The organism is Streptomyces sp. NPDC059567 (genome assembly GCF_042735655.1).
In the GTDB taxonomy this organism is placed as follows: Bacteria; Actinomycetota; Actinomycetes; order Streptomycetales; family Streptomycetaceae; genus Streptomyces.
In genome coordinates this window covers 28302-85972 of sequence record NZ_JBHWBS010000020.1, presented here as the reverse complement: position 1 = coordinate 85972, position 57671 = coordinate 28302, and the positions used below count along the sequence as shown (strand labels likewise).

The 57671-nt window shown below is 70.9% G+C and carries 28 protein-coding genes and 1 pseudogene (1 of these 29 only partly in view); 22 read left to right on the top strand and 7 right to left on the bottom strand.

Features of this window, described 5'->3' with window-relative positions:
• The 5 genes from ACFVZW_RS12620 to ACFVZW_RS12600 form a co-directional block, all read left to right on the top strand.
• Positions 1-635: the 3' portion of an ABC transporter ATP-binding protein gene (locus ACFVZW_RS12620; protein ID WP_384520190.1), read on the top strand. Its footprint begins 94 nt before the window's first position; only the last 635 of its 729 coding nucleotides appear in the window; its start codon lies off the left edge, out of view; its stop codon occupies positions 633-635.
• 177 nt (positions 636-812) lie between these two features.
• A complete protein-coding gene (locus tag ACFVZW_RS12615; RefSeq protein WP_384520189.1) occupies positions 813-3359 on the top strand; it encodes an ATP-binding protein in 2547 nt (848 codons plus the stop codon).
• A gap of 103 nt (positions 3360-3462) precedes the next feature.
• The gene (locus ACFVZW_RS12610; RefSeq protein ID WP_376434998.1) at positions 3463-4149 is read left to right on the top strand and encodes a response regulator; all 687 of its coding nucleotides are present in this window, start codon (positions 3463-3465) and stop codon (positions 4147-4149) included.
• 113 nt (positions 4150-4262) lie between these two features.
• On the top strand, positions 4263-4661 hold the full coding sequence (locus tag ACFVZW_RS12605; protein WP_361441847.1) for an OB-fold nucleic acid binding domain-containing protein: 399 nt from the start codon (positions 4263-4265) through the stop codon (positions 4659-4661).
• A gap of 3 nt (positions 4662-4664) precedes the next feature.
• On the top strand, positions 4665-5420 hold the full coding sequence (locus tag ACFVZW_RS12600; protein WP_384520187.1) for a DUF3159 domain-containing protein: 756 nt from the start codon (positions 4665-4667) through the stop codon (positions 5418-5420).
• Between the two features lie 131 nt (positions 5421-5551).
• On the opposite strand, the gene ACFVZW_RS12595 is transcribed toward ACFVZW_RS12600, so the two are convergent.
• Positions 5552-6232, bottom strand: a complete 681-nt coding sequence (locus ACFVZW_RS12595) for a TrkA family potassium uptake protein (RefSeq protein ID WP_329114949.1) — start codon at positions 6230-6232, stop codon at positions 5552-5554.
• Positions 6232-6900 carry a potassium channel family protein gene (locus ACFVZW_RS12590; RefSeq protein WP_384520185.1) on the bottom strand — a complete coding sequence of 223 codons (669 nt, stop codon included), beginning with the start codon at positions 6898-6900 and terminating at the stop codon, positions 6232-6234. Before ACFVZW_RS12590 ends, ACFVZW_RS12595 begins: the two co-directional genes overlap by 1 nt.
• A 234-nt stretch (positions 6901-7134) precedes the next feature.
• Between ACFVZW_RS12590 and ACFVZW_RS12585 the strand changes: the two genes are divergently transcribed.
• Together ACFVZW_RS12585 and ACFVZW_RS12580 are read left to right on the top strand one after the other, a co-directional pair.
• Positions 7135-9183 carry an APC family permease gene (locus ACFVZW_RS12585; protein WP_384520183.1) on the top strand — a complete coding sequence of 683 codons (2049 nt, stop codon included), beginning with the start codon at positions 7135-7137 and terminating at the stop codon, positions 9181-9183.
• An 87-nt stretch (positions 9184-9270) separates the two neighbouring features.
• On the top strand, positions 9271-10599 hold the full coding sequence (locus ACFVZW_RS12580) for a class I SAM-dependent RNA methyltransferase (RefSeq protein WP_384520181.1): 1329 nt from the start codon (positions 9271-9273) through the stop codon (positions 10597-10599).
• A gap of 165 nt (positions 10600-10764) precedes the next feature.
• Here the strand turns inward: ACFVZW_RS12580 and ACFVZW_RS12575 are convergent.
• Positions 10765-10948: pseudogene (locus ACFVZW_RS12575) on the bottom strand (ADP-ribosylglycohydrolase family protein); the annotation flags it as partial.
• A gap of 532 nt (positions 10949-11480) precedes the next feature.
• The gene (locus ACFVZW_RS12570; RefSeq protein WP_384520179.1) at positions 11481-14702 is read right to left on the bottom strand and encodes a DNRLRE domain-containing protein; all 3222 of its coding nucleotides are present in this window, start codon (positions 14700-14702) and stop codon (positions 11481-11483) included.
• A gap of 562 nt (positions 14703-15264) precedes the next feature.
• On the opposite strand from ACFVZW_RS12570, the gene ACFVZW_RS12565 reads away from it, so the two are divergent.
• From ACFVZW_RS12565 to ACFVZW_RS12510, 12 genes are all read left to right on the top strand, one after another.
• Positions 15265-23274: a ricin-type beta-trefoil lectin domain protein gene (locus tag ACFVZW_RS12565; protein WP_384520204.1), complete on the top strand. Its 8010-nt coding sequence runs from the start codon at positions 15265-15267 to the stop codon at positions 23272-23274.
• A complete protein-coding gene (locus ACFVZW_RS12560) occupies positions 23271-23507 on the top strand; it encodes a DUF2283 domain-containing protein (protein WP_384520177.1) in 237 nt (78 codons plus the stop codon). Before ACFVZW_RS12565 ends, ACFVZW_RS12560 begins: the two co-directional genes overlap by 4 nt.
• 908 nt (positions 23508-24415) lie before the next feature.
• The gene (locus ACFVZW_RS12555) at positions 24416-25657 is read left to right on the top strand and encodes an NAD(P)/FAD-dependent oxidoreductase (protein WP_384520176.1); all 1242 of its coding nucleotides are present in this window, start codon (positions 24416-24418) and stop codon (positions 25655-25657) included.
• Between the two features lie 375 nt (positions 25658-26032).
• Positions 26033-27355 (top strand): SRPBCC family protein, encoded by a 1323-nt coding sequence (locus ACFVZW_RS12550; protein ID WP_384520174.1) that lies wholly within the window; start codon positions 26033-26035, stop codon positions 27353-27355.
• Positions 27356-27357: 2 nt separating this feature from the next.
• Complete coding sequence (locus ACFVZW_RS12545) at positions 27358-37695, top strand: amino acid adenylation domain-containing protein (RefSeq protein ID WP_384520172.1); 10338 nt, start codon at positions 27358-27360, stop codon at positions 37693-37695.
• A gap of 26 nt (positions 37696-37721) precedes the next feature.
• Entirely contained in the window at positions 37722-43937 is a 6216-nt protein-coding gene (locus ACFVZW_RS12540) for a beta-ketoacyl synthase N-terminal-like domain-containing protein (RefSeq protein ID WP_384520170.1), read from the top strand.
• Entirely contained in the window at positions 43930-45051 is a 1122-nt protein-coding gene (locus tag ACFVZW_RS12535; protein ID WP_384520168.1) for a DNA alkylation repair protein, read from the top strand. Before ACFVZW_RS12540 ends, ACFVZW_RS12535 begins: the two co-directional genes overlap by 8 nt.
• On the top strand, positions 45048-49013 hold the full coding sequence (locus tag ACFVZW_RS12530; protein ID WP_384520166.1) for an aminotransferase class I/II-fold pyridoxal phosphate-dependent enzyme: 3966 nt from the start codon (positions 45048-45050) through the stop codon (positions 49011-49013). Before ACFVZW_RS12535 ends, ACFVZW_RS12530 begins: the two co-directional genes overlap by 4 nt.
• Before the next feature lie 80 nt (positions 49014-49093).
• A complete protein-coding gene (locus tag ACFVZW_RS12525; RefSeq protein ID WP_384520165.1) occupies positions 49094-49402 on the top strand; it encodes a hypothetical protein in 309 nt (102 codons plus the stop codon).
• Complete coding sequence (locus tag ACFVZW_RS12520) at positions 49399-50559, top strand: class II histone deacetylase (RefSeq protein WP_384520163.1); 1161 nt, start codon at positions 49399-49401, stop codon at positions 50557-50559. Before ACFVZW_RS12525 ends, ACFVZW_RS12520 begins: the two co-directional genes overlap by 4 nt.
• Before the next feature lie 86 nt (positions 50560-50645).
• The gene (locus ACFVZW_RS12515) at positions 50646-51365 is read left to right on the top strand and encodes a thioesterase II family protein (RefSeq protein WP_384520161.1); all 720 of its coding nucleotides are present in this window, start codon (positions 50646-50648) and stop codon (positions 51363-51365) included.
• A gap of 43 nt (positions 51366-51408) precedes the next feature.
• Entirely contained in the window at positions 51409-52983 is a 1575-nt protein-coding gene (locus ACFVZW_RS12510) for an MFS transporter (protein WP_384520159.1), read from the top strand.
• Positions 52984-53169: 186 nt separating this feature from the next.
• Here the strand turns inward: ACFVZW_RS12510 and ACFVZW_RS12505 are convergent, their stop codons facing one another.
• Positions 53170-53610 (bottom strand): VOC family protein, encoded by a 441-nt coding sequence (locus ACFVZW_RS12505; protein ID WP_384520157.1) that lies wholly within the window; start codon positions 53608-53610, stop codon positions 53170-53172.
• 127 nt (positions 53611-53737) lie between these two features.
• Here ACFVZW_RS12505 and ACFVZW_RS12500 point away from each other — a divergent pair, with 127 nt between their 5' ends.
• The 3 genes from ACFVZW_RS12500 (at position 53738) to ACFVZW_RS12490 (ending at position 55542) form a co-directional block, all read left to right on the top strand.
• A complete protein-coding gene (locus ACFVZW_RS12500) occupies positions 53738-54493 on the top strand; it encodes a 4'-phosphopantetheinyl transferase family protein (protein ID WP_384520155.1) in 756 nt (251 codons plus the stop codon).
• A gap of 66 nt (positions 54494-54559) precedes the next feature.
• On the top strand, positions 54560-54910 hold the full coding sequence (locus ACFVZW_RS12495) for a VOC family protein (RefSeq protein ID WP_383558877.1): 351 nt from the start codon (positions 54560-54562) through the stop codon (positions 54908-54910).
• A 47-nt stretch (positions 54911-54957) separates the two neighbouring features.
• Positions 54958-55542 carry a hypothetical protein gene (locus tag ACFVZW_RS12490; RefSeq protein ID WP_384520153.1) on the top strand — a complete coding sequence of 195 codons (585 nt, stop codon included), beginning with the start codon at positions 54958-54960 and terminating at the stop codon, positions 55540-55542.
• Between the two features lie 80 nt (positions 55543-55622).
• Here ACFVZW_RS12490 and ACFVZW_RS12485 read toward each other — a convergent pair whose 3' ends face one another.
• Complete coding sequence (locus ACFVZW_RS12485) at positions 55623-56213, bottom strand: TetR/AcrR family transcriptional regulator (protein WP_384520151.1); 591 nt, start codon at positions 56211-56213, stop codon at positions 55623-55625.
• Between the two features lie 111 nt (positions 56214-56324).
• On the bottom strand, positions 56325-57590 hold the full coding sequence (locus ACFVZW_RS12480; protein ID WP_384520149.1) for an MFS transporter: 1266 nt from the start codon (positions 57588-57590) through the stop codon (positions 56325-56327).
• Between the last annotated feature and the right edge of the window lie 81 nt (positions 57591-57671).

Here is a 57671-nt window from a genome sequence, read left to right as displayed (position 1 = left end):
GTACGGGCGCAGCGGCCGTCCACGCCCTGCGCGGGGTCTCCTTCGACATCCCGCGCGGCGAGCTCGTCGCGCTCAAGGGCCGCTCCGGTTCCGGCAAGACCACGCTGCTCAACCTGGTCGGCGGCCTCGACAGCCCCGACGGCGGCCGGATCACCATCGGCGGCACGGACCTCGCGGAGCTCGGCGAGAACGGACTCCTGGAGCTGCGCCGGGACCGTATCGGCTTCATCTTCCAGTCCTTCGGGCTCATCCCGATCCTCACCGCCGCCGAGAACGTCGGCGTACCCCTCCGGCTGCGCAGGGCGGACCCGAAGGAGCGCGAGGAGCGGATCGCGCTCCTGCTCGCCCTGGTCGGCCTCGCCGACCACGCGGCCCAGCGGCCCGGCGAACTCTCCGGCGGCCAGCAGCAGCGCGTCGCCATCGCCCGCGCCCTCGCCAACAGGCCGGCCCTGCTGATCGCCGACGAGCCGACGGGCCAGCTCGACGCCGAGACCGGGCTCGCGGTGATGGAGCTCCTGCGCGCCGTGGTCCGCGGCGAGGGCGTCACGGCGCTCGTGGCCACGCACGACACCCAGCTGCTGGGGCTCGCGGACCGCGTGCTCGAACTGAGCGACGGCGAGATCATCGAGCACTGAAGATCCTGGATATCGGATATCGGATATCGGACATTGGACATTGGATTTCGGATCCGATATCCAATGTCCGATCTGCCCGCCGGACGGGCCGAAAGACACATCAGGATCCCGTCAATACGGCCCCCGGGCCTTGCCCCTCGTGCAGAATGTCCGTTTCGCTGGACGTAAGGTCATGCCATGGGACGCGGCAAGCTACGGATCTACCTGGGTGCGGCACCGGGCGTCGGCAAGACGTACGCGATGCTCTCCGAGGGGCACCGGCGCGTGGAGCGCGGCACGGACTGCGTCGTCGCCTTCGTCGAGCACCATGACCGTCCGCGTACGGAGGTCATGCTGCACGGCCTCGAGCAGGTGCCGCGCCGCACGCTCCAGTACCGCGACGCGACCTTCACCGAGATGGACGTGGACGCGGTCCTGGCCAGGAAGCCGGCCGTCGCGCTCGTCGACGAACTCGCCCACACCAACGTCCCCGGCTCCCGCAACGGCAAGCGCTGGCAGGACATAGAGGAACTGCTCGCCGCCGGGGTGGACGTCATATCGACGGTCAACATCCAGCACCTCGAATCCCTGGGCGACGTCGTCGAGTCGATCACCGGCGTGCGCCAGAAGGAGACCGTCCCCGACGAGGTCGTCCGCCGCGCCGACCAGATCGAGCTCGTCGACATGTCGCCCCAGGCCCTGCGCCGCCGCATGGCCCACGGAAACATATACAAGCCGGACAGGATCGACGCGTCCCTCGCCAACTACTTCCGCCCCGGCAACCTGACGGCGCTCCGCGAACTCGCGCTGCTGTGGACCGCGGACCGGGTCGACGAATACCTCCAGCAGTACCGGGGCGAGCACAACATCCGCTCCACCTGGCAGGCCCGTGAGCGGATCGTCGTCGGGCTCACCGGCGGACCCGAAGGCCGCACCCTCATCCGGCGCGCCTCCCGGCTGGCCGAGAAGGGCGCCGGCGGTGAGGTCCTCGCCGTCTACATCGCCCGCAGCGACGGCCTCACGGCCGCCTCGCCCAAGGAGCTCGCCGTCCAGCGGACCCTGGTCGAGGACCTCGGCGGAACGTTCCACCACGTCATAGGCGACGACATCCCCTCGGGCCTCCTCGAATTCGCGCGGGGCGTCAACGCCACTCAGATCGTCCTCGGCTCCAGCCGCCGCAAGACCTGGCAGTACATGCTCGGACCCGGCGTCGGCCAGACCGTCGCCCGTGAGTCGGGCCCCGACCTCGACGTCCACATCGTCACCCACGAGGAAGTCGCCAAGGGCCGCGGACTGCCCGTCGCCCGCGGCGCCCGCCTCGGCCGCTCCCGGATCATCTGGGGCTGGATCGTCGGCATCGCAGGACCCGGTCTGCTCGCCCTGCTGCTCACCCACGTCGACGCCGACCTCGGCCTCGCCAACGACATGCTGCTGTTCCTGGCACTGACCGTGGCCTCGGCGCTGCTCGGCGGACTCATGCCGGCGCTGGCCTCGGCCGCGTTCGGCTCGTTCCTGCTCAACTGGTTCTTCACCCCGCCCCTGCACCAGCTGACCATCGCCGACCCCAAGAACATCGTCGCGATCGCCGTCTTCTTCGGCGTCGCCATGTCGGTGGCCTCGGTCGTCGACCTGGCGGCCCGCCGCACCCACCAGGCCGCCCGGCTGCGCGCCGAGGCCGAGACGCTCTCCTTCCTCGCGGGCAGCGTGCTGCGCGGCGAGACGAGCCTGGAGTCCCTCCTCGAACGGGTCAGGGAGACCTTCGCCATGGAGTCCGTCGCCCTGCTGCAACGGCAGAGCGACGTCGAGCCGTGGACCTGTGCGGCGAGCGTGGGCGCGCACCCCGTGTCCCGTCCCGAGGACGCGGACGTGGACATGCCCGTCGGAGAGCACCTGGCCCTCGCCCTGACCGGCCGGGTGCTGCCCGCGGAGGACCGGCGGGTGCTGGGCGCGTTCGCGGCGCAGGCCGCGGTGGTACTGGACCGGCAGCGGCTCGTCGGCGAGGCCGAGGAGGCCCGCAAGCTGGCCGAGGGCAACAAGATCCGTACGTCCCTGCTCGCGGCGGTCAGCCATGACCTGCGTACCCCGCTCGCCGGCATCAAGGCGGCCGTCTCCTCCCTGCGCTCCGACGACGTCGAATGGTCCGAGGAGGACCGCGCCGAGCTGCTGGAGGGCATCGAGGACGGCGCCGACCGGCTCGACCACCTGGTGGGCAATCTCCTCGACATGTCCCGGCTCCAGACCGGCACCGTCACCCCGCTGATCCGTGCGATCGACCTCGACGAGGTCGTTCCCATGGCGCTCGGCGGGGTTCCCGACGGCAGCGCCGAGCTGGACATCCCCGAGACCCTCCCGATGGTCGAGGTCGACAAGGGGCTCCTGGAGCGGGCCGTCGCCAACATCGTCGAGAACGCCGTGAAGTACAGCCCGCCGGACGTGCCGGTGGCCGTCTCCGCCAGCGCTCTGGGCGAGAGGGTCGAACTGCGCGTCGTGGACCGGGGGCCGGGGGTGCCCGACGAGAGCAAGGACGGCATCTTCGAGCCGTTCCAGCGCTTCGGGGACGCCCCACGCGGCTCGGGGGTCGGCCTCGGGCTCGCGGTCGCCCGCGGCTTCGTCGAGGCGATGGGCGGCACCATCACCGCCGAGGACACGCCCGGCGGCGGACTCACCATGACCCTCACCCTCCGGGCCGTGACAGGACGGCGGCCACCGCCGACCGCCGACGTACCCGCCCGGGTGATTTCTTGAGGTGGGGGATCCGACCGCGCGATCCGATCGTTCGGTCCTTCGACGTGATCCGAACGCGAGCAGTACGACCCTCAAGAGACCGACAGAGAGAAGGAAGCCTTCGATGACCCGGGTTCTCGTCGTCGACGACGAGCCGCAGATCGTCCGCGCGCTGGTGATCAACCTCAAGGCGCGGAAGTACGAGGTGGACGCGGCGCCCGACGGCGCCACCGCCCTCCGGATGGCCGCCGAGCGCCACCCCGATGTGGTCGTCCTCGACCTCGGACTGCCCGACCTCGACGGCGTCGAGGTCATCAAGGGCCTGCGCGGCTGGACGCGGGTACCGATCCTGGTGCTCTCGGCGCGGCACACCTCGGACGAGAAGGTCGAGGCGCTGGACGCGGGCGCCGACGACTACGTCACCAAGCCCTTCGGGATGGACGAGCTCCTGGCCCGGCTGCGCGCCGCGGTCCGCCGGGCCGAGCCGGTCGGCGGCGGCGAGGACGGCGTCGTGGTCGTCGAGACCGAGGGCTTCACGGTCGACCTGGCCGCGAAGAAGGTCCACCGGGACGGGCGCGACGTCCGCCTCACGCCCACCGAGTGGCACCTGCTCGAAGTCCTCGTCCGCAACAGCGGGCGCCTGGTCAGCCAGAAGCAGCTCCTCCAGGAGGTCTGGGGCCCCTCGTACGGCACCGAGACCAACTATCTGCGGGTCTACATGGCGCAGCTGCGGCGCAAGCTGGAGGCCGATCCCTCGCACCCCCGGCACTTCGTCACCGAACCGGGCATGGGCTACCGCTTCGAGCGCTGAGAACGGCACCGGAACGGGCGCCGAGAGCGGCGCCGGGACGGGCTCCGGGGGTGTCGGAGGAGTCGGCGACGACGGCCGGTTCCGCTGTCGGCGGGGGCCGGTACGCTTTCTGTATGAGTGCTGCACCGCGTACAGAGAAGCCGGCCGGACGGTTCCGCCGGATGCTCGACCGGCTGTCCACCTCGCAGGAGGAGCTGGAGTCCGTCGAGCTCCAGGAGGACGCCGAGGCGTCGGGCTGCACGCGTATCTCCGACTGCTCCGACCGCCAGATAGTCAAGGTGACTGGTACCTTGCGCACGGTCACCCTGCGTCCTCGGGCCGGTGTCCCGGCCCTCGAGGCCGAGCTGTTCGACGGCACGGCCCCGCTGGACGTGGTGTGGCTGGGCCGGCGGTCCATCGTGGGCATCGAGCCGGGCCGCAAGCTGATCGCCTCCGGTCGCATCTCGATGAGCCACGGCCGGCGGGTCCTCTTCAACCCCAAATACGAGCTCCGACCGCTCGGACAGGAGTAGCCGGTGACGTCGTTCGACAAGCCGACGACGGATCAGGACGCCCAGGACACTCAGGCGAGCCAAGATTCCCAGGCCGCGAAGGAGGTCACCGAGGCCGCGCTGTTCGAGGCCTTCGGCGGCCTGCGGGGCATGGTCGAGACGGTCCTGCCCGGCCTTCTCTTCGTCACGATCTTCACGATCAACAAGGACCTGCACACCTCGGCGATCGCGGCACTCGCGGTCTCCGTGGTCCTCGTCGCCGTCCGGCTGATCCGCCGGGACACCGTCAAGCACGCGTTCAGCGGTGTCTTCGGCGTGGCGTTCGGCGTGGTCTTCGCGATGATGACGGGCAACGCCAAGGACTTCTATCTGCCGGGCATGCTGTACACGCTGGGCCTCGCCCTCGCGTACATCGTCACCGCGCTCGCGGGCGTCCCGCTGATCGGCCTGATCCTCGGCCCGGTCTTCAAGGAGAACCTCTCCTGGCGGACCCGTAACCCCGGCCGCAAGAAGGCGTACACGAAGGCGAGCTGGGCGTGGGGCCTGATCCTGCTCGGCAAGTGCGCGATCCTCTTCCCGATGTACTGGTGGGCCGACACGACCAAGTTCGGCTGGGTCCTGGTCGCGCTGAAGATCCCGCCCTTCCTGCTCGCGGTGTACCTGACGTGGGTCTTCCTCGCGAAGGCGCCGCCGCCCATCGACGTCTTCGCCGAGATGGAGGCCGAGGAAGAGGCCGAGAAGGCCCGCAAGGCGGCCGCGTCGCGACAGCCCGAGGCGTAACGCACAGAGCGCGGGTGCACAGGGCGCGTGGCGCAGAGGGCGCGGGCGCACAGGGCGCGTGGCGCAGACAGAAGGGCCCGGGACCTCTCAAGGTCCCGGGCCCTTCCACGTAACAGCGCGTCGGCTTCGGATCAGCTCGCCGACGACGTGTCGCGGCGGACCGACAGCAGGTCCTCCAGCTGCTCCTCGCGCGCCTGGGCGGCCACGAAGAGGAGCTCGTCGCCCGCCTCCAGGGTCTCCTCAGGGCTCGGGGTGAGCACCCGCGAGCCGCGGATGATCGTCACCAGGGAGGTGTCCTGCGGCCAGGCCACATCGCCCACCGCCGTACCCGCGATCGCCGACTCCGGCGGGAGCGTCAGCTCCACGAGGTTCGCGTCACCGTGGCTGAAGCGCAGCAGCCGGACCAGGTCGCCGACGCTCACCGCCTCCTCCACCAGAGCCGACATCAGACGCGGCGTCGACACGGCGACGTCCACGCCCCAGGACTCGTTGAAGAGCCACTCGTTCTTCGGGTTGTTCACCCGGGCCACCACGCGCGGCACGCCGTACTCGGTCTTCGCGAGCAGTGAGACGACCAGGTTGACCTTGTCGTCACCCGTGGCCGCGATCACCACGTTGCAGCGCTGCAGCGCCGCCTCGTCGAGCGAGGTGATCTCACAGGCGTCGGCGAGCAGCCACTCCGCCTGCGGCACCCGCTCCACCGAGATGGCCGTCGGGGCCTTGTCGATCAGGAGCACCTCGTGCCCGTTCTCCAGGAGCTCGCCCGCGATGGAGCGGCCCACCGCACCCGCGCCCGCAATAGCGACACGCATCAGTGACCGCCCTCCTCAGGACCCTCGGCGAAGGCCGCCTCGACCTTCGCGATCTCGTCCGTACGCATCATCACGTGCACGAGGTCGCCCTCCTGCAGCACGGTCTGCGACGTGGGGATGATCGACTCGCCGAGCCGGGTGAGGAACGCCACGCGCACACCCGTCTCGTCCTGCAGCCTGCTGATCTTGTGGCCGATCCACGCCGGGGAGGTGTGCACCTCGGCGAGCTGCACGCCACCGCTGGGGTCGGTCCACAGCGGCTCCGCGCCGGACGGCAGCAGCCGTCGCAGCATCTGGTCGGCGGTCCAACGGACCGTGGCGACCGTGGGGATGCCGAGTCGCTGGTAGACCTCGGCGCGCCTCGGGTCGTAGATCCGGGCGGCCACGTTCTCGATGCCGAACATCTCGCGCGCGACCCGCGCCGCGATGATGTTCGAGTTGTCGCCGCTGCTCACGGCGGCGAAGGCGCCGGCCTCCTCGATCCCCGCCTCGCGCAGCGTGTCCTGATCGAAGCCGACGCCGGTGACACGGCGTCCGCCGAAGCCCGAGCCCAGACGGCGGAAAGCCGTCGGGTCCTGGTCCACGACGGCGACGGTGTGCCCCTGCTGCTCCAGGGTCTGCGCGAGAGCGGCTCCCACTCGCCCGCAGCCCATGATGACGATGTGCACGTCCCCTTACCCCGCACTCCTGATCGTCTTACTGACCTGCGAATACACCCTGCTCACAACTTTCCTCACCCGACTGGCCCGGGCCGTGGCGAGCAGCGCCCTGCCGTGCTGCCCGATCCGAGCTTATGCGGCAACGCCGAGCGGGACCGCATCCGAGGTCGGGGCCACGGAGATTCCGTGCGGATTGGGGGTCGCGGTGAGCACGGCTCTTTTCGAACGCTTACGATCCTCTCCGTGTCCAAACTGACCGACCTGCCCAAACGGATCCTGATCGGACGGGCTCTGCGCAGCGACAAGCTCGGAGAGACCCTTCTCCCGAAGCGCATCGCCCTCCCCGTCTTCGCCTCCGACCCGCTGTCCTCGGTGGCGTACGCACCCGGCGAGGTGCTGCTCGTCCTGTCGATCGCGGGTCTGTCGGCCTACCACTTCAGCCCGTGGATCGCGCTGGCCGTCGTCGTCCTGATGTTCACGGTCGTCGCCTCCTACCGGCAGAACGTCCACGCCTACCCGAGCGGCGGCGGCGACTACGAGGTCGCCAACACCAACCTCGGTCCGAAGGCCGGACTGACCGTCGCCAGCGCCCTGCTCGTCGACTACGTCCTGACCGTCGCCGTCTCGATCTCCTCCGGGATCGAGAACCTCGGCTCGGCCATTCCGTTCGTCGTCGAGAACAAGGTCCTCTGCGCTGTCGCCGTCATCATTCTGCTGACGCTGATGAACCTGCGCGGAGTGAAGGAGTCGGGCAGCCTCTTCGCCATCCCGACCTACGTCTTCGTCGCCGGCGTCTTCATCATGATCGCCTGGGGCGCGTACAAGGGGATCGTCCTCGACGAGACCATGAAGGCCCCCACCGCCGACTTCGAGATCAAGCCCGAACACCAGGGCCTCGCCGGCTTCGCGCTCTTCTTCCTGCTGCTGCGCGCCTTCTCCTCCGGCTGTGCCGCCCTCACCGGCGTCGAGGCGATCTCCAACGGCGTCCCCGCCTTCCGCAAGCCCAAGTCGAAGAACGCCGCCACCACGCTCGCGCTCATGGGCGCGCTGGCCGTCACCATGTTCTGCGGCATCATCTTCCTGGCGCTGGCCACCGACGTACGGATGGCCGAGAAGCCCGCCCAGGACCTCCTGCTCAACGGTGTGCCGGTCGGCGAGAGCTACGTCCAGGACCCGGTCATCTCACAGGTCGCGGCCGCCGTGTTCGGCGACGGAACGTTCTTCTTCGTCCTCCTCGCCGCGGCCACCGCGCTCGTCCTCTTCCTGGCCGCCAACACGGCGTACAACGGCTTCCCGCTCCTCGGCTCGATCCTCGCCCAGGACCGGTACCTGCCGCGCCAGCTGCACACCCGCGGCGACCGCCTCACCTTCTCCAACGGCATCGTGCTCCTCGCCGGCGCCGCCGCCCTCCTCGTCTGGGTCTACGGGGCCGACTCGACGAAGCTGATCCAGCTGTACATCGTCGGCGTCTTCGTCTCCTTCACCCTCAGCCAGACCGGCATGGTCCGGCACTGGAACCGGCACCTGAAGACCGAGAAGGACCCGGCCAAGCGCCGCCACATGATCCGCTCCCGCGCGATCAACACCTTCGGCGCCTTCTTCACCGGCCTCGTCCTGGTCGTCGTCCTCGCCACCAAGTTCACGCACGGCGCCTGGGTCGCGCTGCTCGGCATGGTGATCTTCTACGGGACGATGACCGCGATCCGCCGGCACTACGACTCCGTGGCGGAGGAGATCGCCGCCGCCGAGGAGCGCCCCGACGAGTACGTACGCCCCTCGCGCGTCCGCTCCGTCGTCCTCGTCTCCAAGCTGCACAAGCCGACGCTGCGGGCGCTCGCCTACGCCAAGCTGCTGCATGCGAACGAGCTGGAGGCGCTGAGCGTCAACGTCGACCCGGCCGAGACCAGGGCGCTCAAGGAGGAGTGGGAGCGGCGCGGGATCAACGTACCGCTCAAGATCCTCGACTCGCCGTACCGCGAGATCACCCGGCCGGTGATCGAGTACGTGAAGAACATCCGCCGCGAGAGCCCGCGCGACGCCGTCTCCGTCTACATCCCGGAGTACGTCGTCGGGCACTGGTACGAGCACCTGCTGCACAACCAGAGCGCGCTGCGGCTCAAGGGCCGCCTGCTCTTCACGCCCGGCGTGATGGTGACGTCCGTCCCGTACCAGCTGCAGTCCTCCGAGGCCGCGAAGAAGCGGGCCAGGAAGCGTCAGGACTGGAACGCGCCGGGTTCGGTGCGCCGTGGCCCGGTCGAGAAGCGCTCGAAGGAGCCCGCGGCCAAGAGCTGAGGCGTCCCGCGTCGCCACGGACACGTAGACTGGTGGGCTGCCGCGCTGCGGCGGCCCACCTCTCTCATTCTCTGGAGTTCCCCCGTCATGCAGAACGCACCTGTTTCTTCGTTGGTCGGGGAAGAGTACGAGGTCGAGGTCGGCCCGGTGGCGCACGGCGGCCACTGCATCGCACGTACGGAGGCCGGCCGCGTCCTCTTCGTCCGGCACGCACTGCCGGGCGAGCGGGTCGTCGCCCGGGTCACCGAGGGCGAGGAGACCTCCCGCTTCCTGCGCGCGGACGCGGTCACGGTCCTGGAGGCGTCCAAGGACCGGGTGGAGGCGCCCTGCCCCTTCGCGGGCCCGGGCAAGTGCGGCGGCTGTGACTGGCAGCACGCCAAGCCGGGCGCCCAGCGCCGCCTCAAGGGCGAGGTCATCGCCGAGCAGCTGCAGCGCCTGGCCGGGCTCACCCCAGAGGAGGCCGGCTGGGACGGCACCGTCATGCCGGCCGAGGGCGACAAGCTCCCGGCGGGCGAGGTTCCGCAGTGGCGTACGCGCGTCCAGTACGCCGTGGACACCGAGGGCCACGCGGGCCTGCGCCGCCACCGCTCGCACGAGGTCGAGGTGATCGACCACTGCATGATCGCGGCCGAGGGCGTCTCCGAGCTCGGCATCGAGAAGCGGACCTGGGAGGGCATGGCCTCGATCGAGGCGATCGCCGCCTCGGGCTCCGGCGACCGTCAGGTCGTCCTGACCCCCCGCCCCGGCGCGCGCCTTCCCCTCGTGGAGCTGGACAAGCCGGTCTCGGTCCTCCGCGTCGACGAGAAGGACGGCGGCGTCCACCGTGTCCACGGCCGCCCCTTCGTCCGCGAGCGCGCCGACGACCGCACGTACCGCGTCGGCAACGGCGGCTTCTGGCAGGTCCACCCGCAGGCGGCCCAGACCCTCATGCTCGCCGTCATGCAGGGCCTGACCCCCCGCAAGGGCGAGACGGCCCTCGACCTCTACTGCGGCGTCGGCCTCTTCGCGGGCGCCATCGCCGACCGCGTGGGCGACCAAGGCGCGGTCCTCGGCATCGAGTCGGGCAAGCGCGCGGTCGAGGACGCCCGCCACAACCTCGAGGCCTACGACCGCGTCCGCATCGAACAGGGCAAGGTCGACCAGGTCCTCCCGCGCACCCGCATCACCGAGGTGGACCTCATCGTCCTGGACCCGCCCCGCGCGGGCGCCGGCAAGCAGACGGTCAAGCACCTCGCGACCCTGGGGGCACGCCGCATCGCCTACGTGGCCTGCGACCCGGCGGCCCTGGCACGCGACATCGCGTACTTCAAGGAGGGCGGCTACCGGGTACGGACGCTGCGGGCGTTCGACCTGTTCCCGATGACCCACCACGTGGAGTGCGTCGCGATCCTTGAGCCGGTGAAGAAGGACGCCTGACCTGGGGCTTTGTGGGTGCGCGGTATGTGCCGTGTGGGCGCTACGGACGACATCTTGACGCTGAGATGACGCTCGTTCTGGCGGGGTGTCACCTGGTGGAGATCGTGCAGGTCACGCTGGGGGGAGGCGCACTTCCGGATGACCGGCCACCCAGCACGCGGACGACTACCTCGTGCACGTCGCCGGCCATCCCGGTGAGGCTCCCGCAGGGCCGCGCAGCGCAGGCGGCCCCTGGGGTCATCTCCATCGCGAAGTCGTCGGCCAGTTCCAGGATCGTGGGGCGGCCCTCCAGTTCGGCCGGCCAGACCGGCGGGAGGGCCGTTTCGCCGAGGAGCGCGCCGGTGAGGGTGGCGGCCGGACACCGCGACGGCGGGCCCTGCCGAGCCCCACTTGTCCCGTGCGCGAATGTCCCCGACGCACGTGAGCTTCAGGGCCGCGCGGCGCGTCGTGTGCGGGGGAGGGTGCGGTCGTCAGGCCGCTGACCGGCATCCGAGCCGCGGCGACCGTGGCGGGTGTGGCGGGTGTGGCGGTGTTGGACACCGTGAAGCCGTGGACCGGGCCCTCTCCCGACCGCGTGTGCGGGGCGGGATCCTGGCCCGGTTCAGGGCACTCAGAGGGCGGCGATCCGTACGTCCGGAGGGCGATGCTGCCTCGTAGCCGTACAGGACGGGAAAAGGGGTGTGGGGCCCGGGGCCCCGGGGGGCGCGGGCGCCCCCCCGGTGGGGGGCGGACCACCCCCCACGCTCCCTGCCGCCGCCCCCGCCGCTGGGGACCTCCCCGTGCCGTGGGCTCGCCGTCCCCCACAGCCCCTACCCCACGTTCCCCTCGTGCCCCCCCCCCCCCCCCCGCGCCCCCGCCAAACACCCGGTGGTCGGCCGGACTCACCCGAAGGCGAGCTTGTCGCCCCAGCCCGACCCGATGACCGTCTTCACCGGGGCATTGGTGTTGGTGGTCGACGGGTGGTAGATGGACATGTGGCCGTCGGACTTGAACCGGGCCCAGATGTCCGGGATCCCGTCGCCATTGATGTCCGGGATGCCGATCGCCGCGTCGACGTTGGCCTCGGTCCAGCTGTTGCCGAAGGGCTCGTCCCCGTTGACGGCGTTGTTGGCCAGCATCAGGGAGTTGAGGTCGACACCGCCGGCCGCGCCGGGCTTGCCGCGGCGCAGGTACATGTTGCCGTTGTCCAGGTTCCGCCAGAGCAGGTCGGCCACGCCGTCCTTGTTCATGTCGGCCAGATTGACGATGTCACGGCGTGCCCAGGCGTCCGGGTTCATGTGCGTCGCGGTCTGGAAGGCACCACCGGTGTAGCCGGAGAGCACCCAGAACCCGGCCGCGTCGCGCAGCACCACGTCCGACAGCTTGTCGCCCGTGATGTCGCCGAGGACCTTCATCTGGATCCAGGTGGACGGCGCCGGCGCGTTCGACGGGAGCCGCACCTTCATGCGCTGCTCGACGTCGAAGGAGCCGTATCCGTCACCCGGGTAGAGCCAGAAGCCGCCGTCCGGGGTGCGGGCGAACAGGTCCGCCGTGCCGTCGCCGGGATAGACGTCCTGGTAGTGGCCGATCAGCGCGGCCTTGTTGCCGAGCGTCGAGGCGGGTTCGTACCAGTGGCCCGGCGGGTTGAGCGTCGTGGTGCCGTTCTTGTTCCGGAGGTACGAGGACGTCAGCTGGCCGTACAGCTCGCCGCCCGGCTGCTCCGTGCCGGCGACGGGCGTGCCCGGGTACGTCCTCAGCACGCCGGCGGCGTCGATGACCAGCAGGTCGGGAGTGCCGTCGCCGCCCGTGTCACCGGGGGCGTCGGCGTTGTTCTTCGGCGGGACGTAGGTCGTGTGGCTGGTTACCTTGCTCGGGTTGCCGAGGTTGTCGTAGGCGTACACCAGGAGGGTGTTGGGCCCGGCGGTCAGCGGCCTCAGGTCCGGGACGGTGGCGACGCCGTTGGCGTCGGCGTCGACCGGGACCGGGGCGACGCCGCCCCAGGCGTACGTGAACCTCACGGCACCGGGGGACTCGAAGGTGATCGGACCGGTCTGGCCGAAGTTCACCGTTGCCCAGGTGGCGCCGTCCGAGGTGACCGGCCGCCACACGTCACTGGTGACGATGGGCTGGGACGGTCCGCTCGGGTCGACCGTGATCCGGCAGGGCTCGGTCCCCGGCGGGTAGACCGAGGACGTGGCACCCGCCAGGTCCTCGCCCATGGCGTCCCACGAGAAGGTGGTGTTGGTGATGACGTCCTTCAGCAGCGGGTCGGTGACCGGGATGGTCAGCGTGGCGGTGCCGCCGGTCGCGCCGATCGTGTAGTAGGTGCCGGTCGGGATGGCGCCGCCCGTCTTCCAGAACCGGAACCGGACCCGCTTCATGTTGTTGTCGGGGTCCTTGGCGGTCACCCTCAGGGTGATGTTGGTCTTGCCGACCGTCACGCCCGCGCCGGGACCCGGAGTGCAGGGACCACCCGGGGTCGAGCTGCCGAGGGTGGGCTCGGACGGGTTGCGGTTGTAGACGGATTCGATGACCGCGGAGGTCGCCTTGAACTTCCGCCAGGTCTGCGTGTCGCCCTCGCTCGTGGCCCGCATGCCCAGGGTCACGGTGGCGTGGCCGTTGGTGGTGGCGTACTGGGCCGCGTCCTTGACGTTGAAGGCCTCGTATTCGTCCGGGCAGGTCGAGCCCGACCCCGGCCAGCCGTGCGCGAAGGACTTGCGCTGGAGCTCGTCGGACCAGCTCGGCTGCGCGCTCCACGTCGTACCGGACGAGATCGGACCGGTGCGCCAGATCTGGAACTCGCGGTTCGTGCAGGACCAGGAGTGGACGTTGAGCACCTTGAAGGTGGCGCTCGTGACCGTGGCGCCCTTGATGGTCTTGTCCCAGTCCATGCGCCAGAACGAGCGGGCGGTGCCGTTGGTCTCGTTCTCGCTGCCGACCCGGGCCTCGGAGGTGCCGGAGTTGAAGTTGGTGCCGTTGAAGAAGCTCGTGGTCGGGTACGGCTTGTACGCCACGGTCCAGGCGTCCCAGCCGGGGTTCAGCGGCGGGTCGACGAACAGCGGGTAGCGGACGCCCGCGCGGCCGGCCAGGCCGGTGGCGGCGAAGCCGAGCTCCAGGCGGGCGGTGCCGGTGTTCTCACCGTCCAGGGCGATCGGCAGGGGCGCGGACTTCGCGCCGGGCTCGATGCCGCTGAGGCCGGACAGCTTCAGCACCTGGGCCGGGGTGCCCGTGGCCGTGAGGTTCGGGGTGCCCTCGGGCAGTTCGGGGTCGATGCCGCTGGAGTCCCAGGCGAACGGCGTGGGGATCGAGGCGATCTCCTTGCCGGCCTTGTCCAGGACCTGGACCCGGCTGGCCTTGCGGTCCTGCCGGAAGACGGCGGTGTCCGAGCGCAGCCCGTACGTGACGGTGGCCAGGGCCTTCTGGCGTGCGGCCTGGGGGGTCTTGACGATCAGGACCTGGGCCAGACCGCCCTCCTCACGGGCCACGACCAGCAGGTCGACGCCCGGCAGCACCTCGGAGTAGAGGGCGCGCGGGCCGTCGAGCACCGGCTCGGGCAGGGCGCCCGGCCAGGTGTACGCGATGGTGTGACCGCCGCCGAGGTCGAGCTCGGCCAGCACCGTCTCGCCCGGCGTCTCGGCGCGGGCGAACGAGCGGTCGGCACGGTCCTTCGGGGCGTTGCCGCTCGCAAAGCGGACGGGGGCGGCCGGGTTCACGGGTGCGATGCCGAGGCCCCGGGGAGCCTTGGCGGTTCGCTTGAGGGTGTTGTCGATCGCGGCCCACTCGCCCTTGGCGTTCTTCGCGCGGGTGGGTGCGGCCGTGGTCCGGGTCTTGAACTGCCCGTCGGGCAGCGCCCAGGTCAGCGAGGTGGCGGTGGTGGCCGTGTCGACGAGCACCTGCTTGCTGGTGCGCAGGGCCTGGGTCATGGCGGCGGCCTCGTCGCGCGGCCCGGTCGAGGCGGGCGCGGCGTCGGTGGCGCGGCCGTCGGCGGTGGTCGGAGACGAGCCGTCGAGCTGCCACCAGGGCAGCAGGGTGGCGGTCAGGGCGGCCAGGACGAGGCCGATGGTCAGGGACAACCGCGTGCGCGTGCGCACGAACGGTATGAGATATCGGGGCGGCGCGGTCACGGCGGTCTACTCCCGTGGGGACCAAGCGGATTGGGACAGCACAGACAGCCCCGTACGGCAGGCCGCGGGGCAGAAGGCGCGCACACGATCACACATGTGAGGGTGCGCGTCCATGCGTGATGAAGTTGTGAATCCGTTATGCGAATCCGGAAACCATGCGACGCGGTGTCAAGTGTGTCTGGTTCAGGGCTTTTCCGGGGGTGTATTGAACGAGATCGGGCGTTTCCCCCGATCCGCCTGATGGACCGTAACCGGAGCGGTCTGATCTCTTTCGCGGCGTGACGCAGATCACTCTCCGCCGAGTTCGAGCTGTAGACCGATCTTGAATTGCGTAGCGGACATGACAGAGAGTGCGCACGCACGCGCCTGAGCCAGGCGTGTGCCCTGTGGTGTTTTCGCACCTCGTCCGTTGTCTGAATTGCCAGGGTGGGAGTCGGCGCGTATGCGTGCTTCAGGTCCGCTGTCATGGCTGGGGCGAGGACGCCCAGCCCTGACAGAGTCACAACGAAGGCGCCGGCGGCGAAGCCGCACGGCGATCGTCCTTTTGTTGTCCTCGACATTGATGGTGACCAGCCTGGGCGGCCAGGCGCTGGCCGTGCCCGGCCCCGGCATGAACCGCGAGGAGGACGTCGCCAAGGTCGAGCTGCCGGACCTGCCGGAGGCAACCGACGTCGCGGGCAACGATGCCGCCGAAAAGACGCTGTCCCTGGCACCGGAGAACCCGGTCACCCTCTACACGCCCACCAACACCGCGGCGTGGGCCTCCGGCACCGGCAGCGTCCCGATCGCGGCGACCGACGCCCCCGGCACCATGAAGCCGGTCCAGGCCGGCACGGCCACCCTGCCGGTCGCCATCGGCGTCCCCGAGGGCGGCGATCCCGCCGCCCTCGCCGGTGACTGGACCGTGGGCGTGGCTCCGCAGACGACCTCGCAGAGCGCGGGCGTCTCCGGCATCGTCATGAAGCTCACGCCTCCGGCCACGGTCGACCCGAACGCCGAAGTGGCGGTCGACATCGACTACACCGGCTTCCGCGACATGTACGGACCGGCGGCCGCCGACCGCTTCGGTCTGGTGCTGCTGCCCGAGTGCGTCTACTCCACCCCCACCGAGGGCGACTGCGCCGCCGGCGGCGGCATGACCACGATGTCCGGCTCCGATGGGGACAAGGACGTCAAGGACGGAAAGAAGAACTTCCAGCGGCTGCGCAGCACGGTGAAGACCGTGCCGGCCAAGGACGCGCCCACCCGGGCCACCGCGGCCAAGAACGCCAAGACCCGCCAGGTCCTCAGCGGCACGGTTCCGGTCTCCAGCCTCGTCGGCGAGGGCTTCGTCCCCGCCAAGGCCACGAAGGCGTCCTTCCGGGACGGGGTCCAGCCCGCGGTCTCCGCGAGCAGCGGCAACGCCCTGGGCGGCCTCGACACCGGCTCCTCGGTGCAGGGCGACTTCACGGCCTCCCCGCTGCTGTCCTCCGGTTCCTGGTCGTCCGGTTCGTCCTCGGGCGCCTTCACCTACGGGTACCAGGTGCAGGTCCCGGAGACCGCCGGCGGTCTGATGCCGAAGATCGCGCTGTCGTACTCCTCGCAGTCCGTCGACGGCCGCACCTCGTCGAGCAACAACCAGGCATCCTGGATCGGCGACGGCTGGGACTACAACGCGGGCTCCATCACCCGCACGTACGCCAACTGCCGCCAGGACTCGAAGAAGCCGGGCTCCAACAACTCCACGCACCGCACCGCGGACCTGTGCTGGGGCTCGGACAACGCCACCCTCTCCCTCGGCGGCATGACCACCGAGCTGGTGTGGGACGAGACCAAGAGCCAGTGGTTCACCGCCAACGGCGACGGCTCCAAGGTCGAGCGGATCACCAATACGGACCGCGGCAACGGCGCCCGGTTCAACGAGTACTGGGTCGTCACCACCAAGGACGGCACCAAGTACCACTTCGGCATGAACAAGCTGCCGGGCTGGTCCGACAAGGGCACCGCCGAGAAGACCGACGACGACCCGACGACGGACTCCGTCCTCACCGCCCCCGTATACGGCAACCACAGCGGCGAGGACTGCTACAAGGGCCCGACGACCACCGACTGGACCAACTCCTTCTGCACCCAGGCCTGGCGCTGGGGCCTCGACTACGTCGAGGACGTCCACGGCAACGCCATGTCGCTGTGGTGGAAGAAGGACGAGCAGAACTACTACGCCCGGAACTTCAACTTCAAGGCGCCGGTCGCCTACGACCGTGACGGCTGGCTCGACCACATCCACTACGGCCAGCGCAAGGACAACATCTTCACCGCGACGGCCGCGGCCCGGGTCAGCTTCTCGGTGGCGGAGCGCTGCTACACGGTCGAGGACGTCACCTGCTCCAACGCCAACTACATCTCCAAGGACCCGCGCAACTACCGGCCCTGGTTCGACACCCCCGTCGACCTGCGCTGTGAGGCCGAGAAGCCCTGCTGGAACGCCGGCCCGTCCTTCTGGACCCGCAAGCGTCTCGACAAGATCACGACCTCGGCCCAGCGGCGCACCGACACGACCGCCCGCCAGGTCGTCGACGAGTACGCCCTGAAGCAGAGCTTCGCCAAGCTGCGGACCGGCCCGAACACCGCCCTGTGGCTGGAGTCCATCCAGCGCACGGGCTACGCCCGCAAGGGCACCACCGACGCGAGCGTCCAGCTCAACACGGTGAAGTTCGAGCCCCACGCCGAGGACATGCCGAACCGGGTCGTGGAGTACAACCCGCAGCGGCCCGGCTTCTCGCGGCTGCGCATCGGACGCGTCGTCAACGAGTACGGCGGCGAGACCATCGTCACGTACAAGCCGGCCGCCGGCGACTGCGCCACCGGCGACCTGCCCCGGATCGCCCAGCAGACCGGGGAGACCCGCGCGCAGGCCATCGCCCGACTGCAGCCCACGCTGAAGGCGAACAACCGCCTCTGCTACCCGTCGTTCTGGAACCCGGACTCCGAGTTCGAGGACATCGACTGGTTCCACAAGTACGTCGTGGACACCGTCGAGGAGCTGCCGAACATCGACGGCAGCTTCCCCACCAGGACGGAGTACCAGTACAAGAACCCGGCCTGGAAGCTCGCCGAGGCCGAGTTCACCAAGAAGTCCCAGCGCACCTACTCGCAGTTCGCCGGCGTCGAGCAGACCACGGTCCTCACGGGTCCGGTCGTCGAAGACACCGCGGACGCCCCCGGCCAGCGCTCCAAGGCCGTCACGCGCTTCTTCCGCGGCCTCGGCGACACCGTGTCCGTCAAGGACATCGCCGGTGTCGAGATCGCCAAGGACGAGGAGCCGTTCGCCGGCCGGATCGCCGAGGAGCTCACCTACGCCGATTCCACCAAGGCGGACGCCGAGTGGCTGAGCCGCAGCACCACCAAGCCCGCGGCCACCGAACTCGCCAAGCGCAACCGCGACGACGGCCTGAGCCCGCTGCGGGCGTGGCGGGTCACGGAGCCCGACGAGATCGCGTACACCCGGTCGTCCGGCACCAACACCGACGACCCGCGCACGCTGCGCACGGTGAAGACGACGACGACGTACGAGTCGACGTACGGTCTGCCGACGCTGGTGGAGTCGCTGGGCGACACCGGGAAGACCGGTGACGAGTCCTGCACCAAGCCCGAGTACGTCCACCAGACCGCGAAGAACCTGATCGGTCTGAGCAAGCAGGTCCTGATCTCGCCGACGACCTGTGCGAACGCCGACTGGGCCGACCTCGGCTCGCTGGCCAGTGCGACGCGCACTGCCTACGACGGCGCGGCGTACGGCGCGGCTCTTGCCGCCGACACCCGCGGTCTGGCGACGGAGAGCTGGTCCCTCAACGGCGCTGGAACCGGCTTCCAGACCGACGGCACGCGTGCCTTCGACGCCATCGGTCGGGTGGTCAAGCAGACCGACGCGGACCAGCTGACCAAGCCGACCCCGAAGTCCTCCACGATCAGCTACGAGCCCATCGGTCCGGCCACGGGCCAGGTCTTCAAGGTCACCACGACCAACGTGCTCGGTCACAGCCAGATCATGGAGCTGGAGCCGGGCCGTTCCACCACGGTCAAGACCACGGACACCAACGGGCACGTGAGCGAGGCACTGTACGACCCGCTCGGCCGGCTCGCCGAGGCATGGGCCCCGGGCCGCACCGCCGGCTCGGGTGTGCCGGACTTCCGGGCGGTCTACACGATCCCCCAGGAGACGACCGACCCGACCGACCCCAAGCTCAAGATCCGCAAGCCTCCGTACGTCACCACCTACTCGCGTGGCTACGAGGACCGGATCGAGACCTCCGTCACCCTCTACGACGGCCTCGGCCGCGAGCGGCAGACGCAGGAGGAGGCCGACAACGAGTCCGGCTGGCTGATCACCGACACGATGTACAACAACTCCGGTGAGGTCTACCAGACCAACAACGCCTACCTGACCCAGGACGCGACGCCGGGCGAGCTGTTCAGCCCGCTGTCCGACACCGCGATTCCGAACATCACGCGTTACACGTACGACGGACTCGGTCGCGTGACCGAGGAAATGCCGTACATGAAGTGGATCGACCCGGACACCACGGAGTCCTACTCCAAGGCGTACCCGGACCGGGCCGTCCGTTACGAGTACGGCGAGGACTGGTCGAAGGTCATCCAGCCGCAGGGCGACTCGTCCTACCGGGTCTGGACCGACGCGACCGGCCGCACGGTCCGCACGGACACCTTCAACCCGGCTGCCCCGGGCGGATTCACGTCGACCCGCTACGGCTACGACGCGAAGGGGCAGGTCGAGAACGCGGTCGCCTCGGCCGACCCGACGCACCCGTGGTCCTGGACCTACGACCATCGCGGCCGGGCGCTGACCGTCACCGATCCGGACGCCGGCACCACGCGCAACACCTACGACAACCGTGACCGCCCCCTGACGGTCACCAACGGCCGTGGCATCAAGGTCTGGAACGGCTACGACGAGCTGTCGCGCCCCAAGGAGCAGCGACTGGAGAGCTCCACGGGCAAGGTCCTGGCCGGCTTCACGTACGACAGCGCCCCGGGCGGCAAGGGCATGCCCGCCACCGCCACCCGCTACACCGACGACCTGGCGTACACGCAGAAGGTCAACGGCTACACACGGGACTACGAGCCGACCTCGACCACACTGTCCCTGCCGCAGTCGATCGCCGACACCTGGGGTCTGCTGAAGGACTACACGTACGACTACAAGTACTCCGACAACGGCATGCTGGACGAGTTCACCGTTCCCTCGGTGGGCAGGTTCGCGAGCGAGAGGATGGTCGTCCGCTACAACAAGGACGGCAAGCCGCTCTCGGTCTCGGGCAAGGACTGGTACGGCTCCGAGATCACCTACGACGCGTACGGCCAGGTGCTCCGCTCCACGCTCGGTGCCCAGCCGTACCGCGTGTGGACGCAGAACTCGTTCGACGAGTCCAGCGGTGAGCTCACCGAGCAGTCGGTCTACCGCGAGAAGGGCGGGCCCAACGACGCCACCGCGGACAGGAGCGTCGTCGCCGGCAACCTCGTGTCCAACCGGGCGTACACCTACGACCCCGCCGGCAACGTCACCTCGGTCCAGGAGAAGTCCACCGGGATCGAGGAGCGCCAGTGCTTCTCCTACGACCCGATCGGGCAGCTGAAGTCCGCCTGGACCTCCAAGGACCCGGCGACGAAGGGCTGCACCACTCCGAAGAGCGCCGACGGCACGCTCAACGTCGCCGCCGGAGCGGACACTTCGGGCTACTGGCAGGAGTACGAGTACGACCTTCTCGGCAACCGCACCAAGCTGACCGAGAGGGACCTCGGCGGCGACACCAACAAGGACGCCACCACCACGTACGAGTACGGGGTGGGCGCCGCCAAGAGCCAGCCGCACACGCTGACCAAGGTGTCGAAGACCTACACCACCCCCGCGGGTGCACAGGTCAAGGCAGAGGCCACGCGTCTGTACGAGCTGACCGGCGAGACGCAGTCGATCACCTCGATCGAGAACGGTGACAAGCAGGATCTGACCTGGACCTATGACGGGCGGATCGATCGGATCACCGGTGCGGGCACCGGCGGCAAGACCCCGTACGTGGGCCTGGCCGACAAGTGCCTGGACCTGAAGTCCGGAGCGGGGGCCGCCGGCCAGCCGATCCAGCTCTACGGCTGCAACGCCTCGGTGGCGCAGAACCTCAAGTTCACGCCGACTCCGAAGCCTGTCAACGGGACGCAGAACGACCCCAATCGGGGCACGCTGTCGGTCTACGGCACCTGGTGCCTCCAGCCCACCTCCAACGCGGCCGGGTCGGCGGTTCAGATCCAGAAGTGCGGCACCACCGCCGCGCAGGTGACCGCCCAGGAGTGGCGACGCAACGCGAACGGACAGCTCGTCCACGTCGATTCGACCCTGTGCCTGGCGGTTCAGGGCGCGAACTCGGCCAGCGGCACGCCGATCGTCCTGGCAGCCTGTGACGGCACGTCGTCCGCACAGCTGTGGTCGCCGCAGAACGACACCCGTCACATCTACGGTCCCGGCGGTGTGCGTCTGCTGACGGTCAAGGGCAAGCAGGCCACGCTGCACCTGCCCGAGGCCGAGGTGACCGTCCAGCAGGGCGGCGTCCTGGTCAACACCCAGCGCACCTACTCCGTCCCGGGCGGTGCGGTCATGCGCTACGCCTACGGCACCGGCTCGGAGACCCTGGTCGCCCAGACCGGAGACCATCAGGGCAGCGCGTACGCGGAGGTCGCCCTCTACGGCGGCATGTCGGTGCGCATCCGCAAGCAGGACCCGTTCGGCAACGAGCGCGGCACCTTCGGTGCCAACATGCAGAACCACAAGGGGTTCCTGGGCCAGACCAGGGACGACGCCTCCGGCTTCCAGCCGCTGGGCGCCCGTCTGTACGACCCGGTTGTCGGACGCTTCCTGTCCGCCGACCCGGTGCTCGACCTGAACGACCCGCTGCAGTCCAACGGGTATGCCTACGCACACAACAACCCGGTCACGTACTCCGACCCGACCGGTCTCGCGATCAGCCTGACCGCCTCGGAGAAGGCAGCAGCGCTCGCCGGCGCGGGTCTGTCCGCGGCGCAGGTCGCGCAGGCGCAGGCGACCATGGGCAAGTCCCTCACCTCGGTGATTCTGGCCGTGGCGTGGGAGACGCTGAAGGACTTCATCGGCATCAACGACGCCATGGCCTGCTTCGGCGGCGACATGTGGTCCTGCGTCAGCATCGTGGTCGACGCCGTCCCCTGGATGAAGCTCGGCAAGATCCCGTCCCTCATCAAGGCAGTCAACCGCACGATCGACGCCATCCAGGCGTTCAAGGCCGCCAAGCGGGCCGCGGAGGCGGTGCTCAAGGCCGCCAAGGCAGCCGAAGCGGCAGCTTTGAGGGCCAAGAAGGCCGCCATCGAGAAGGCCAAGAAGGAGGCCGCGCAGAGAGCCAAGAAGAAGGCCGCCGAAGCAGCCAAGAGAAAGGCCGACGCGGCGGCCGCCGCGAAGCGGAAGACGGGTAACCCGACACACAAGCAGGCCCAGGCCAAGGCGGCGCCCAAGTCCTCTTCCCACCCGGCGTCCGGCAAGGGCGGCGGAAGCAAGGGTTCCGGCGGTGGCGGCGGCAAGTCCGGCGGCTCCTCCCGCAGCAACGGAGGCACCAGCGGAGGCGGCAGTTCCGGCAAGGCCGGAGGTGGCGGCGGCTGCAACAGCTTCGTGCCCGGCACGAAGGTGCTGATGGCCGACGGTTCCACCAAGGCGATCGAGCAGGTGAAGATCGGCGACAAGGTCGTCGCGACCGACCCGAAGACCGGGGAGACCCGTGTCGAGACGGTCACGGCCGAGATCAAGGGCCAGGGCCTCAAGCACCTGGTGAGGATCACGATCGATGTCGACGGCAAGGCCGGAGCGAAGACCGCACAGGTCACCGCGACCGACGGCCACCCGATCTGGGTCCCCGAGCTCGACGACTGGATCGAGGCCACCGACCTGAAGTCCGGCCAGTGGCTCCAGAGCAGTGCCGGCACCCGTGTCCAGGTGACCGCGGTCCAGCGCTGGACCGCGCAGGACGCCACCGTCCACAACCTGACCGTCTCCGACCTCCACACCTACTACGTGGCGGTCGAGGACACGTCGGCCCTGGTGCACAACTGCAACGGCTGGTTGGACGACCATGCCGATTCGTGCCGATGCGACGGCAGCGGCAGTGATCCGAACGCGGTCCTCGAAGGCCAGGGAGCCGCGGACGACGCCTGGGACGCACACGAGTCCGCCCAGCGGGCCTCGGACGACGCCGCCGACGCCGCCGATGACGCGGTCGAGGCCGCGGAGGAACTCGACGGCACCACGAAACACCTCATCGACCGCCTGAGGGATCGAGAGCTATCGGCGGAGACCGCGCGCGCGGTGCTCGCGCAGACTCCGTTCTCGTACTACCACGAAGGCCAGTACAAGCTCGGCTACTACGACCCGAAGTCCAAGGTGTTCGTCGCCAAGACCATCGATGGCAACATCAATACGGTGATGGTCAATGTCCAGCCGGACTATGTCGAGCGACTCAGAGCGGCAGGACCCGGAGGAGGAGGAGGTGGGCGTCGCCGATGACGGATCTGCGAGTCACCTACGACGGGCAGGCCAATGCGGCATACGTGTACTTCGTCGACCCGCAGACACGTCCGCGTGTGGCGCACATGTACCCGTGCGATCCGATCGAGGTCGACGGCATGATCAACCTCGACTTCGACAAGGACGGACGCCTCGTGGGCATCGAGGTGCTGGCGGCTGACACGAAGCTTCCCCAGTACCTGATCGATGCGGCGGACCGCCTGGACGAGTAACGAGGTCGGGTATCCATGAGGAGCCCCCGCCCGGCAATTGCCGGGCGGGGGCTCCTTCGCGTCCTGCCCGCCCGGGCCGGTCCCATCGCTGGAGCACACAGAGCGTCATGCCCTGCTGGTCCGCCCGCTATCGATGAGGGGACAGGTAGCCGACGTCCTTCGCGTCACCGGGTGAACCGGGCTCCGTTGGAGGGACCTTCAGCAGCCGAGCCGGTCGGTGATGACGGCCGGCACCTGCCGCAGATCGGGTGACATGCGGGCCTGCAGGCCGATCTCGGCGATCCCGGCCGCGAATCCCGGACGGTCGGGAAGGCCTGGTGGACGCGATGGGTGGCCTGGGTGCCCGCGGGACAGGCGGTGACGGTGTGCACCCGTGACAGCGGGGAGCCGCTGACGTGGACGTCGCGGGTCGGCTTCCGCGGGCTCCGTCCGTGGCGTGGGGCGGGTTCGCCGATGCCGGTCGGCGTGCCTGAGCGGTGTGGGCGGTGGGGTGTGAGTGGAGTGAGAGGCGGCAGTGGCCGGGGTGTTCTCGTGGTGGGGATCATGAAACGCGTGACCTGGTGAATTATCCAAGGCGTGCCCATGTCAGGCCGTTATTTAGTTCAGAACAAAATAACCTCCCTTTGCCAGAAGGGCTGAATCCCTTGTACCGGCTGGCCGGATTCGGATGACTGTCCGATTGTGACGTACAGCACAAGTACCGCCTGCTCCAAGGGGGCGAACTGGGGCATGTCGTACGTCATTCGGGCGGAATGAATCATTCGCGTGGCGAGATGTCGATGCCGGTGCATTGCCCCACCATTACCCATGCTTGACCTTCATCTGTCGATTTCCATAGCCTCCGAATCGTGCTCGTGCCGCTGACCAACGGTGCGTCGGTACCTCAAACCAAATTGACGGGGGCTCGTATGTACGACGTCATTGTTGTGGGTGGACGCTGCGCCGGATCGCCGGTCGCGATGCTGCTGGCGCGACAGGGACACCGAGTCCTCGTGGTGGACCGGGCCTCATTCCCCAGCGACACGGTGTCGACCCACTACATCCACCAGGCGGGGTTGCTGAAGCTCCAGGAGTGGGGCCTGCTCGACGAGATCATCGCGGCCAAGACCCCGGCGCTCCGGAAGATGAACTACTCCTACCGGGGCATAGAACTCAACGGGTTCGCCGACCCTGTGGACGGCATCGACGCCGTCTACTGCCCCCGCCGTACCGTGCTGGACGAGATCCTCGTCAACGCCTCCCGCCGCGCCGGCGTCGAGGTGATCGAAGGGTTCACCGTCTCCGACCTCGTCCTCACCGACGGCCGGGTGGCGGGCATCCGAGGGCGCGAAGGGGACGGACCGGAGCGGGAGTTCCGTGCCACCGTCGTCATCGGCGCCGACGGCTTCCACTCCACGGTCGCCAAGAAGGTCGGCGCCGAGCTGTACAACGTGCGCCCCGCCGCGGGCTTCATCTACTACTCGTACTACAGCGGTCTCGACTGGGGCCTGCACCACAAGACCGGCTTCAACGAGAAGTGGTTCGGCACCTGGCCGACGAACGACGGCGTGAGCATGCTCGCCGTCATCTGTACCAAGCGCCAGCTCAAGGAGTTCCGCCAGGACGTCGAGGCCGGATTCCAGGGCGTGTTCGACGACGTCTCGCCGGAGATGGGCGCGCAGCTGCGCGATCAGGGCAGGCGCGAAGAGGCCTTCAAGCCCATGCGCTACCCGGACAACTACTACCGCCGCGCCTACGGCCCCGGTTGGGCCCTGGTCGGCGACGCCGGCTACCACAAGGACCCGTACACCGGCTGGGGCATCACCGACGCCTTCCTGCACGGTGAACTGCTCGCCGAGCGCGTCCACCAGGGCCTGGCCGGCGAGCGGCCGATGGACGAGGCGCTGGCCGAGTACAACAAGCTGCGCGACGAGGAGAGCGCGGGTGTCTACGACTTCACGACGACGCTCGGCGAACTCACCGAACTCCCGCCGTTCTTCGAGGCGACGATGTCCGCGATGAGCGCGACCCAGGAGTGGACCAACAAGATGCTCGGCCTGATCGGCGGAGTCGTACCGGACTACGAGGTCTACGCGCCGGACGCCCTGGAGCGTCTCTACGACGACGCGGGCGTGCCGGAGGAGAAGCGGATCTACGACCCGGCCGGATGACCGCCGGCGGTTCGCCGCACCTGCCCCGACCAGGGGCACACCATGCCAAGCGCCGTGCGTCGAGGTGCCGTCACCGGCCCTCACGCCGGTGCTTCGCGCACCCCTCACACAGAGAGCCCCGCGTGCTCCGGTGAGTCCTTTCCGAGTTCCCTTCGAAGCCGATCGGCTCGCCCGTCCGTATGCCGACGGCAGCCGCCCGCCCGTCGGCCAGGCCACCGCGCCTCACCCGGGCCGGCCCGGCACCACTTCTCCGCCCTTACTCATCGTGCAGTCCCGCCACTGCCGGGGCTCGGTGCGGCCTACTCGCAGGCCCCGACGCCATCGGCATTCCCGCACTGCATTCCATGCGCTTGACCCTCTGAGGGAGACCAGCAGATGACGCGTGCGTCCAGCATGTTCGATCTCATCAGCAACCAGGACGATGAAAGGCCCTACTTCGAGACGGGCGGCATCGGCAGGTCGCACGAGTTCTACACCGGTGAGGAGCAGTACCGCCGGGAGATGTCCCGCATCTACGGTCGACGCTGGCTCCCGGTGGACCACGTCTCCCGGTTGAAGGACAAGGGCGCCTACACCACGCTGAACATCGGCACCGGATCCGTCCTGATCATCCACGGGGACGACGGCATCCAGGCGTACCACAACTACTGCCGGCACCGGGGCTACAAGCTCGTGGAAGAGGCCACCGGCAAGCGGCAGAGCCTGGTCTGCCTCTACCACTGCTGGGTGTACGACCGGAACGGCAAGCTCAAGAGCCTCAACGGCACCTACTTCGACCACTTCTTCGAGAAGGAGAAGAACGGACTGCTGCCGGTGCGGACCGAGGTCCGCTTCGGGGTCGTCTTCATCGCCCTGTCCGACGACGCCCCGGATCTCGACGCCTCGCTGGGCGAGTTCGGTGAGTTCGCGCGCGTCTACGAGCTCGCCGAACTGGAGTGCGTCGAGGCGAAGGACTATCCGGTCGCCTCGAACTGGAAGCTCGTCGCGCACAACGTCAACGAGAGCCTGCACTTCCCGACGGCCCACAAGGACCTGCACCGCATCACCGACTTCGACGACGCGGGCACCTACGACCTCAAGGGCGACATCGTCGGGGCGTGGCAGTCGATCCGCAACGGCTACAACTCGGTCTCCATGACCGGGCGCAGCGGCCGTACGCCGATGGAACTGGTCCCCGAGGCGGACCGGCAGAAGATCAACTGGATCACGATCCTGCCCAATCTGCTCTTCGGGTTCACCGCCGACTACGTGATGATGCAGTGGGTCTGGCCCGAGAGTCCCGGCACCTGCTTCGTCCGCCACTTCTGGCTCTTCCACCCCTCCGAGACCGCCAAAAGCGACTTCTCGCACGAGGCCGTGTTCGCGCTGTGGGACAAGGCGAACTACGAGGACTGGGAGATGTGCGAGCGGACGCACCGCGGCTTGTCGAACCCGCTCTGGACGCCCGGGCAGCTCTCGCTCGACGAGGAGGTCGTCTCGCAGATCGACTCCTGGGTCGCCACCGAGACGGCGGAGGGTCCGGACACCGCGTCGGAGCCCGCCGCGGCCGCCAAGGCCGGCTCGGACACCGAGGACACCGCTGCGGATGCCAAGGGCAGCGCGAGCGCAGTGGACGCCAAGGCCGGCGCGGATGCCAAGGGCAGCGCTGACGCCAAGGACGGCGCGGACGTCTCCGAGACCGGGAAGGCCACGGGGTGAGCATGGCAGCCAACTGCTTCATCATCGGCGGCACCCGGGTCCTGACCCAGTGCGCCGCACAGCTCCTCGACGCCGGCGTGCGGATCGAAGGGGTCTTCAGCGACGACCCGGCCGTGACGGCCTGGGCGGGCGTGCACGCGATCCCCGTGCTCGACCCGCGAGGCGACCTGTCGGCGACGCTCTCGGCGCAGCCGTTCGACTACCTGTTCAGCATGGTCAACTTCCGGATCCTGCCCGCCGAGATCCTCGACCTGCCGACAACGGCCGCGATCAACTTCCACGACGGGCCGCTGCCCCGCTACTCCGGTAGCCACGTCCCCGCCTGGGCGCTGTACGAGGGCGCGTCCCGGCACGCGGCGACCTGGCACCGGATGACGGAGGCCGTGGACGCCGGCGGCGTGCTGCTGGAGCGCTGGTTCCCGGTCCGCGACCACTCCACCGCCCTGTCCCTGACGTACGAGACGGCCGAGGTGGGCATCGAGCTCTTCGCCGATCTCGTACCGCACGTGGTGGCGCGAACCCTGCCCGAGCCGATCGACACGAGCGACCGCGAGCGGCGGTTCTACCGACGGTCCGCGCGGATGGCGTCCGGCGGCCTCATCCACGCCGGCACCTCCGCCGTCGAGGCCGTACGGCTCTCCAAGGCCCTGGACTACGGCTCCTTCCCGAACCCGCTCGGGGTGCCGACCCTCGTCACCGAACAGGGCGCGGTCTTCACGCGGCAGGTCAGGCTGATCCCGCGCGAGGACCCGCGGACCGAGACCACCGTGCTGTCGGTGACCACCTCGGCCATCACCCTGTCCGCCCCGGACGCCGACCTCGTGCTGAGCGACTGCACCGCCGTCGACGGGAGCGCGCTCAGCGGCCAGGCCGCCGCACAGCGGCTCGGCATCGCCCCCGGTTCGCCGCTGCCCGCCGTCTCGGCGGAGCGGCTCGCGGACATCGCCGCCGCCCAGAAGGCGCTGCGGGCCCACGAACCGTGGTGGCGCGCACGGCTGGAGGGGCTGCGTCCCGCCCCGCTCCCGGCCGACGACTTCTCCGCCGCCGCGGCCCACTACGGCCGATACGAGCTGGCCCTCACCCCCGGCTCGCGGGAGGAGGCCGTCGCGGTCGTCCGCGCCTTCCTCGCCGTCGTGGCCGAGCGCACCGGCGAGCGGACCTTCGACTTCGCCTGGTCGCCGCCGGCCGCACGGGTCCTCGCGGAGCAGACCCATGGCATCGCCGCCGCGCGATTCCCCGTACGGTTCGACGGCGACACCTCCCGGTCCCTGCAGGTCAAGCTGGACGAGGCGGCCGCCCGCCAGGGCTACGCCAGCGACCTCGAACTCCGGCTCGGCCTGGCCGGTCGCCCGCTCGGCTCCGACGAGCCGAGCTTCACCCGCGTCATGGTGCTGGACCGCAGCGCCGGGGAAGAGGCCTCCGCCGAACCGCACACCGAGATCGCGCTGCTGTGCCTGAGGGACGGCCCGCCCACGGTCTTCGTGCGCGAGACCGCGATGGGCGAGGACGAGGCGCTGGAGTTCACCGAGCAGGTCGAGGACCTGGTGCTGACGGCCCTGCTCCACGGCGAGGAGCCCCAGCCTCAGCCCCATCCGGAGTCCCACGCCGAGCCCCAGACCGAGCCCCAGGCCGAGCCCCACGCCGACTCCGGCACTGCGACCCGGCCCGAGGGACGGTCCCCGGAGCCGCTCGCCGCGCAGCCGGACGACTCCGCCGCCCCGGCCGGGACGGTCCTGGACCTGTTCGCGGCCACGGTGGCCGACCGGCCGCGCGCCACCGCTGTCCGCAGCGGTACCCGCACGCTGGACTTCGCCGGCCTCGACGCCTGGGCGGACGCCATCGCCGCCCGCCTGCACGACCAGGGCATCGAGTCCGGTTCGGTGGTCGGCGTACTGATGGAGCGGGAACTCCCGCTGCTCCCGGCCATGCTCGGCATCCTGCGGGCCGGGGCCGCCTTCCTGCCCCTGGACCCGGGATACCCCGTGGAGCGGCTGCAGCGGTACGTGGAGGTCTCGCAGTGCGACCTGATCGTCACCGACGCCCGTACGCATGCCCTGGGCGCCTCGCTCGGCCCCGCGTGGACCGTGTCCGAGCCGGACGGCTCGGCGCAGGCCGTGCCGCCCCAGGTCACCGCCTCCGACCTGGCCTATGTCCTCTTCACCAGCGGATCGACCGGCAACCCCAAGGGCGTGGAGGTCGAGCACGGGGCGCTCGCCAACTTCCTCACCGGGATCGGTGAACGCCTGGGCGTCTCGCCCGACGACACCGTGCTCGCACACACCACCGTGGCCTTCGACATCTCCCTGCTGGAGCTGTTCCTCGGGCCTGCGGTCGGCGCGACGGTGCTCCTGGCCTCCCGTGAGACCGCGGCCGACCCTTCCCGACTGGCCGAGCTCACCTCCGATGTGACCGTGGCCCAGGCGACGCCGAGCCTATGGCGCCTGCTGCTCGGCACCGGCTGGACTCCGCACCCGGAGCTCACCGTGCTCTCCGGCGGCGAGGCGCTGCCGCCGGCCACCGCCGAGCGTCTGCACGGACCGGCCCGTGCCCTGTGGAACCTGTACGGCCCCACCGAGGCGACGATCTGGGCCTCCTGCCACGAGGTCACATCGGTGGGTTCCTTCCTGCCGCTGGGTGAACCCCTGCCGAACATGGAACTCCACGTCCTGGACGGGCAGTTGGAGCCTTGCGCGGCCGGAGCGACCGGCGAGCTGTACCTCTCCGGCACCGGGCTCGCCCGGGGCTACGCCGGCCGGCCGGATCTCACCAAGGACGTCTTCGTCGTCCACCCGGTGACCGGTGTGCGGCTCTACCGGACCGGTGACGAGGTGCGTCTGCACGCGGACGGCGCGATCGAGTGGCTCGGGCGCGGCGACGCCCAGGTGAAGGTGCGCGGCAATCGTATCGAGCCCGCGGAGATCGAGCGGGTGCTGGAGAGGTTCGAGGGCGTCACCGCCGCCGTGGTCGTCGCGGCGCGGTTCGAGGGGCGCGGCGAACCGCGGCTGACCGCCTACCTGGTGGGCGACGGTACGCCGACCAAGTCCCGGCTCGACGCGTTCGTCGGCAGCTCCCTGCCCGGCTACATGGTGCCCGACGCCTATGTCGACCTGGACGCCCTGCCGCTGACCGACAACGGCAAGGTGGCACGCGCCAAGCTGCCGCTGCCGACGAGGGACACCATCCTTCCCTCGGCCCCCGGGGCCACCGCGAAGCCGTCGGAGCCGACGGAGGCCGCGACGCCGTCGGAGTCCGCGACGCCGTCGGAGTCCGCGGAGGCGACGGAGTCGTTGGCGTACGCGAAGCCGTTTGAGACCGCGGATTCCGTGGAGTCCGTGCAGCCCCCGCAGTCTGCGGTGACCGGTGTGACGGCGGAGGCACTGGCGGCGTCGATCGCGCGGGTGTTCGCGGCCACGCTGGACCACCCCGGCTTCGACGTGCACGCCAACTTCTTCGACCTGGGCGGCGATTCCGTCAACGTCACGTTCGCCGCCGTACAGCTCGGCCGGGAGCTGGGCGTGACCGTCACGGCCCCGTCGATCTTCGCCTCCGGTACGCCGGTGAAGCTGGCCCGGCTGCTGGGCGCGGAGGGTGTCGTACGGCTGCTCGACCCGGAGGCCGACGAAGCCGGGACCGTACGGGAGTCGGCCCGTCCCGAGTCCGTGGCGACCGCATCCGCGGCAGCGACGCCCGCGGCAGCGACGCCCGCGGAGCCCGCGCCGACGCAGCCCGCGCCCGCGGAGCCCGCCCGGCCCGCCGACGACGGCGCTCTGGCCGTCATCGGCATGGCCTGCCGGTTCCCCGGCGCCACCACGCCGGACGAGTTCTGGCAGAACCTCGTCGGCGGGGTGTCCAGCGTCGGGCATGCCCCGGACGGCAAGCGCGGCTGGGCCCACCTGTGGTCCGACGCCGGCGCCGACGATGTGCCGATGGCCTGGGTGGACGGAGTCGAGTACTTCGACGCCGCCCGCTTCGGACTGACCGACCGCGAGGCCCGCCGCATGGACCCGCTGCAGCGGACCCTGCTCAGCGTGACGGCCGAGGCCCTGGAGAGCTGCGGCCACGACCACACGTCCCTCGGCGCGGCCACCGGCGTGTTCATCGGCGCCATCGCGAGCGACTTCCCGGAGATCGTGGCGCGCAGCATCGGATACCGCGACCCGCACGTGGCGACGGGCACGGCCGCCTCCATGGTCGCCAACCGGCTGTCGCACGTCTTCGACTGGTCCGGGCCGAGCTTCGCCGTAGACACGGCCTGCTCGTCCTCGCTCGTCGCCCTGCACCAAGCGGCCATGCACCTGCGGGCGGGCGACGTGGACGCCGCCGTCGTCGGCGCCGCGAACCTCGTCCTCACCCCGACCAAGACACGCTCCTTCGCCCGCAACGGGATGCTGTCCCCGCAGGGCATGTGCCGCACCTTCGACGACGCCGCCGACGGTTACGTACGAGGAGAGGGCACCGGTGCCGTCATCCTCAAGCGGCTCGCCGACGCCGAGCGCGACGGCGACCCCGTCCTCGCCGTGATCCGAGGCACTGCCGTCAACCACACGGGCGGCAGCGCCGGCTTCCTCACGGCGCCCAGCAGGCCGGCCCAGGAAGCCGTCCTGCGCAAGGCGCTCGCCGGCTCCGGGCGGACCGCGGCCGACATCGGCTACATCGAGGCGCACGGCACCGGCACGCAGCTGGGCGACCTCATCGAACTCGAAGCCCTGCACGCGGTCCTGGGCGAGCCGGCCGACCGGAAGCCGGTCGCGGTGGGTTCGGTCAAGACCAACATCGGACATCTGGAGCCCGCCGCGGGCATCGCCGGACTGATCAAGACGATCCTGGCGCTGCAAGCGGCACACATCCCGCCGTCGTTGAACTTCAGCACCCCGAACAAGTCCTTCGACTTCGACGGTTCGCCCCTGTTCGTGGCCGACCGGCTGCTGCCGTGGGGCAGCGGCCCGCGCGTCGCGGGCATCAGCAGCTTCGGCTTCGGCGGCGCGAACGCCCACGCGGTGGTCGAGGCGGGACCCGTCGGCGCACCCGACGGTACGGAGCCCGGCCCGCGGCTGCTGATCCTCTCCGCGGGATCGGACGAGGCGCTGCGCACCCTGGCCCACCGGCTCGTGCTGATGCTGCGCTCCGCGTACTGCCCGTCCCTGGACGAGCTGAGCGAGGCCAGCCGCCGCCGGCCCGCCGCGGCACACCGACTGGCCTGCGTGGCGGACAGCGTCGAGCAGCTGGAGGACAAGCTGCAGTTGTTCCTGGCCGGGGTCGCGGACATTCGCTCCCTCCATGTGGGGGTGGCATCCGAGACCGGTGCCACGGAGCCGGTCGGCGCAGGAGCGAGCCGGGAGGCTCTCGCCGAGGCGGCCCGCGCGTTCGTCGCCGGCGCGGCCCTGCCCGCCGGGAAGCGGCGCCGGGCGGGCGTACGGTTCCCCACCGCTCCGCATGCGGAGAAGTACCTCTGGCTGGAACCCGCCGAGCAGCCGAACGAGCCCGTACGCGACGGTGCGTCCGGCCGGACGAAGAGCACATGGACCGAGCACCCGGAGGCGGCGGAGCACCTGGTGCTCGGCAGGCCGACCTTGCCGGGTGCCGGGTATCCCAACAAGGTCGCCGAGTTCATCGGCCAGGAACGGTTCGGACTGCGGGACCTCACCTTCCGGGCGGCCGTCGAGGCCCCCACGACGCTCACGGCCGAACGCGACGACACCACGGTCTCCTTCCGCGACGGCACCGGCGCCCTCGTCTGCAACGCCGAGGTGACCGGGCCCGAGCAGGCGACGCTCGCTGCGCCGGCCACCGCCGACGGCCTCACCGCCGTCGCCCTCGACGCGATGTACGACGCGTTCGAACGCGCCGGACTCCGCTACGGCGCGGGCTTCCGGACCGTGTCCACGCTGTCCGTGGGGCCCGGGCAGGCGACGGGTGTGCTGCGCGGCGACGGGCGGACCACCGGCGCGGTGGATGCCCGACTCCTCGACGGGGCCTTCCAGATCGCGCTCGCCGCATGCGGAGCGCAGGGCTTGTACGTGCCGTTCACCATCGAGCGGCTCACCGTCCTCGGCCGGCTTCCCGACACCGCCCGCGTGTACGCCCGGAGAGACCGGGACACCGGGCCGGACTCCGGTCTGCTGACCGCGAGCCTGGTGATCCTCGACGGCGACGAACCCGTGCTGGAAGCCCGCGGGATCACCTGGAAGCGGCTCTCCCCGGCGCCCTCGTCGGAGGCCGCGGGAGGCGACACGCGGAACGGCCACCGTTCCGCGCCTTCGTCGCCGACGCCGGCATCGACGCCGCCGCGATCGACCCAGGCATCGACCCCGGCGCACGTGTCCAACGGTCACCGTCCGATGCCGGCCCCCGGCCGCCCGTCGGCCGGAGCCCTCGACGCGGCGCTGGCCCAATGGGTGGCAGCCGCCCTGGAGTTGGACGCCGACGAGCTGGAGACGGACCGACCGCTGCAGGAGCAGGGGCTCGACTCGATGCTCGCGGTCTCACTGGCCCAGGACATCCGGGCCAAGCTGGACGTGGACATACCCGTGACGCTGGTCCTGGAGGTCGGCACGGTCGATCGCCTGGCCGCCGAGCTGAGGGACGAGTACGGCGTCACCGCGGCGCCCGCCGACGAGGGCTCTGCGGAGGCGGGCGGTGCGCCGCAGGTCGCCGTGGACGAGGAGCGCGGCGAGTCGATGCCGGCTCGGGCTGTGGACGTGGACCAGGTGCCGGTTCGGGCGACGGACGCAGTCCCTGCCCCGAACCCGGTCTCGGTCTCGGTCCCGGTCCCGGTCCCGGTCCAGGCCCGGGCGCAGGTCCCGGCCCAGGCGCAGGCGGTCGAGCCGTCTGTCCCCCCGGTGCGCGATGAGGCGGATCTGCACGACGTCGCCATCATCGGCTTCGACGGGGTGTTCCCGAACGCCGGGAACACCGAGGAGCTGTGGCGGGTCCTGCTGGAGGGCGTGGACTGCCTGAGCGAAGTGCCCGCATCCCGCTGGGACATCGACTCGTACTACGGCACGGAGGGCAAGCCCGGAACCGTCTACCTCAGGCGTGCCGGCTTCGTCGAAGGACTGACCGACTTCGACGCCGGGTTCTTCCGGCTGTCGCCCGCAGAGGCGGAGTGGATCGACCCCCAGCAGCGCCATCTCGTCCAGTCCGCCTGGCGCGCCCTGGAGGACGCCGGACTGGCGGGGGAGACCCAGCGTTCCACCGGTGTGTTCGTGGGCGCCAGTTACCAGCACTACCGCGACATGGTCGTCGGCGACGTCGTACAGACGGCGGCGGGCCTGGGCAACCACAACGCGATCCTGGCCAACAGGGTGAGCTACTTCCTGGATCTGCACGGGCCGAGCATGACGATCGACACGTTGTGTTCGTCGTCGTTGGTCGCCCTGCACACGGCGGTGCGGAGCATCCGCGACGGCGAGTGCGAGCAGGCCATCGTCGCCGGAGTGCACCTGGCGATGTCACCGCAGTACTTCCAGCTCGGCGCACGACTCCGGTCGTTCTCTCCCACCAATGCCCTGCGGCCGTTTGATGCGGGTGCGGATGGGTTTGTGCCGGGGGAGGGTGTGGTGACGGTGGTGGTGAAGCCGTTGGGTGCTGCGTTGCGTGATGGTGATCGGGTGCGGGGTGTGATTCGGGGGAGTGCGGTCAATCACGGTGGTCGTACGAGTGGGTTGACGGTGCCGAGTAGTGCTGCGCAGCAGGAGGTGATTGCCGCTGCGTTGGGTGATGCGGGTGTGTCGGTGGAGTCGATTGGGTTGGTGGAGGCTCATGGGACGGGGACGTCTTTGGGTGATCCGATTGAGGTTGAGGGTCTGACGCGTGCGTGGCGTGGGTTTACGGATCGGTCGCAGTTTTGTGCGCTTGGTTCGTTGAAGGGGAATGTCGGTCATTTGGAGCCGGCGGCTGGGTTGGCGGGGCTGGTGAAGGTTCTGTTGGCGATGGAGCGGGGGGTGGTTCCGCCGTCGTTGCATGTGGTGCGGCCGAATGATCACATTCGTTTCGAGGAGACGCCGTTCTATCTGGCTGATCGTGCGGTGGTGTGGCCGAGGGGTGTGGAGCCGCGACGGGCTGCGGTGTCCGCGTTCGGTATGGGTGGGGTGAACGCCCATGTGATCGTGGAGGAACCGCCGGCTGTATCGGTGCGTGGGGTGTCCGCGCAGGACTCGCATGTGGTGCGGGTGAGTGCGGCGGACGAGACCGCACTGCGTGCCCTCGCCGGCACCTACGCCGCGCGGTTCGAGGCAGCAGGGAACGACTGGGAGACCGCCGACCTCTGCCATACCGCCAACACGGGCCGCTCCCCGCTGGAGTTCCAGACCGCGGTGCACGGGCGCACTGCCGCCGACGTCGCCGCCCAGCTGCGCTCCGTCGCCGCCGGCAGTGTGCCGGTGGCCCGCGTCGACATCGACCTGACCGCCGAAGAGGCGGCGAGCCGTACCGCGTCGAACGCCGCCACGCCCCGGCCCGCCGACGTGGTGGAGCTGGTCAGGGCGGGGTACGCGCACATCGACTGGGACTCGCTCTCCGCCAAGGGCGCCCGCGTCACGGACCTCCCCACCTATCCGTTCGCGCGTGGGTCGTACTGGCACACCACCGACCCCGCGCCCGAGCCGCGCCCGGCACCGGCCGATGGTGGCGAGGCGGTACGCATCGAGTGGCGTGCCCGGGAACTGGCGCCCGCGCCCGCGGCGGGCCCGGCCACGGTACGTCTGGTCGCCGCCGACCCGGAGATCGGACATGCGCTGACGACGGCCCTCCGGGACCGGGGCGTGACCGTCGTCGAGCCCGGTCGGCAGGCGGACGCGACCATCGTGATCGACGCCCCGACCGGTCAGCACGGCCAGGGCGGCGGCAGGCCCCTCGACCTGAGCGGGTTCTGGGGCGAGTTGGGCGGCGTGCTGCAGGCGCTGCCCGGGCACGGGAAGCTGCTCTGGGCCGGATTCCACGACGCGGCCGTGAACCCCGACGAGCGCGACGGCCTGTCTCCCGAGCGGGCCGCCATGGCCATGGCCGTACGGGCCGCCGGGGCCGAGAGCCGCAAGGCCACCGCGGTCGTCCACCTGGACCCGGCCGACCCGGCCGAGGCGCAGGCTGTCCGCCTGGCGGCCGAGTTCGCCGCCCTGAGTTCCGGTCCGGCTGCCGGGGCCGACGCCGGCACGGTGGTCGCCGCCTACCGGCGAGGCGTCAGGTACACCCCGGAACAGGTGTCCGCGCCTGCCGGCCCGCCATACGCCCTGCCGACCTCCGGGTACTACCTGGTGACCGGAGGACTGGGCGCCGTAGGACTGCGTCTGACCGAGCGGCTGATCGACCGGGGAGCCAAGCGCATCGGCATCATCGGCCGGTCGGTCGTCGATGCCGAGCGTTCCGCGCCCCTGCGGGAGCTGGCGAGGCGCGCCGAAGTCGAGTACCTGGCCTGCGACGTGTCCGACCCGGCGGCGCTCGCCGCCGTGGCCGGGCAGTTCGGCCGCCGTTGGGGTCGGCTGGTCGGCGTCGTGCACTCCTCCGGCGGGGTCAACCCGTTCGGGGCGATGCACCGGCGGACGTGGAGCGACGCCGAGAAGGTGCTCGCCCCCAAGGTCCCCGGCTCGCTGAACGTCGTACGGCTGGCCAAGGAGCAGGGCGCCGACTTCGCCGTCCTGGTGTCCTCGATCGCCGGCGCACAGGCACTGGCCGGCCGGGGCCTGGTCGACTACAGCCTCGCCAACGCCTACCAACTGGCCCTCGCCGAGCGGGAGAACGACTCCGTCACCACGGTGACCGCGCATGCGTGGCCCAACTGGACGGGCATCGGCATGAAGGCGGACGCGTCCTTCTCCGCCGCCTACTCGGTCGGCGCCGAGCAGGCACTGGACGCTTTCTTCGACCATCTGCGGTCGGGCGGCGCCGTGATCTTCCCCGGAAGCGCTCCCGCCACTCCGCCGGAGGCCGCCGAGTCCGTCGAGCCTTCGCCGCCGACGGCGAAGGCCGAGCCCCAGGTGCTTCCCGCACCGGCGCCCGCCGGGCAGGACGTCGCGGGGATGCGCGCAAGGGTCCGGGACGCCTTCGTCCAGGTGCTCGGGGAGGACCCGGGAGACCGTCCGCTCCAGCGGCTGGGGCTGGACTCCCTCGTGATCGCCGAGCTGACCACGGCCCTTGAGCAGCACAGCGGCCTGACCGTCGATCCCTCGCTGCTGATGCGGGCACGCACGGCCGACGAGATCGCGGCGGACCTCGCCGTCCATGAGGCGCCCGCCTCGCATCGACCGGCCACCACCGACCACGCGGACGCGCCCACCTCCGCTCTGAGCGCCCTGCTGCGTCCTCTGCTCGACCAGGACCGACGGCGGGGACGGGAGCAGGGATGACCGGAGAGTCGAACGAAAGGACTGCTGTGAGCGAGCTCGACACCCGCATCGCCGTGATCGGTCTCGCGGTACGGCTCCCGGGCGCCGAGGACGTCGTCGACCTGACGGCCTTGCTGGGTCGCGACGGGGTCGAGGTCGGAGAGGTCCCGCCCAGCCGGTGGGCCCGCGAGCTGTACCGGGGCGAAGGACCCCACCAGGGCACGCACCACCGCGGCGGCTTCCTGGTGGATCCGTTCTCCTTCGACCACGAGGCCTTCGGCATGACCGCCGAGGACGCCGTGCTTCTCGACCCCCAGCAGCGAGTGATGCTGGAGGTCGGCGCGCGGGCCCTGGAGGACTCCGGCTACCTGGGGGTGCGCCGTCGGCTCGACGCCGGCGTGTTCATCGCGGCGCGCATGAACGCATACGGGTTCGACCAGGGCCGAGGCACCGTCCCGCCCGGCCCGGCGGGTCCCGTCGGCATCCCCGGGCCGGCCGCCCTGTGGGGGCGGTCGCAGAACTTCATGGCGGCCTGGCTCTCCGACCGCTTCGACCTGGCGGGCCCGAGCCTGGTGGTCGACACCGCCTGCTCGTCCTCGCTGTCCGCGGTCTGGCTCGCCTGCCAGAGCCTCGCGGCCGGGACCTGCGAGCTCGCCCTGGTCGGCGGGGTCGACCTGCTGATCGACCCGCTGACGTTCGTACTCCTCTCCCGCACCGGCGCGCTCTCGCCGGACGGGCTGTGCCAGACCTTCGACAGCAGGGCCAACGGCTATGTGCCCGGGGAGGGGGCCGCCGCCCTGGTGCTGAAGCCGATGCCGGCGGCGCTGGCCGACGGAGACCTGATCCTCGGAGCGATCAGCGGGGTCGCGGTCAACAACGACGGTCGCACCATGGGCGTCACCACACCGAACCTGGAAGCCCAGATCGAGCTGCTGGGCAGGGCGTACAGGACCATCGATCCGGCGACCGTCCAGTACGTCGAGGCACACGGCACCGGCACCGCCATCGGCGACCCGATCGAAGTGCGGGCGCTCACCGAGGTGTTCGCCCGGCACGGCGTCCCCCGGAACTCCGTCGCGCTCGGCTCCATCAAACGCCGGATCGGTCATCTGCATTCGGCGTCGGGGCTCGCCGGACTGGCGAAGATCATCGTCGCGATGCGCGAAGGCACCGTCCCGGCCGTGGCGGTGGAGTCGCCCAACCCGCGCCTCAACCTCGCCGACAGCCCGTTCCACCTTCCCGAGACCCGTCTCCCCTGGCCGGAAGCGCCCGTACGCCGGGCAGCCGTGAGCGGATTCGGCTTCGGTGGCACCAACGCCCATGTGGTGGCCGAGGCCGCCCCCCGCGCGGCCGGCACTCACGCCGGGCCGACGGGGACCGGCGGACGGCCCGCGCCGGTCCACGTGCTGCCGCTGTCCGCGGACAGCCCGTACGCGCTGCGAGAACTGGTCGCCCAGTGGCTGGAGTTCCTGCCGACCCTGACGGACGGGCCCGGCGAACTCGGCGACGCATGCGCCACGGCCCGCCTGGCCCGGCCGCACCGTGCCGAGCGGCTGGCCGTCGTCGGGACGAACGCCGATCAACTGGCCGCCGCCCTGCGCACATGGCTCCTGAGGGCCGGTGCGGAGGGGACCGCTGTCCTCGGAGGCGCTCGTTCCATCGTGTCCGTACGTCCCGTGGCGGCCGCGGCCCCGCCCGCATGGCTGACGGCCCTCGACCGGTCCGTGCCCGCTGTACACGAGGTCGTCAACCTCTTCGAAGCGGCCACGGACACGCAACTGGCAACGTTCTCAGGTGAGTTGCTACGGATATCGTCCGGCGTCGCCCTGGCGATCGCGCTGCGCGACCTGGGACTGCCCGAAGGCGCGGTGGACCTGCCGCCGGGTTGGGAGGCGGTCGGGGACTTCGTGCGAGGACGCGTCCCGCTGGAGCAGGCGCTGGCCGACGTCCTGCGGAGCGACGGCGAACCCGTGGGTGACGCCCAGGGCCACGGCGGCACCGACGGTCACGACATCGGAGCACGGCTGACCGAAGCCCGCGACGAGCGGGAGGTCGCGGTGGTGCTGGCCGCGGTCGTCGCCGAGCTGTTCCAGGCGGGCCAGGGCATCGACTGGGCCGCGTTCCAGCGGGTCATGGGCGCCTCGTGGAGCAAGCGCCTGCTGCCCTCCGCCCAACTGCGCGGCCGCGCCCTGAACCTGGCCGAGCCCCTGCGCTCCGCCGAACCCGGGACGCCGGCGGAGCTGGTGTCGGACGAAGGGCCGGGCGGGTACACGTTCTCGCGGGTGTTCGGTCCTGCCGAGGCACCCATCGCCCAGCACGCGGTGTACCGCACGCTCATGCTCCCGGGCGTGGCGTGGTTCGACTTCCTGCGCGAAGGCGCCGCACTGCGCGGCGAACCCTTCCACGGGGCACGGGACATCCTCTTCCACCGTCCGCTCATCCCGTCCGGGGCCCACCGGGTCGTCGGCCGGGTCGACGCGGAGAACCGGTTCAGGGTGGAGGACCCCGGGAGCGGGGAACTCTTCGTCACCGGCCGGCTCGCCACCGGGCCCCTGGCCGAGCCGCCGCTTCCCGTACCCCTCGCCCAGCTGCTGGCCGACTGCGCCGGCTCCGCCGTGCACGCCGGGTCGGGCCTCTACCGGTGGCTGCGGCGGATCGGCTACCACCACGGCCGCTACTACCGGAACATCTCCTGGGTCGCGAGCCTGCCGGACGGCGGCACCCTCGCCCGTATCGAAGGCGCACGGCAGCGGGAGATGAACCCGTCCGGCGTCCAGTTGTTCCCCGGGCTCCTGGACAGCGTGACGGTCGCGGCGATCGACCCGGCGAACCCGGTGTTCGGCGCGGCGGACGCGTCCGCGTTCATCCCGCTCTCGGTGGGCCGCATGGACGTCCTCGGTCCGCTGGACGCCGCCGCCTACGTGCGGACGGAGATCGCCTTCTGGAACGACGAGGCCTGTCGGGTCACGCAGACCGTGACCGATGAGGCGGGGACGCCGCTGCTGGTCTTCGGCGACATGGCCTCGAAGCGGGTTCCCGTCCAGGCGTTCAGCGCGGGGGAGACGCCTGCAGCGGTGCCTGCTGCGGCGGATGCGGCGGATGTGCCGGTCGTGACGCCTGCGCCTGTCGTGCCTGTGCCGGTCGTGACGCCCGCGCCGGTCGTTCCTGAGGCGCAGCCCGAGGCCGTCGCCGCGCTGCCGTCGGAGCCGGCTTCGCCCGCACCGACGCCATCTCGTCCCGCGGTCCCGGCGGCCCCCGCCTCGCGGTCGGCGCGGGCGCTCACCTGGTTCCTGGCGTTGACGGGCACCACCGAGGAGCACATCGACACGGAGTTCCTGTCCGCCGGGTTCGACTCGGTGGGTCTGGTGACGCTGAGCGAGCGCATCTCTCAGGAGCACGGCCTGTCCCTCTATCCGACGGTCTTCTTCGAATACCCGACCCCCCGACAGTTCGCCGACTTCCTGGTGGACGAGGCACCGGAACTCGTCGACACCCTGGCGGCCCCGGTCGAACAGGCAGCAGAGGTCGCCCCGGCTGTCGCGGAGGAGCCCGCACCCGTGGCGCGGACGACCGTCGCACCACGCAGCCCCGAGACCGAGGCCCCGGCCGAGCCCCCCGCCGAGCCCGCGGCATCACGACCGCGCGACATCGCCGTCGTGGGCGCCGCGGTCAAGCTGCCCACCGCGGGCAACCTGACCGCCTTCGCCGAACTGCTCGTCGAGGGCCGAGACACCGTCCGCCCGCTGCCCGAGGGCCGTTGGGCCAAGGTGAGTGGGCCGGTCCCGTACGCCTCGTTCCTGGACAGCGTGGACGAGTTCGACCCGGCTCCCTTCCGGATCTCGGCCCGTGAAGCTCCCCTGATCGATCCGCAGGCGCGGATCGTGTACGAGACGATCTGGGAGGCCCTGGAGGACGGCGGCCGGATCGGCAGGCGGGCCGACGGCGGCAACACCGGTCTGTGGATCGCGTACAGCCACGACCACTACCACGAGGAGCGGGTGCGCCACGGCATGCCCGAAGGGCGTGGTCTCGGTCTCGAGGCGATGATCGCGAACCGGCTGTCGTACCTGATGGACTGGCACGGCCCGAGCGGGCTGGTCAACACCCTCTGCTCGTCGTCCCTGGTCGCCATCCACTCGGCGCTCCAGCACCTGCGCACCGGCGACATCGACACCGCGGTCATCGGGGCCGTGCACGCCGGCATCAGCCCGGAGTACTTCCGGTCGATGGGGGACCTGATGGCCCTCTCGCCCCGGCACCGCAGCCGGGCGTTCGACAGCACCGCTGACGGCTTCGTCCCGGGAGAGGGAGCCGTGGCCGTGGTGTTGCGGCGGTACGACGACGCCCGGCGTGACGGTGATCGGATCCGGGGTGTGATCAAGGGAGCCGCGGTCAACCACGGCGGACGCACCACCCGCTACTCGGCACCCAGCCCGCGTGCTCAAGCGGACGTCATCACCGCTGCGTTGGGTGATGCGGGTGTGTCGGTGGAGTCGATTGGGTTGGTGGAGGCTCATGGGACGGGGACGTCTTTGGGTGATCCGATTGAGGTTGAGGGTCTGACGCGTGCGTGGCGTGGGTTTACGGATCGGTCGCAGTTTTGTGCGCTTGGTTCGTTGAAGGGGAATGTCGGTCATTTGGAGCCTGCTGCTGGGTTGGCGGGGCTGGTGAAGGTTCTGTTGGCGATGGAGCGGGGGGTGGTTCCGCCGTCGTTGCATGTGGTGCGGCCGAATGATCACATTCGTTTCGAGGAGACGCCGTTCTATCTGGCTGATCGTGCGGTGGTGTGGCCTCGGGGTGTGGAGCCGCGAAGGGCTGCGGTGTCCGCGTTCGGTATGGGTGGGGTGAACGCTCATGTGATCGTGGAGGAACCGCCGGCACGACCGCTGGTGGAGACACCTGCGCAGGACTCGCACGTCGTGCGGGTGAGTGCGGCGGATGAGACCGCACTGCGTGCCCTCGCCGGCACCTACGCCGAAGCCTTGGCCGACGCATCCGACGAGGAGCTGGGCGACTTCGCCTTCACGGCGAACACCGGCCGAGCCGCCCACCGCCTGCGTGCTGTCGTGCATGGCGGCGACGCTCGTCAACTGGCCGCTGCTTTGGGGGATGTTGCCGCCGGCCAGGGCTCTGTGTCCCGGCGGGGCGGTGCCCCCGCGCCGACCGCGTTCATGTTCACGGGTCAGGGTTCGCAGTACGTGGGTATGGGTCGTGGTTTGTATGCGGTGGAGCCGGTGTTCCGGGCGGCGTTGGACGAGTGTGGCGAGTTGTTGGCGGGGCATCTGGATGTGTCGTTGCCGGAGTTGTTGTTCGGTGATGTGCCGGGTCGGTTGGACCGGACGAGGTATGCGCAGCCGGCGATCGTGAGTGTCCAGGTGGGTCTGGTGCGCTGGTTGGAGTCGGTGGGTGTTCGGCCGGATGCTGTGGTGGGTCACAGTCTGGGTGAGCTGACGGCTGCTTGGGCGGCGGGTGTGGTGGGTCTGGGGGATCTGCTGCGTTTGACGGCGGTGCGTGGGCGGTTGATGGAGTCGCGGCCTGGTCGGGGTGCGATGGCGGTGGTCCATGCGGATGCCGAGGCTGTGCTCGCTGCGATGACGGCGCATCCCGGGGTGGAGATCGCGGCGTTCAACGCGCCTCGTGTCGTGACGATCACGGGTCCGTCGGATGCTGTCACGGGGTTCTGTCGGGAGTCGGGGTTGCGGTCGCAGCCTCTTGTGGTCAGTCATGCGTTTCATTCGGCGGCGATGCAGGGTGCGGTCGCGCCCTTCGTCGACGCGGTGGCCGGTACGGCGCTTTCGGCGCCGGTGGTTCCGTTCGCGTCGACTGTGACCGGCGGCTGGCACACCGACCGGACGGCTGCCGACCCGGAGTACTGGGGTCGGGCGATCCGTGAGCCGGTGCGCTTCGCGCAGGCGTTGACGACGCTGGCCGAGGCCGGCCCGACGGTGGTGTGGGAGATCGGCTCCCATCCCCAACTGACCTCGCTCGCCCGGGCGTCGTGGGGCGAGACACAGCCGGCGTGGATCAGCACCCTGCGGCGGGACCGCACCGATCAGGTCGAGTTGCATGCGGCGGTCGCCGCGTATGTCAACCAGACCTCCGCGGATCTGGACTGGGCCGGGCTGCACCAGGACAAGGGCCGGCGCGCCACCACCATCCCCACCTACCCCTTCAACCGCCAGCGGTTCTGGATCTCCTCCAGGCCGCACGAGACCACGTCGAACCAGAAGAACGAGACGAAGAGGCACCAGAACCATGGCTAGCGAATACGGACTCAAGCGACACTTCAACGCCGACGCGGCACGCCTGATCGGCGACCGGATCCGAGCCGTCCACCCCGAGTTCGACGTGGAGAGCTACGCGGCCGAGGTCGAGTCACGCATTCCCGGCAAGGAGCTGAAGGACCGCGTCCTCGTCCTGGCCGAGGGCCTGCGGACCCGGCTGCCCGCCGACTACGCCGACGCCGTGCCGATCCTGCTCACCATCCTCGGCGACGAACTCGCCGAGGGGGAGGGCATGTTCAACGCCAGCTGGTTCCTCATGCCGGTCGCACGATTTGTCGAGGAGTACGGCCTCGACCACCCCGATCTGTCGCTGGACGCCATCGAGGAGATCACCAAGCGGCACACGGGCGAGTACGCGATCCGGCCCTACATCGAGCAGCACTACGCGCCGACGATGGAGCGCGTCACGCAGTGGGCACAGAGCCCGAGCCGCAACGTGCGGCGCCTGGCGAGCGAGGGAATCCGCTCCCATCTGCCCTGGGCCCGGACCCTGACCATGTTCGTCAAGGACCCCCGGCCGGTCCTGGAGATCCTCGAACCGCTGCGCAGCGACTCCTCGGAGTACGTCCGCAAGTCCGTCGCCAACAACCTCAACGACATCTCCAAGGACGCACCCGATCTCGCGCTCGCGACCGCGCTGCGGTGGCTGGAGGAGAGCCCCACCCCCGAGACCAACTGGATCGTCAAGCACGGACTGCGCACCCTGGTGAAGAAGGGCGATCAGCAGGCACTCGCCATTCTCGGGGCCACGGGCGGCGAGCACGTCCGCGTACCCCGGCTGAGCATCGCCCCCCGGTCGGTGACCATCGGGGACACCCTCCTGATCAGCTTCGACATCGAGAACACCGACGACCGGGCGCACAGCATCGCGGTCGACTACGTGGTGCACCACGTGCGCAAGAACGGACGCAGCATCCCGAAGGTCTTCAAGCTGACCACCCTCGAACTCGGCCCCGGAGAGCGGCGGTCCCTGGAGAAGACCCATGCGATCAAGGAGGTGCAGACCCGCCGGTACTACGCGGGTGAGCACACCGTCGACATCCAGGTGAACGGTCTCGTCCAGGCCACCGAGCGATTCGACCTGCGCACATGAGCGGCGTCCGGTCGGTCCTCAGCGCTGCCGATCCGCTGGTCTCCGACCATCGGATCGGCGGTGTCCCCGTCTTACCCGCCGCCGCGCAGATCGACGCCATGCTGTCCGCCTGCGATGCCCGGCGCCCCGACTGCTGGTGGACCCTGGAGCAGGTCGCCTTCCGGGTGCCCCTGCTGGTGGCGGGGGCCGAGGCGGAGCTCGAGGTCGACACGGCCGAGGACGGCGGGTGCGCGGTCCGTTCCGTGCGGCCAGGAGGCGGCGAACCGGTCGTCCACAGCACCGCGCGGGTGTCCGGCAGCCCGTTGCCGCCGCCCCGCTATGTCGACATGGCCGCGCTGCGGGCCGGCTGTACGGAGCACGTGCCGCTGTCGGACGTGGCCGCGTGGCGCGAGGCGAGCGGGATCGCGTACGGGCCGGCGTACCAGGTGATCCGGTCGGCGCACCGGGGCTCGGGCCGGATGCTGCTGATGCTTCGGGCCGGGGACGATGCGAACGCGGCGTCGGCTCCTGACTTCGTACCGCCGGCACTGCTCGACAGCGTCTTCCAGGCGCTCGGGATGCTGGACGGCGGTGCGGCCGGGGCGTGTCTGCCCTGGTACGTCGGTCGGCTGGTGGCCCGCCGCAGGATCTCGGGCACGGTGATCGCCCTGGTCGAGCGGGACGAGCCGGGCGAGGCCGGGGGTACGGGCGGTGCGGTACGGGGAAGGGCGACGGTCTGCAATCAGCAGGGGGAGGTCCTGCTGGAACTGGACCGCATCACGCTCAAGGCCGCCAGGCCCGAAGCGTCTCCGGCGCCCGCCACCACGGTCGCGTCGACGCCCGACGACTCCGAACAGGTGCTGCCGGCCGTCCCGTTGATCGAGACCGTCGTCTGGCGGGAGACCGAGGTCGCTCCCGTACACCCGACCGCGGCCGAAGGCCCCGTGCTGATCGTTTCCCCGCACGACCTCCGTCCACCGGCAGGCCGGCAGGGCGTCCACCTGACGCCGGCGCAGCTTGCCGACGGGGGCCTCGACACGCTGCCGGCCGAGGCCGCCTTCCGGGACGTCGTGTACGTGGCGCCGCGCGGGCTGAGCGGCGAGGCGCAGGTGACGGAGGCCCTGCAGGGGGTCTTCGCGCTGGTGCGCCGACTCGCGGCGCGGCCGCCGATGTCCGATCTGCTGATCGTCACCTCCACCGCGCACCAGGTGGCGGCGGAGGATGCCGTCGACCCGTTCATGACCGCCCTGTGGGGCCTCGGCCGCACGCTGCGCGTCGAGCATCCCCGTACCAGGGTCCGCCTGGTCGATCTCGGCCCCGAGGACGCGGCCGGCCCGGAGGGCGGCGATGCCGCTCTCCTGTGGGAGGCGCTCGGCCAGGACCGGCCGGAGCTCGCCCGGCGCGACGGCACCTGGTACGAGCCCTCCGTGCGGCCGCAGCCCACGAGCACCGGCACCGCCGAGCCGGTGCGATACGGCGGCGGCCGCTTCCTGATCACCGGTGGCATGGGCGGCATCGGCCTGCGCGTCGCCGAGTTCCTCGCGGATGCGGGCTGTGCCCATCTGACCCTGGTCGGGCGAACGGTGCCGGACCAGGGAGAGATCCGGGAACGCCTCGACCGACTCGGAGCGCGCTGCGATCTGACGGTCGTGGCGGCGGACGTCCGCTCGCTTCGTGAGGCACTGGCCGGCGTCGCACGGTACGACGGGGTGTTCCACGCCGCCGGAGTCCTGCGCGACGGACTGGCGCGCAGCCTGACGCCCGAGCAGGTGGACACCGTGTTCGGGCCCAAGATCGGCGGCGTACACGCGCTGACCGACCTGATGTCCGGGCACGAACAGCCCGGCTTCGTCGCCCTGTTCTCGTCCGTCGCGGCTCTACGGGCGAACCTCGGCCAGAGCGCCTACGCCACGGCCAACGCCTACCTGGAGGGCTACGCCGCCCGCCAACGCGCCGAAGGACGCCCCTGGTTCAGCCTCGGCTGGGGCCTGTGGACCGTCGGGATGGGCGAGTCCATCGCCCCGAAGGCCGCCGCGCACGGCATCCCGGCCCTCACCGCGGACGACGGCATCGACCTGCTCCGCACGGCCCTGGGCCGACCGCCCGCGCACTACGTTCTGTCCGCCGCGAAAGCGAAGGAAGCACCCATGACTGCTGTCACACCGGAATCCGGGCTGTGGCCGTCGCTCACCGACGCGCTCACGAAGGTCCTGCACCTCGACGGTGTGTCCACCGACGACGATCTGCTGGAGCTGGGCCTCGACTCGATGATGGCGGTCGAGCTGGCGGCTTCGCTGACCGCCGACGGGCTCGACATCGACCCCATGGTGTTCTTCGAGCGCACCAACGTCGGTGCGCTGCTGGCCCACCTCGAATCGCTGCCGCGCACCGCCCCGGCCGCCGCGCCCGCCCCGGTGCCCGCCCCCTCACCTGCGCCCGTCCCGGCTCCGCAGCCGCCCGTGGCTCCTCCGGCTCGCGCTTCGCACATCTCGGTGCCGCAGCAGCTGCCGGCCGCGGCGGTGGAGCGGCCGCCGGCCGCCGCGGCCCCGGGCACGGCCGGCTCCTTCGTCCCCGACTGGGACCGCTTCAGGGACGTGGCACCCGCGGCGGTGGTCCCGCAGGTGTCGCCGCCCCGTGCTCCGGCCCGGGCCGCCAGCCCGGACCCCGCCGCCGTCTCCGCGACCCGTACCCCGTTCCCGGGCTCGACCCCGTCGCCGTCCCCGGCTCCCGCCCCGGCGGCCGATCGCGTACCGCGGCGAACCTTGCCGGGCCGCCTGGCCGACGCCCCTCACGGCTCGTTCCTCGACCGGCGCATCGACGCCCTGTCGACGGAGGACCGGCTGATCGTCGCCAAGGACGAGTACTTCTACGAGCCCGTCATCGAGGAGGCCACCGGTCCCCGGATCAAGTTCGACGGCCGCTGGTTCCTCAACTTCGCTTCGTACAGCTACCTCGGGCTCATCGGGCACGACTACATCGACGACCAGGTCCTGCGTGCCGTGGAGCGGCACGGGACCGGCGCCCACGGGGTACGCCTCCTCGCCGGCACCCTGCATCTGCACCGGGAGCTGGAGTTGGCGCTCGCCCGCTTCCTGGGCACCGAGGACGCCATCGTCTTCTCCAGCGGCTACATGGCGAACGTGGCGACCGTCGGCGCTCTCGTCGGCCCCGGAGACGTCGTCATCGGCGACGTCTACAACCACGCAAGCATCCTGGACGGATACCGGCTGTCCGGTGCGTCGGTCATCACCTACGCCCACAACGACCTCGCCGACCTGGAACGCGCCCTGCGCAAGGTGGGTGACGCGGGCCGTCTGGTGGTCACCGACGCCGTGTTCAGCATGGACGGAGACGTGGCCGATCTGCCCGGCATCGTGGAGCTGTGCGAGCGGTACGACGCCCCGCTGATGGTCGACGAGGCGCACAGCCTGGGCGTCCTCGGCGCCACCGGCCGCGGCATCACCGAGCACTTCGGCATCGATCCGGCACGCGTCGACGTCAAGATGGGCACGCTCTCCAAGACGGTGCCCAGCGCGGGTGGTTACGTCGCAGGGTCCAGCGACCTGATCTTCGCGCTCAAGAACAACGCGCGGGGCTGGATGTTCTCCGCGGCCGCGACTCCCGCCCAGGTGGCGGCGGCCAAGGCCGCGGTCGAGGTGATGGAGGCCGCCCCGTCCCTCACCCGGGACCTGCGGACGAAGACGACCCGGTACCGCGAGCAGCTGCGCGCCCTCGGCTTCGACACGCTGGCCAGCGAGACGCCGGTGGTGCCCATCATCTGCACCGGCGCCGAGCAGGCGGGAACGATGGCCCGGCTGTGCCAGCAGGACGGGCTCTTCGTCCAGCCGATCGTCTACCCGGCCGTGCCGCGGACGCTGCCCCGGCTGCGGACCATCGTCAACCTCAGCCACTCCGACGCCGATCTGGACGCGGCCGTCGTGACGCTGGAGAAAGCCGGCCGCGTCTGCGGCCTGATCCGCTGAGCACCGATCGGACCGAGCGGTCCACAGGACCGGACACCACCGTGCGCCGACCACGCATGGCAACCAAGGGGGAATCGACCATGACCGACATCGACACCACGGCGTTCTTCGGAGCGATCCTGAAGACCATCGCCTCGACCCGTAACCACGGCACCGACCAGGACGCGTACGCGTCCGGCGTGCTGGAGCCGACCGCGCGGATCCGCGCGTTCGAGAAGGAGGTCGGTGACCGGCGACTGACGCCCACCGAGGCCGAGGAGGTGCTCGGTCTCCTGGGGACGACGCTGCGCACCAAGCGCACGCCGGACGAGGAGCGCGAGTACTACCTCCAGTACATCGAGAAGGTCGCCGGGATCAGCCGGGCCTCGCTGGGTGTGTCCGGCTGGTGAGCACCTCCCGACTCGCGTGGTTCAGCCACGAGATCTGTTTCTGGCACGACCCCGGTCCCGGATCGGGGTACGTGCCGGTCGGGCCGGGCGTCGAGCCGTTGCGCCAGTTCGCGGTCGACCCGGACCTCCGGCGTGCCGAGGGGCTGGTCAAGGCGTTCGGTGTGATGGACCGGTTCACCGGACACACCCCGACACCGGCGTCCGACGAGGACCTGCTCCTCGTGCACGTGCCCGATCACATCGAGCGGGTCGAGGCGGCCTCGGCGGCGGGCGCGGGCGATGCCGGTGTGTACGCGTACGTCAACTACCACAGCGCACAGGCCGCGAGGCTCGCCGTCGGGGCCTGTACGCAGGCGGCCGAGGGCGTCCTGGACGGCCGCTTCGACCGGGCCTACTGCCTGGTGAGGCCACCCGGCCATCACGCGGAGCCGGACCGGGCGATGGCGCTGTGCCTCTACAACAACCTGGCGGTGGCGGCCCGTGCGGCGCAGCGCCGGGGGGCGCTCCGCGTGCTGATCCTGGACTGGGACGTACACCACGGCAACGGCATCCAGCGGACCTTCTACGAGGACCCCGACGTGCTGTACATCTCGGTGCACCAGGAAGGGCTGTTCCCGGCGGCGTCCGGTCTCGTGCTGGAGACCGGCGCGGGCGCGGGGGCGGGCAGCACCTTGAATGTGCCGCTGCCCGCCGGCTCGGGCCACGGCGCCTATCTCGCGGTGATGGACCGGATCGTGGAGCCGGCGGCCCGTGCCTTCGCCCCCGATCTGATCCTGGTGGCGGCGGGCGTCGACGCGAGCGGCCACGATCCGATGGGCCGGATGCTCTGCACCAGCCGCACCTTCCACGCGATGACGTCGACGATGTGCCGGCTGGCGGACGAGCTGACGGGGGGCAGGATCGTCTTCGCCCACGAGGGCGGCTATTCGGCGTGGTACCAGCCGATGCTGGTGCTGGGCACGGCCAGTGCGATCGCCGGTCTGCCCGCCCCTCAGGATCCGTTCCTGCACTCGCTCGAGCACCTTCCGGGCCAGCGTCTCCAACGTCACCAGGAGCGGGTGATCGCCCACCTGGAGGGCCATCACCCCTTGCTGGCCGGGGCAGGCCGGTCCGAGGCGGCCGGGCGGCCCGCGCCCGAGTCCGGGGTGCCACGATGAGCGGCTGGTGGATGACGGTGGGCAGCGGGGCGCGTCGGACGGCCGGGACCGGACCGGGGCCGCGGCCTCGTCCCCGGTTCCGCGTCGTGGCGCTCCCGCACGCCGGTGGGTGGCCGTCCGCGTTCCGCTCCTGGTGGCAGGTGCTGCCCGAGGACGTGGAGTGTGTCGTCGCCCAACTGCCCGGCCGGGGCGCGCGCATCAGCGAGCCGCTGGTGACCCGTGTCGAGCCGCTGGTCGACGCCCTCGTCCGAGGTCTGGCCGAGCTGGAACCGCTGCCGTACGCGGTCATCGGGCACAGCTTCGGCAGCGTCCTCGGATACGAACTCACCCGGGCGATGGAGCGGAAGGGTCTGCCGCCCACCCTGCTGGCGGTGTCCGCGCGTCAGCCTCCGTGCTTCCCCAGCGAGCCGCCGTTCGCGCACCTCAGGAGCGACGCGGAACTCCTCGAGCATCTGACGGACATGGGCGGGATGTCTCCCGGTCTGGTGGACCGCGCCGACCTGGTCCGGGCGTCGCTCCGGGCGATCCGGGCCGATCTGGAGGCGATGGAGACCTACCGGCGGCCGCCGTTCGGCACCGGCGTCCCCATTCTGGCGCTCGGCGCGGTCGACGACCCGGTCGTCATCGACGAGCGGATGCACCTGTGGGCGCTGGAGACGTCGGGCGGCTTCAGCCGGCAGACGTTCACGGGCGGCCACTTCTACCTCTACACACCCGCCAACGCGGCAGCCGTCTCCGCCCGCCTGATCCCCGGCCTCGACCATCCCCGGTCGGAGCCCTCCCTCCCACAACCCCTTGCCCGATGACCGTAATCGGGCACCGCTGTGCACCATCCCCGAAAGGAACCATGTGAGTACCACCGCCGAAACCACGTCGCAGGCCGGACCCCGTGAGTGGTTGGGCCTGGCCGTGCTGGCGCTGCCGACCTTGCTGCTGTCCATCGATGTGAGCGTGCTGCACCTTGCCGTACCGCACATCAGCGAGGGCCTGAACCCCTCCGCCGCCCAGATGCTGTGGATCATCGACATCTACGGCTTCCTGATCGCCGGCTTCCTGGTGACCATGGGCACCCTGGGCGACCGCATCGGCCGCCGGAAGCTGCTGCTGATCGGCGCGGCCGCGTTCGGCGTCGCGTCGTTGGCCGCCGTCTTCGCCGACGGTCCGGCCACGCTGATAGCGGCGCGGGCCGCGATGGGCATCGCCGGCGCCACGCTGATGCCCTCGACCCTCGCCCTGATCATCAACATGTTCCGCGACGCGCGGCAGCGCGGTGTGGCGATCGCGGTCTGGGTCACCATGTTCTCCGTGGGCATCGCGCTCGGCCCGGTGGTCGGCGGGGCCATGCTGGAGTACTTCTGGTGGGGCTCGGTCTTCCTGCTCGGCGTGCCCATCATGGGCGTGCTGCTGGTGGCGGGCCCGATCCTGCTGCCGGAGTACCGCGACGAGGAGGCCGGCCGGCTCGACCTGACCAGTGTGGCGCTGTCGCTCGCCATGATCCTCCCGGTGATCTACGGGCTGAAGGAGATCGCCAACGACGGGGCCGGCCCGGTGCCGCTCGCGGCGATCGTCGTCGGTCTGGTCGTCGGCGTGCTGTTCGTCCGCCGGCAGCGCACCCTGGAGAGCCCGCTCCTCGACCTGGGCCTCTTCGGCAACGCCACCTTCCGTACGGCCCTGGTGACGCTGCTCCTCAGCATGCTGGTGGCGGGCGGCACGTATCTGACGGTGACGCAGTACCTCCAGCTCGTCGGCGGACTGTCCCCGATGAAGGCCGGTCTGTACCTGCTGCCGGCGGCCTTCGCGCTGATCGTGACGGCCGTGGTGTCCCCGATGGCGGCGAGCAGGTTCCGTCCGGCGTACGTCGTCGCCATCGGGCTCGCCGTGTCGGGCATCGGCCATGTGATGCTGAGCATGGCCGACAGTTCCTCGGGCATCGCCCAGGTGGTGACGGGCTTCGCGTTCGTCTACGCCGGCGGTGGCCCGCTCATCGCCCTGGGCACCGACATCGTCGTCGGATCGGCGCAGCCGGAGCAGGCCGGGTCCGCCGCGGCGCTCTCGGAGACCAGCACCGAACTCGGCATGGCGCTGGGCGTCGCCCTGCTCGGCAGCCTCGGCGCCGCCGTGTACCGCGCCGGGGTGGACGTCCCCGAGGGGGTGGCGGCCGGCGCCGATGACACGCTGGCCGGAGCGGTCGAGGCGGCACAGGGCCTGTCCTCGAACGTGGCCACCACCCTGCTCGACTCCGCACGGGAGGCGTTCACCGACGGGATGAACATCATCGGTGGCATCGGGGCGTTCGTCGCGCTCGCCTCCGCCGTGCTGGTGGCGGTGGTCATCAAGATTCCGGCCACCGGTGCGGGCGAGGACTCCGACGGGAGCGACGGTGCGGCCGACGGCGCCGTTCCCGCCGTCAACGTGGAGGGTTAGCGCGCAGCGCCACCCTGCCGGGCCGGGCCCGGCCGCCGGGGTGGGGGGGCGCGGCGGGGGCGGGCGGCGGCGCCCCGCGCCCCCCCCGCGCCGCTTGGGGTGGTGTGGGCGCCGCCGCGGCCGCGGGGGGGGCGGCGGGGCGGGGGGGGGGGGGGGGCCGGTGGGGGGCGCCGGGGCCCGCGCCCGTCACACCGAGGCGCCGGACAGGTCCTGGTAGGCGCCCGCGTACGCCTCCGTGGGGGCGATCGGCGTGATGACGTCGATCAGTACGCCGTCGGGGGCGGCCACGATGAAGTGGCGCTGGCCGAACGCCTCGCTCCGCAGCGGAAGTTCGACCTTCAGACCGGCGCCGGTCACGAGCCGTGCGTACTCGGCGTCGACGTCGGCCACCTCGAAGTTGAGGAGCAGGCCCTGGACCGGCCGACGGAAGGCCTCCGGCACGGTCTCGTGCCCGGCGGCGACGAGGGCGAGCTCGTAGTGCGGCGGCTCGGGCCGCCGCAGGCTGACGTACCAGTCGCTCGTGTAGGTCATCTCGAAACCGAACAGCGTGCTGTAGAACGCCACGGACTCACCGAGCCGCTCGGTGCAGAGCACGGGATAGAAGCTGGTCAGGGCGGAGGGCGTCATCACGGCACCGTTCTGGGGCGGGTTTGCGGTCGTCCTGTCCCAACGAGCCATCCCCCCGTGCGTCACGTCCGCCGGGGAGAGGTGTCCGCCCCGCGTCACGTCCGCCGGATGGGAAGGCAGGGTCGACATGACATCCGCGGTGCGCCCCGTGGGCGAAGTCCGGGTATGGGCGGTGCGGCAGGCGCCCCCGTGGCGGGAAGAGCTCTCGCTCTCCCTGCTGGACGCGCAGGAGCGGGCCAAGGCGGCCTCCTTCACCCACCGGAGCGACCGGTCGATGTACCTCGCGGCGCATGTGGGGCTGCGGCTGGTGCTGGCCGACCGGCTGGGCGTCCACCCCCGGGACCTCCGGTTCGGCCGGGACCGGTGCGCGCACTGCGGCGGGCCGGACGGACGGCCGGTCCTCCTCGATGGCCCGAGCGGCCTGCACTTCTCCCTCTCCCACTGCGCCGGCATCACGCTCATCGGCGTCGCCGACGTGCTCGTCGGGGTCGACGCGGAGCCGCTGCCCGGCCGTCGGACGGTCGAACTGTGCCTGGCGCGGCTGCATCCGCGCGAGCGGGAGGAGCTGCTCCGGGTCCCCTGGGCCGAACGCCCCCTGCGCTTCTGCCGGTTGTGGACGCGCAAGGAGGCGTACCTGAAGGCCCTGGGGACCGGTCTCGGCCGAGGGCTGGACCGGGACTACCTGGGAGTGGGGAGAGAGGGACGGCCGGCGGGCTGGAGCGTCGTCAACCTGTCCTGCGGTCCGCAGGACCGCACGCATGCCGCCGCGCTGGCCGTTCCACGGTGGGTGCGCATGCCCGCCGGACCGGGGGAGCTGAACTGGTCGGCGTACGGCCATGTCCTGGGCGCCGTCGGGTCGTTGGAGGAGAGGGGCCACTGTTGACATGCCGACGGTATGTCATTAGGTTCAGTTCGCATACCGTTGGTACGTGAGCGGAGATGGCACCCCATGCTGACCAGCTTCTGTCCGGTGATCTGCACCTCACGGCTGGGGGAGTCCCGCAGCTTCTACAACAGACTGTTCGGCTTCACCGCCACGTACACGAACCAGTGGTACGCCGGTCTCAGCCGGCCCGGGGGACGCCGGCACGAGCTGGCCCTGCTCGACCACGCCCATCCGGCCCTGCCGGAGGCGCTCCGACGGCCGGTGCGCGCGGTGCGGCTCACCCTCGCCGTGGACGACACGGCCGAGGAGTGGGAGCGGATCGCCGCCCTCGGGGCGGCCGGGCGCCCGGATCGGAGACACCTCGTCATCACCGACCCCAACGGGGTCCGGATCGACGTCGTCACACCGACCTGATCACCGGCAGACCTCACGGACCGCACGCCGAAGGGGGAAGTCGCGCCGTGCCCAGGAGAGTCGATCCCGATGTGGCGGTCGCGGTCATGCGCGCTGCCGGACTCGAACCGCTGGAGCCCTATCCCGGATCGGGCGTGGCCTGGAACTGCCGCTGTCTGAAGGGCGTGCACAGGGTCGCGCCCACCTTCGGCTCGGTGCGCTCCGGCATCACCTCCGGATGCCGCCTGTGCGGCCGGGCCGCCGCGGGTGAGCGGCGACTCGCCGCCGGCCGGGAGCGCGCCGAGGCGGACATGCGCGGCGCGGGCTTCGAGCCGCTGGAGCCCTACCCGGGGGCCGGCGTGAGATGGCGCTGCCGTCACCTGGTCTGCGGGCGGGTCGTCCATCCGCGGCTGTTCAGGATACGAGCCGGCGGTGGCTGCCTGGTCTGTGCCGGCCGGGCCCCGGTGGAGGCGGCGGTGGCCGAGGCGGAGATGCGGGAGATCGGCCTGCAGCCGATGGAACCCTTCCCGGGCCGGGTGCGTGACCCGTGGCGGTGTCGGTGTCTGCGGTGCGGCCAGGTCGGCGCGCCGACCCTCAACAACATACGCCGCGGACAGGGCGGTTGCCTCACCTGCGCCTGGCGCGCCCGGTAGGCGGTGCGTCGGGCCGGGGTCCGGAGCCCTCACGGCCCGGCTCCCCGGCCTCGTCACGCCCGCCGGACGCGCGCGGACGGTCACGTCGCCCGCAGCGCCTCCAGCATCCGTGCCAGCGCCTGTCGAGTGTCCTGGAGATCGGAGGAGTCCTCCGACGTCGCCAGCCACAGCGCCGCCTCGTTCATCGCCCCCGACAGCAGATGGGTGAGCGGCCCGACCGGCTGGGCGGGGATGGTGCCCTCGTGGATCAGGACGGTCAGAGCCTGGGCCAGATGGCGGCCGGAGGTGGCCTCGTTCATCGCGCGCCAGTCCCGCCAGCCGAGCACCGCCGGCCCGTCGACGAGCATGATGCGCTGGATCGCGGGGTCGGTGGAGGCGCTGAGGAACGCCTGGCAGCCGTAGGTGAACTGGTCCCAGGCGTCCTCCTGGGCATCCGCCGTCGCCGCGATGTGCGCGGCGACCTCCTGCTGCACCTGCTCCAGGACGGCCCGGAACAGTTCGGCCTTGCTGTCGAAGTGGTGGTACAGCGCGCCCTTGGTCACTCCGGCGGCCCCGACGATCTCCGACAGACCCACGGACGCGTAACCCAGCTTCGAGAAGAGCCGACGGCTCTCCCGCAGCAAGGTGTGCCGCGTCTGCTCCCGTTGTTGTGCGCGAACCCCGTTCGTCATCGTTGCGCCCCCCGTCTTCGGCCCGTTGAAGCCATGCGCACACGGTACTTCGCCGCCGCCGGGACGAGCGACCCATGCCGGAGGCCCGGGGTGGTGCCGCCCGGCCGGGTCTCAGTCCGTCGTCGCAGGGGGCGTACGGCCGAAGTGGCGGGCGGTCGGCACCAGGGCCGCCGCGGCCGGTACGAGGAAGCAGGCAGCGGCGCAGACGGCCAGAACGGTCGTGACCCCGAAGAAGGTCATGGCCGGGGCGATCAGGGCGAGGCCGATCGGTGCGAGGCCGTAGGACACCAGGAAGTCCAGTGAGGAGACCCGGGCCAGCTTGTCGGGGGCGACCTCGCGTTGGGTGGCCGTGAACCACGGGACGTTGAACAGCTCGATCCCGATCCCGGCGACGGCGTACGCGGCGACGACCACGACCGGGTGGACGGGCAGCATCAGGCTCAGCGGCGCGAAGCCGTACACGCCGAGCCCCGCGAAGGCCGCCCAGCCCTGGGATCGCGGCCGCCGGCGGGCGATGACCAGGGCGCCGGCGAGCGCACCCACGGTGTACGCGGTCATGGCGGCGGCCAGGACCCACTCGGTGTCGTAGCGGTCCCGGCTGATCAGGGGCAGCGCGACGCTCGTGGCGGAGTAGCCGAGGGCGATGACGGCGACGAGGGCACCGAGCCCGGCCAGGAACCAGGGGTGACGGCGCGCCTCGCGTATGCCTTCGAGGAACTCCGTACGGAAGCCGGCGCGCGGGGTGGGCTCGGTGGCCGGTTCCGCCGTCGCTGCGCTGCCCTTGCCCGGGACCAGGGCGGCGACCAGCCAGAGCAGGCCGATGCCGAGCAGCAGCGTCCAGACGTCGAGGAAGGCCGCGAGCAGCGCGGTCAGCGCGGGCCCGGCGAGCGTGGAGCTCCGTACCGCCATGGTCATCGCGGCGTTCGCCTGCTGACGCCGCTCGGGGGCGACGGTCTCGGCGGTGAGCGCCTGGAAGGCGGGGCGGCAGGCGCCCTGTCCGGCGCCGGCGAGAACGGCGGCGGCCGTCATCAGTACGAGCGAACGGCCGAGACCGGCGGCGAGGAGCGGCGCGGCGATCGCGGCCGCGAGGGCGGACCAGAGGACGACCGCGCGGCGGGAGTGCCGGTCGGCCAGGACGCCACCGACGGCGACGGCGACGAGGAAGCCGGCGGTGCGGGCGGCGAGGACCAGGCCGAGACCCGCGGCGTCGAGGTCGCGGTGGAGAACGGCGAGTCCGAGGACGAAGGGCAGCGCCCAGGTCGCGAGCCCGGAGGCGGTGGTGCCCGCCCACAGGCGCAGGAAGCCGGGGTCACGGAGGACCGAACGCGGGGGCGGGGCAGCTGACTTGGGTGCCGTCGGCGTGGGTGTGGTGGTCACGGTGGGTCGCTCCTTGGGGGCGGGGGGGGTGGGGGTGGAGTGCGACCGCCCACGCGGAGGTAGTATGATAGAGAGTATAGA

Coding starts and splice junctions, on each gene's coding strand:
- ACFVZW_RS12595 (WP_329114949.1), bottom strand. CDS start 6,232: ATGCGTGTCGCTATTGCGGGCGCGGGTGCGGTGGGCCGCTCCATCGCG.
- ACFVZW_RS12615 (WP_384520189.1), top strand. CDS start 813: ATGGGACGCGGCAAGCTACGGATCTACCTGGGTGCGGCACCGGGCGTC.
- ACFVZW_RS12555 (WP_384520176.1), top strand. CDS start 24,416: ATGTACGACGTCATTGTTGTGGGTGGACGCTGCGCCGGATCGCCGGTC.
- ACFVZW_RS12535 (WP_384520168.1), top strand. CDS start 43,930: ATGGCTAGCGAATACGGACTCAAGCGACACTTCAACGCCGACGCGGCA.
- ACFVZW_RS12525 (WP_384520165.1), top strand. CDS start 49,094: ATGACCGACATCGACACCACGGCGTTCTTCGGAGCGATCCTGAAGACC.
- ACFVZW_RS12605 (WP_361441847.1), top strand. CDS start 4,263: ATGAGTGCTGCACCGCGTACAGAGAAGCCGGCCGGACGGTTCCGCCGG.
- ACFVZW_RS12560 (WP_384520177.1), top strand. CDS start 23,271: ATGACGGATCTGCGAGTCACCTACGACGGGCAGGCCAATGCGGCATAC.
- ACFVZW_RS12495 (WP_383558877.1), top strand. CDS start 54,560: ATGCTGACCAGCTTCTGTCCGGTGATCTGCACCTCACGGCTGGGGGAG.
- ACFVZW_RS12610 (WP_376434998.1), top strand. CDS start 3,463: ATGACCCGGGTTCTCGTCGTCGACGACGAGCCGCAGATCGTCCGCGCG.
- ACFVZW_RS12505 (WP_384520157.1), bottom strand. CDS start 53,610: ATGACGCCCTCCGCCCTGACCAGCTTCTATCCCGTGCTCTGCACCGAG.
- ACFVZW_RS12545 (WP_384520172.1), top strand. CDS start 27,358: ATGGCAGCCAACTGCTTCATCATCGGCGGCACCCGGGTCCTGACCCAG.
- ACFVZW_RS12485 (WP_384520151.1), bottom strand. CDS start 56,213: ATGACGAACGGGGTTCGCGCACAACAACGGGAGCAGACGCGGCACACC.
- ACFVZW_RS12550 (WP_384520174.1), top strand. CDS start 26,033: ATGACGCGTGCGTCCAGCATGTTCGATCTCATCAGCAACCAGGACGAT.
- ACFVZW_RS12530 (WP_384520166.1), top strand. CDS start 45,048: ATGAGCGGCGTCCGGTCGGTCCTCAGCGCTGCCGATCCGCTGGTCTCC.
- ACFVZW_RS12500 (WP_384520155.1), top strand. CDS start 53,738: ATGACATCCGCGGTGCGCCCCGTGGGCGAAGTCCGGGTATGGGCGGTG.
- ACFVZW_RS12580 (WP_384520181.1), top strand. CDS start 9,271: ATGCAGAACGCACCTGTTTCTTCGTTGGTCGGGGAAGAGTACGAGGTC.
- ACFVZW_RS12565 (WP_384520204.1), top strand. CDS start 15,265: ATGGTGACCAGCCTGGGCGGCCAGGCGCTGGCCGTGCCCGGCCCCGGC.